Origin of the sequence: Dysgonomonas sp. 37-18 (assembly GCF_001899125.1) — a bacterium.
Taxonomy (GTDB): Bacteria; Bacteroidota; Bacteroidia; order Bacteroidales; family Dysgonomonadaceae; genus Dysgonomonas.
Map to the genome: position 1 here is coordinate 57,672 of NZ_MKVC01000024.1, position 49,376 is coordinate 107,047.

Genomic DNA, 49,376 nt, shown 5'->3' on the forward strand with positions numbered 1-49,376 from the left:
AATACAGATCTAATAGAAAACACATTCTCTCTAAAATCTGTATCCGAATCACTCTTGATGAGAAACAGGATACTACTAAGCTTCGAAGAATCTTTGATCACAACAGACGAAGAAAAACGGAAAGAACTGTTGACTTTTGTTATCGTCGGAGGAGGTGCAACAGGAGTTGAATTAGCCGGAGCATTGGCCGACATGAGAAGAACTGTTTTACCAAGAGACTACCCGGAAATAGACTTTACTAAAATGGAAATCCACTTGGTGAATGCAGGTTCCCGCCTATTGGCAGGCATGTCGGAACAAGCATCCGAAACAGCATTAAAAACATTACTAGACAGAGGTGTTATCGTTTATCAGGAGAAATCGGTAAAATCGGTAGAAAGCCCTTATGTGAATATTGCTGACGGCACTCAAATACGTTCACGTAATGTATTTTGGGTGGCAGGGGTTAAGCCAAATAGCTTAGCCGGCCTTGACGAAACGGCATACAACCGAGGACGTTTGGTTGTAAACGAATACAATCAGGTAAATGGCTATAAAGATATTTTCTCAATTGGCGATACCTCTTTACAAGCATCCGAAAGTTACCCGATCGGTCATCCTCAGGTAGCCCAAGTAGCCCTACAGATGGCAAAGCAACTAGCCAAAAATATCAATAAGGGAGAATCGGACAATTGGGATAAATTTGTATATGTTGACAAAGGCTCATTGGCTACCATTGGACGTAATGCGGCTGTTGCTGACCTAGGGAAACTCCGCTTTGGAGGCTGGGTTGCCTGGTGGTTGTGGTTGCTGGTACATATCCTTTCTATTGTGGGAATGAGAAATAAGGTTTCTGTATTCATCGACTGGGTATGGAGTTATCTGAATTATGATGTTTCGCTACGTCTACTAATTCGTCCTAAGTTCAATGAAATGTATAAGGATAAGAGAACTAAACAAAGCAACGAATAAATCCAAACTTACAGTAGTAAGATATATTCCAAGAAAATGAACTATCTTTGCATCAAATTGCAGTAGGTCGGTTTGCCGCTGGCTGCCGCAAGGCAGAAAGAGGAAAGTCCGGGCAACACAGAGCATCGTATTTCTTAATGGGAAGCTGTTCGCGAGGGCAGAGTTAAGGTAACAGAGAACAACCGCCCCTATCAGGGGTAAGGGTGAAAAGGTGAGGTAAGAGCTCACCGGTCTGTATAGCAATATACAGAGCCGTACCACTTGCGAGTTGTAAGACCATGTATACCGGCGCATGTAGGGCTGCTCGTCCGATGCCGGGGGGTAGGTCGCTAGAGTCTGTTGGTGACATCAGGCGTAGATAAATGGCAAGCACTCTTCTTGAAGAGTACAGAACCCGGCTTATAGACTTACTGTATTTTTATTTTATTCTAAATAAAGGGCGATTCTTGTCCGGCTTTTGCTTTGTTATATCTTGGGAAAAACAGCTTAAGGAAAGTATTAACAATAATAAAAAACAATCCTGCCAAAATAAATATGACAGGATTGCTTCACTAAACTTATCTTAAATTACTTATATCTCAACCATTTAAACATTTCGGCAAAGGTTACTTTCTTACCATACATAAGAATACCGACACGATAGACCTTTGCAGCCAACTTAACCATCAATATGGCGGTTACATACAACACAACAACCGACAAGACCAACTCCCATATAGATATTTCGAACGGAGCGCGTACCATCATCACGACAGGCGCGGTAAATGGTATGATCGAACACCAAAAGGCCATTGCGCCTTCAGGATTCTGAGATGCTGCAATACCTGTATAAAAGGCTAATAATAATATAATAGTCAATGGCATCATCAACTGCTGAGCCTCTTGCGAATCGTTAGCAGCAGACCCAAACATGGCATACAAAGAGGAGAAAAGAAGATACCCTCCCACAAAATATAATATAAGGCAGATTCCGACCTGTAGCCAGTTGACGCCCAATATACTATTAACAGCAGAAGTAATCTCCGAGTTATTCTGTGTCATTGCACTTATTGCCTGTTGAGCCTCCATTGTAGCAGTAGTATCTACACTTGTCCCGAGGAATATTTGCATAGCAACAAGTGCGCCGCCTCCTATAACAAGCCAGATAACCAATTGTAGCAAACCAACTAATCCAACTCCGACTATTTTACCCATCATCAGATCTAAAGGTCTAACGGATGAAATGATCACCTCAATGATACGGTTTGTTTTCTCTTCTACAACACTTTGCACCACCATTTGCCCATACATCATGATAAAAAAGAACATACACAGCGTAAGTCCCATCCCTACAAAAGATGCCGCCTGACCAAGTGTATCAGTCTTCTGTCCGGCTTCGTCGAGACGGATAGTGGAAACATTAATATGATCTTTCGACTTCAATATTTGTTGCAGATCTGTAACAAGTTGTGGTTCGATATTACTTCTTTGGGTAAAATCGTCTATCTTTTTATTTCTAACAGCATCCGTAAGTATGTTGTTGATATAAACAGTCAATTCACGAGGAGGCTGCTGCTTTTCGGAATAGAAAGTTGCTGCGTTTGGGTTTACACTCAGATCTTCGGATATCTCTAATATGGCTGTCTGCTTATCACTCGGCTTGCTATCGCTATCCGATAATTTCACAAACTCATAGTTCTTCGACGACTGAAACAAACTAAAATAAGAACCTGTATGATCGATTACATACACTTTGTTTATGTCATCATTGCTACTCAACATCATCAGCAACCCAGGAATAGTAGACACTCCCAAGAATAAGAATGGGGTTAGCAACGTTGTCAAGATAAACGCTTTGGTTTTTACCCTCGAGGTAAATTCCCTATGTATAATTAGCTTTAATCCTCTCATTGTTTTGTCTCTGATACGATTTGTATAAAAATATCATTCATCGAAGGCAATACTTCTTCAAAAGTCATCACTTCATAGCGTTTGGCTATCTCTTGTATCAACTCTGAGTTGGAAGCCTCATCATTACGCTGAATGAGTAATTCCGTAATATTACTGTCCGTTGATTGCGATAATATCGAAAAGTGAGAAGATTCCAGATCAAAAGTTTCTCCTACGACCTGAAGTTTGAAAATATGCTTTCTGTATCTTGCGCGTATTTCTTTGACATTCCCATTCAATACAACCCTAGATTTATTTATCAGAGATATTTCGTCACACAATTCCTCCACCGATTCCATATTATGAGTCGAAAGAATTATTGTTTTGCCTTTTGCTTTCAGATCTAACAGCTCTTTCTTTAACAATTCTGTATTCACAGGATCAAATCCGCTGAAAGGCTCATCAAGGATATACAAATCGGGCTCATGTATGACGGTAGCAATAAATTGTATCTTTTGCTGCATACCTTTTGACAGCTCCTCCACTTTCTTTCCTTGCCAGGATAGTATATCAAACTTCTTTAGCCAATATTGAGTTTTTTGTACTGCGTCTTCTTTCGAGAGGCCTCTCAATTGTGCCAGAAAAATAATATGCTCTCCAACTTTCATTTTCTTGTACAAGCCTCTTTCTTCGGGCAAATAACCAATATTAAAAACATCATCGGCTACCGACACCCTTCCATTTATAAAGACTTGTCCTTCATCGGGAGCAGTTATTCTATTTATTATGCGGATTAGCGAAGATTTGCCTGCACCATTAGGCCCCAGCAATCCATAGATGCAACCTTTTGGCACTTGTACGCTTACGCCATCGAGAGCTCTATGACTACCATATTGTTTCACCACATCGTGGGCTTCGAGATAATACATATTCTATAGTATGGTTTATATTCTTTTTATATTAGTCGCACCAAAAACATAAAAGTCACAGAGCTCCGAAAATATTATAGTCTTATTTCTTATCGCCCACTAACACTCCTGAGATACACCAATAGCTAAGAGCACTACCTTCAGGGTCTCCCACGGGTATAGCCACCTTCAGTTGGTGTTCACCTGCCTTTACATCCCCAATGTGTATAAACACAGGATAACTCACTGTACCCGGACACCAACCTGAACGACTCAGGTCGGATGAAGACAAACCATTTGCGAAATTACCCGAAGCCGGATTCAACTCTCTATAGCTACCGCAATCTTCGCGCCAAGGGGTATAAGCGATTAAGCGAGAGCCATCCATAAACATCTCGTTAAGCTTCGGATTAAATTCGTCTCCTCCACCCCAGCCACCATGGCCTGTAGATATATAGCGGATATAAGCATCTTTGAGGTCTACATCTGTTTTGAAGTTCACAGTCAGAGAATCGTTGCGGAACAATCCGTCAGGATAAGCCTGTCCTGCCATCTCCATAATATTTGTAGTTGTAAACAGAGGATATACTTCTTTCTCTGCCCGCTTATCATTCGGATAATACTTAATCTTTAAAGAAACATTGTGTCCGTTTTTCGCATAGTTTCCGATCCATGCACCTACCCACACTTCATTTTTCAGATACTTGGCATAGTCTGTAATTTCTTGCTTAAACACCACAGAGTCTGGCCAGTTATATTCAGCTACCTCAATATGGTTATATCCTTTTACTCCGAATGAAGTATAAAAACGCATCAACTCTAGAGGCGGCAAATAATCTTCTGTAGCAACCATTCCCTCATACGATTTTCCATGTTTATCAGTATACTGAGGTAATGCCTCTCTTCCTTTTAGCAATCCATCCATAAATGATTGCTTCTTATCGGTAGGCACGATAAAGACGCTTCCTGTACGGTCATAAGCATCCCCTTCAGAGTGTTGGGCTAGCTCAGCAAAAATAGAATAGCTACTATTATCGGCAGGAAGTTTTACTTTTTTCAGAACGATAGAACCATTGGCAAATTGCATTATTTCTGTATCGTTCAACTGCTCCGGCTTAGGAATATCCCTAAAGTATATACTCTGATTATTAAACACGTCGGCTACAATAACCTGGCTTTGCTGTATACGGTAATTATAGGCAGGAGCTGTTAATTTATCCCCTTTAAGTACAGGTTTTACATTCACTATCTCTTTTAGTAAATCAATCTTTGTTGCCTTTTCTTCGTATTGTCCGTTTCTTACCACCTTTAGCACAACTCCATCAGGCAAACCAACACCGGGTTGCATAGATCCTTTGACTCCTAATTGAGTTGTATACCATATTTCTATCGTATTAGAATTAATAACAGTTTTCGCCTTTTTACAGAGGTAACCCGCAATAGTTTCTGTTTCGGGCAAAAATTCCAGTTTATCATTTAATATAAATGATCGGGTTGTATAAAACTCATTTCCATTTGCCAACTTTGCGGTTTTCGTTTCTTCATTTGTTGCATAATCAAGATAGGTGTATTGTACCGGAGTACCCTCTTGCACTTCGGCATATTTACGACTTATTTGCACATCAGTTCCGCATATCTCTACGATGGTATTTGATCCTTCGTAGGCTTTACCATTCATACTTGTCTGGTAGGTGATACGTACTGTTTTAAAATCTTTCTTAGGTTGAGCATTCATTACAAATGCGAGAAGTAATAATTGGAATAAAAATAGGTTCCTTTTCATAAAATATATTTTAGATAAAAGAGTTTTTAGGTCAACGGACAAAGATAAAGATAATCATGGATTGATTAAAAAACATTCAAATATTTAACGACCATTCTTTAGACATTCCCTTAAAAAGCACAAAACAAATAAACAATTCCATTTTTCTTCGTATTTTTGCCAGCCAAAGATGCTTTGAAACTAAATCATCGAAGCTTAATTACATACTAAAATATATTTCTATGAACAACGAGAAAGGACTGGACTTTAAATCCACGATTTCAACCGAAGACAAGAAACTGTTCATCGAAACCTACGGCTGTCAAATGAATGTAGCAGACAGCGAGGTTGTTGCATCCGTAATGCAAATGGATGGTTATATCATGACAGATAAGCTGGAAGAAGCTGATGCTGTTTTTGTAAATACATGCTCGATACGTGACAACGCCGAGCAAAGAGTTATTCAACGTCTCGACTACTTCAACGCCCTCAAGAGAAAGAAGAAGCCAAATATGATTATTGGTGTTCTGGGTTGTATGGCCGAACGAGTGAAAGAAGAGCTACACGACAAGCATCATGTAGATGTTGTAGTAGGCCCCGATGCCTACCTCGACCTGCCTAACCTGGTAGGAGCTGCCGAAAATGGCAACAAAGCAATCAATGTTCAACTATCCAAAACCGAAACGTATAAAGATGTGATCCCTCTACGTATTGGAGGAAACCACATTTCGGGCTTTATATCCATCATGCGTGGATGCGACAAGGTATGTTCGTATTGTATAGTGCCTTATACAAGAGGTCGTGAACGAAGCCGTTCGCCACAGAGTATCCTTAACGAATTGGAAAATCTGCGAGACAAAGGATTTAAGGAAGCCACATTGTTGGGACAGAATGTCAACTCATACCGCTTTACAAACGAAGACGGCAGCATTGTAGATTTCCCCGCACTATTGGAAATGACAGCGAAGGCTGCACCCAAAATGCGTATCCGATTTACGACTTCTTATCCGACAGATATGACAGATGAAACTCTGGAGGTAATCGCAAAATATGATAACCTGTGTAAGTTTATCCATCTACCTGTACAATCGGGAAGTAGCAAGATGCTAAACGTGATGAAGAGAAAATATGATAGAGAGTGGTATCTGAACCGTATCGAAGCGATTAAACGCATCATACCGGGATGTGGCATATCTACTGATATCATGTGCGGGTTTCACTCCGAAACGGAAGAAGATCAGCAAGAGACTCTATCACTGATGCGTGAGGTATGTTTCGACTCGGCATTTATGTTCAAGTATTCGGAACGTCCGGGAACATACGCTTCAAAAAAATTAGAAGACGATATACCTGAAGATGTTAAAATAAAACGTTTACAGGAAATTATAGATTTGCAAAACGAATGCTCTCTTGAAAGCAACAAGCGAGATGTAGGCAAAGTATTTGAAGTACTTGTTGAAGGATTCTCTAAACGGTCGAGGGAACAGCTTTTTGGACGAACATCCCAAAACAAAGTTGTTATTTTTGACAAAGGAAACCATCGTATAGGAGACTTTGTTACCGTAAAAGTAACAGGGAATACTTCGGCTACACTATTCGGCGAAGCGATATAAGAATAGGGCTAATAGTTATTTTTACTGAAAAATATTTTCGATATTTCAAAAAATAGCTATATTAGCTGTCCTTTTAGGGAAAGCAAGAAGATTATTAGCGGTTTAGCCCGTATTATTTAGTGATCAATCCAATTTATAATAAAGTGTTGAGTTGATGAAATTTATTGATACTCTCACACGTTATTATATTAATGTAGAATTAATTTATAAAATAAATAATTATGAATAAAACAGGTTCGAACTTATTGTTCTTGGCTATAGGTGCTGCGCTAGGTGCAGCTGTTGGCTATGTTGCTGCTTCTGACAAAAAGGAAGAATGGCTGAAAGATATAAACAGCCTGGTAGACAAAGTAAAAGGAAATGTAAGAAACGCAGCTGGCAGAGGCAAACATAAACTGGAAGAATTAAGAGACGATGTTGAATAACTCCGAAGAAGAAAAAAGCTTAGGAATCTTAATTGAAGAAATTAAATTAGATTTATTAAGCTATATCAACAGACGTATCCGTTTGTTTAAACTGGATAGTTTTGAGAAGATAGGTTTATCTGCCTCCGGTCTGGGATATGGCTTAATAATAATAGCTATTGTAGCTGTTATTTTATTCTTCGGGCTTATTGGTATGGCTTTTTTTCTTGGAGAATTATTCAATAGCTTGGCTGTAGGCTTTGGAATCATGACTCTGTTTTCATTATTTGTTTTATTGCTTGTAGTTCTTTTTCGGAAAAAGATACAACAATCGATATTACAGAATACTATAAGATTTATGCGTAAAATAGATACAAATGATGAAGAGTAGATTGACACCATTAGAAGAACTGCGTCAAGAAAAAGAATTAGTAAGGCTTGAATGCAAGGAAGGTGAAGAACGTCTATCCGAACATTGGGCGTATCTTTCAGACAATGCAGGTTCATTGATTTTTCAAAGTACAATAAACTCTGTACTGAGCGTATTTGGTTTTGGAGGACCATCCAAAAGTAAAAAACGACAAGACGAAACTTCAACTTCAAGCGGTCTGCTTAGCGGATTAACCGCTTATTACCCCGTAATATGGGAAATTGTGCAGCCAATAATATGGCGGTTTGTAATAAAGAAACTAAAATCGATCTTCTCGGGAAAGAAAAAAAAGGAGAAGGATAAAGATAACGACTAAAATAAAACAGAAACAAGAAAGGAAATTCACCTTTCTTGTTTTTGTTTTTAGACTATTATTGGATATCAAATTATTTATTTACTTTTGATAATCAGTTAATTTAACCTTCGCACTATGGAAAGACGTAAATTCTTTAAGTCATTAGTTATTGGTGGTCTGGGTGCAACAGTTTCTCCTATCCTTAAAGCTGCTCCAACTCTCACCTCAACAGATATAAAGCCTGAGACAAATATAAAGGATGCGTTATCTATCTCTAGAACCGAATCTTCTATGCCGGGGAAATATCCGGGTAAAGTAGTCAGAGTCAATCATAGTTTGGCTGTTACTGATGGTAAACCTTCGGAAGAAACCGTTTTTGAGATGCTTAAAGAATCGATACTGAAACTTACAGGAGAAAGTGATCTCAACAAGGCTTGGCTACAATTTGTCGGCAAAGATGACGTAATAGGACTAAAGGTTAATCCTGTAGCCGGAAAACTATTGACGACTTCGCATGCCGTTACACAAGCCGTTATAAAACAACTGGAAGATGCAGGCATCCCCCGTAGCAATATGGTAATATGGGACAGGCGCGAAATGCAACTGCATGAAACAGGCTATACAGAAGAAAATTATCCGGGCATAACCATCACCGGTACTGAGTGTGAAGATGCTTCGGGCAGCTACTATAATAGCGAAGGAAAACTATACAGCGAAGAGCGTATCGATAAAGATCATTATTTCTATGCTGATGTAGAAGGTGAGTATGACGCTTATACAATGCCTTTCATGGTAAATGGAGGAAAATATTCTTATTTTACAAAGATCTGTACTCAAAAGGTAACAAAAATCATCAATCTGCCTGTATTGAAAAATGCAGGATCATCAGTTACACTTTGTATGAAGAACCTTGCGTTCGGTTCTATTTCAAATACCGCAAGGCTCCACAAGGATTTGTGGCACGAAACTTCTGCCTATGTATGTGCCTTCCCGCCACTACGGGACAAAGTTGTTTTGAATATTGTGGACGGGTTGATAGGTTGTTTCGAAGGAGGACCTGCAGCGAATCCTCAATTTATATGCAATTACAATACGATTCTGGTGGGAACGGATCCTGTCGCCGTTGACCGTATAGGACATGACATTGTGATAGCAAAAAGGATAGAAGAAGGCATCCAATCGGAAGATAAACCGGCTGCTCTCAAATTCATGCATCTGGCAGAAGAAATAAAGCTCGGGGTGGCAAACAGAAATAAAATAGACCTAACAGAAGTAAATCTAGCCTAGATGAAATACTTTTTCTTAACGCTTTTATCATTACTCCCACTTTTTGCAGTAGGGCAGTCGTTGTCGGATATCACGATTGAAAAGGAACGTACTTTTGTAGGGACAGGTCTCTATGGTTTTATGAATGGAGGTTCCGACTTATACCTCGAATATGGATTCGAAAAACTAACAACGAGAGATATAAAATACAAGGATGAGAAATATACAATAGATATTTATGAAATGTCGTCTCCCGAAAATGCTTTTGGTATATATTCCTTACATACATTTAAATGCATGAGAGCTGACACCCTCCGTTTTTTCAATTGCCTATCCGCATACCAATATCAAGCAGCAATTGGGAATAAATATGTTTCAATCGTTTTTCAGTCGGGCTCGAACAAAGCTAAAAGGAATGCCGATGAACTCTTGTATCTGTACGTGGATACGCTCAATATGAAAAGAATAGCGTTACCGTTAGAAATGACTAAAGAGATTCCTTATTCATCGTCTATAAAATACTTAAAAGGAAATCTGTCTATATCAAATGCTCAACCATCACTTCTGAAATGGATAGAAGGCATATCTTTCTCCGATATATGGCTCGCCTCGAAAAGTAATACTGTAATCATTTATCCGACTGATGATAAAAATATGGCAAAGCTAATAGAAAGAATCCCAAAAGAAAATATCCTCAAAATAGAAGATAAATACATTTATTTAAAATGTCCGAAGAAAGAGGATAGTAATGACACGGGGGTATTCGGTTTTTAAAATCACAAAAACTACAAAACTTTATCTATATAGAAAGGGTTTATAATCTGGATACAGAGAAAGTGACAGATAAAAACAGGGTAAAAATTGTTACTTTTGTTACTTTTTCATCAAAACCTGTTCTATGACAACGACAGTTATAAATGAGATAAGACATAAAATGAATATATATGGCAGGGGAGGGAAGCCGTTCTTCTTTGCTATTAACTTTGAACAAACAGAAGGTTTATTTATCGATAATCCTTTGCTACAAACTGATGTTTTATTTCAGTTCTGCGGAAAAGGGAATGCTCCTGAACAAGAGGTTATAAAAAAAGTATCTTCATTCAATTACATCCCTATCCCCTATTCCGAGTACAAAAAGAAATTTGATATTGTACATAAAGGCTTAAAAGAAGGATATTCTTATTTGACCAACCTGACAATAAAAACACCTGTTTCTTTTAATCTTACTCTTGAAGATATTTTCTTTCAAAGTAATGCTTCCTACAAAGTGCTATATCCAAATAAGTTTGTATGTTTTTCGCCCGAACGTTTCGTTAAAATAGTGGGGAAGACAATCTCAACCAATCCCATGAAAGGAACTATAGATGCAAACATCCCTGATGCCAAACAGATTATACTAAATGACTATAAAGAAACAGCTGAGCATAATACAATAGTAGACCTTCTGCGTAACGATCTTAGCATCATAGCTGATAATGTAAGAGTAAACAGATTCAGATATATCGATCGTATCAGAACAAATAAAAACGATATATTACAGGTCAGCTCAGAGATAACAGGGACGCTACGCGAAGAGAATTATCTTAATTATGGAGATATTATCTTTGGAATGCTTCCTGCTGGGTCTATTTCGGGTGCACCGAAAGAGGCGACAAGAAGAATTATACAAGATGCAGAAAAAGAACCCCGAGGCTATTATACAGGAGTATGCGGATATTATGATGGAAACGAATTAGATTCGGCTGTTATAATACGTTATATAGAAAATGACGACAGCCAATATTATTTTCGAAGTGGAGGTGGTATCACAGCCTATAGCGATTGTGAGGAGGAGTATAAAGAAGTTTTAGAAAAAATTTATCTACCAATTGTATGAAGCAATCATTCTCTGAAGTAATAAAAATTTGTAATGGTAGAATTTTCAATCTTCCTGCACATATAGCAAGAATGAACTCTACGTTACAATCTTTTTTCGGTTCTACTATTCCATTTAGTTTGAAGGATGAAAATATTCCTTTAGAATTCCGTGAAGGATTTGTAAAATGCCGTATTGTATACTCTCTTGAGAATCTGGAGATAGAATATTCTCATTATATATTCAGAGAAATAAACAGTTTGAAAATCATTCATGATAAGTCGATCGATTACTCTTTCAAGTATGCAGATAGAACAGCATTTGAGAAATTGATAGCACAGAAAGAAAATTGTGATGATATACTTATTGTCAAAAATGGATTTGTGACCGATACGTCATTCACGAATGTAGTATTCGAAAGTGATAAAGGTTTATTTACGCCTTCTACATACCTGCTACCGGGCACAAAAAGACAAGCCCTTTTAAAAGAAAGAGTTATTAAAGAAAAGGTAATTCGGATCGAGGATATTGAAGACTATAGAAAACTGTACTTAATAAACGCAATGATGGGTATTGAAGATAATATCAGCATACCCATATCAAGTTTAAAGATAGATAGCCTGTAAATTACTTTAAAGTCAAATCTGCATCAATAACAGTTTGAACCGTATTCTTTGTTGAGTCGGTATTTATAGCCGTAATATTACCTTTACAGTTTGTAAAATAGACACAATTTCCTCTGTCATAGAAACGATAGACTTTACATCCATCATGTTCGAACAGATATGACACCTCATACGTCTTATTATTCTGAGAAGGGGCTTCTACTAACGGACGACCAGAATAACAAGATTGAAAACTAAACGCAAGTATCAAACCAAATAGACCGAGTAATGCTTTCATAATATTTCTATATTAAGTTAATCTTCTTTCTTCGGATACTTCTTTCCTGCAAATATATCATATTTACGGAACTCACATTGTAAAGAGCCATTTACCAGTTGGATTTTCTTAGAAGGCTTCAATCCTATTTTGTCAAAACACTCTTTCTTATAGCTGAGTATCCATGCCGAATAGCCCATAAATACATGCTTCAACCGTTCACCTATATTTTCATACAAGCCGAACAAATCTTCGGGCTTTATTCTTTCTCCATAAGGAGGATTGGTAACCAAAATAGCATTCTCGGATGGAGCCTCTGTATAGCTTTCAAAAGGCATCACTTTCAGATCAATACTTTTATCTAATCCGGCATTCTTTACATTCTTCGCAGCAATAGCAATAGCCTCGGATGAGATATCCGAACCATATATTTTATACTTAAACTCCCGCTCTCCGGAATCATCGTTATATATCGTTTCAAACAAGTCTGCATTAAAGTTTTTCCACTTCTCAAAAGCAAAATTCTGACGATAGATTCCTGGCGGCACATTCATGGCTATCATCGCAGCCTCTATCAGCAAAGTACCCGAACCACACATCGGATCTATAAAGTCAGACCCTCCGCGCCAGCCTGTTTTAAGTATCATACCCGCAGCCAGCACCTCGTTCAAAGGAGCTTCTGTTTGAGCAACACGGTAACCTCTTTTGTGTAAAGACTCTCCCGAACTATCGAAAGAAAGGGTACACTTATCATGAGCTATATGAAAGTTAATTAACAAGTCGGGGTTTTCTACATTCACCGAAGGACGTTTCTCCGTCCTCTGCATAAAATAGTCGGCAATAGCATCCTTTACGCGATATGCAACAAACTTAGAGTGTGTAAAGTAGTCCGAAAAGGTTATGGCATCTATAGCAAAAGTACTATCCTCTGTAAGATGTTCAAACCAGTTCATGGCTTTTACCTTCTTGTATATATCATCAGTCGTCTTTGCTTTAAATTCATAGACAGGACGAAGTATACGGAGAGCAGTCCGGCACTGTATGTTAGCCTTATACATTAAAGCAAGGTCACCTTCGAAGGAAACCATACGCTTGCCTATCTCAAGATTGTTTGCACCTAAGCCTATTAATTCTTCGGCCAACACATCTTCTAGTCCCGCCATTGTTTTGGCGATCATTTTAAACTCTCTTTTTATCATCCTTTATAATTTCAACTTCTTAGATTTTCCTTTCGACTCGTTATGGAAAGCATCTACAGCCGTTACAACATATTTATATTCTTTAGCTCCTCCTTCATAAGGGAGCACTATACTTTTCTGCCTTGTGATAGAAACAATATTCTGAGCATTCTCCAGGTTTTCCTTTTCTCCTTTTGCAAAACGATAAACAACATAATATTGAGCTGTCTCCGGATCATATTTATCAGACTTTGCATCCCATTGCAATGTATGAGTAGTTGCAGTAAAAGACTCTTTCAAGTTACTCACCTTTTTGGGCTGCTTCTTGTACATATGCGTATATGCAGGAATAAGAGCGGGATATTTGTGATAATTAGATTGCAAACGACTAGCTATTCCCTTATAGTTGTCCAATAGTTCATAAGCAGGCCAGAAACAATTTCCATGCACTGTGGTAAAACTGCGAGACAGAAGCATTTTCTCCGCCAACTGATTGTCTCCCGAAGGCTGAGTTGTAGCATCCATTGTTCTCTTTATATCCTGACCAATATAGAGAGGTTGTCCGAAATTATTATTCGCCCACCATTCTATCAGTGTCTTATAGTCTGCAGCAGTATGTCCTATCTCCCAATATATTTGAGGCATATTATAATCTATCCACCCGTTTTTAACCCATAGCTTAACGTCAGCATACAAGTCGTCATAGTTTTGTAATCCACTCGTATTACTTCCCGAGCCATCAGGTGTACTTCTCTTATTCCTATATATTCCAAAAGGGCTGATACCAAATCTCACCCATGGCTTTGTAGTCTGTATGGTATGCTTCACATCTTGTATCAACAGATTGACATTGTTGCGACGCCAGTCTGCTCGCTGATTCTGAGAGAAGCCTTGCTGCCTACCGTATGTATTGAAGCTGTTATCATCAGGGAAAGATTGCCCTGCAACAGGATAAGGGTAGAAATAATCGTCCATGTGTATAGCATCTACCTCATAGCGCATGACTATATCTTTAACGACATCACAAATAAATTGTCGGTTGGCAGGAATACCCGGATCAAAATATATCTTATTGTCATATTTCACAAAACGTTCAGGATATTTATGATAAATATGATTTTTGGAAAACACATCGCTGGTTCCCGACGATACACGGTAAGGATTCAACCAGGCGTGCAATTCCATATTTCGCTTATGACACTCATCTACAAGAAAGGCCAAAGGATCGAAGCCTCCATCGGGAGCTTTCCCTTGTATCCCTGTAAGGAAAGCACTCCAAGGTTCAAGATCTGATTTGTAAAAAGCATCGGCATACGGACGAGCCTGAAATATAACAGCGTTGATGCCGTCCGCCTGCATTTGGTCTAATATACTTGTAAAGTATGCTTTCATCTGAGATGAATTCATAGTCTTATATCTCGATTGCCAAGCAGTGCTCAACCATGCGCCCCTAAACTCCCTTTTGGGATGGGATATATCGGAGAATTTCACACGTTGTTTCTGAGAACCGCAAGATGATAATAAAATTATAGTAATTGTTAGTATAGAAAAAAGAAGGGCTTTGTTCTTGTACATTGTAACATTATTTAATTATGCATCTACAAAAATAGGAATAATAACTAGAATAAATACTTTACTTTTGTCTATATCAAACGAAATTACAGTGAAATATCTATTATTTTATGTGCTTCTTTTTATTTCATCCTGTTCTATTGCCAAAGAGCCGTTAAGAATCGGAGTAATTACAGATACCCACTATCTGTCGGAACAATTGATGGAAGAAGGACAAGCCTTAAATGATTATATAGCTTCCAGTGGTAAAAATATCAAGTATGTACCACAGATTCTCGATAAGGTGCTAGATGAGTATCTTAACAGTGATATACAAGTACTGCTTATTTGCGGCGACATCACCAAAGATGGTGAAAGATTAAGCCATCTCGACTTCCTGAAAAAGCTAAAACCGCTACAAGATAAAGGAATCAAAATATATGTTATTCCCGGCAACCATGATATTAATATGCCAAATGCTTCGGAATATAAGGGAGACAAAAAGTTACCTGTAGCAAACATTTCTCCCGATGACTTTGCGTCGATCTACAAAGATTGTGGCTATAGCAATGCGCTGACAAGAGATGATAATTCATTAAGTTATGTCGCTTCTCTCGATGATCAAACATGGCTTCTCGCCATAGACGCAGCCAGATATAAAGAGTATACAACTAACAGCATAACAGCCGGAAAAACCTCTCCCGATACAGAAAGATGGATACTCGAGATTTTAAGAGAAGCCAAACAAAAGAATAAACAAGTAATAGGCATGATGCACTGGGGCTTTGCGGAGCATATCATGTATCAGTCTTCATTCTTTAAAGACTACCTTGTAGACGATTATCAAAGATTAGCAAACCTGTTTGCAGACAATGGTGTAAAAGCTATCTTTACCGGGCACTTTCATTCAAATGACATTACAGCCTTTACCTCCGACAAAGGCAATGTGATATATGATATAGAAACCGGTACTTTATCAGCCTATCCATTCTCTTATCGTTTTGTGGAACTGGATGCTAACGGTATGAAAATAAGAACTGAAAATGTGACATCAATCCCCGGCAACTCCAATCTGGCGGAAGAGGATAAACAGCGAATGCTTAAACTATCCACCACCCTTGCTAAAAGTAAGATCAACAAACTAGGATATAATCTTTCGGAAGAAACATCGAGTCTCTTTGCCGATATAATAGGACAGATATTTATCAAACATGCTTATGGAGACGAAAAGGTTGACAAATGCTTAAAAGAGTCTCTTGAAAAACTATCTGAAGCAACGGATATCCCAATCAATATGAATGAAATAGAGTTGGATTTCCCACCAGAAGATAATAACCTATATATTAAGTTTTAGAAATGTTGGAACTATCATTATATCCCGACCTAGTAGAAGCAGGATGTGACGAAGCCGGAAGAGGCTGTCTGGCGGGAGCTGTATTTGCTGCGGCTGTTATATTACCCAAAGGATTTATCTGTGAAAAGCTGAATGACTCAAAACAACTGACCGAAAAAGAAAGGTATGCATTACGTCCACTTATCGAAGAGCAGGCTCTGGCTTGGGCTATAGGCATTGTGGATCAAAAGGAAATAGATGAGATCAACATACTGAATGCTTCGTTTCTTGCTATGCAACGAGCTGTAGCAAACCTAAAGACACGTCCACAACATTTATTAATTGACGGTAATCGCTTCCGCAAATACGAAGATATTCCACACACGTGTGTTGTAAAAGGAGATGGCAAACTATTGCCTATTGCTGCGGCATCGGTATTAGCTAAAACATACAGGGACGACTACATGCTCAATTTACACAGAGAGTATCCGCTATATGATTGGGATCACAATAAAGGATATCCAACAAAAAAGCATCGTGAGGCAATAGACAAACATGGTGTCACACCTTATCACAGGCTAACATTCAATTTAACAGACAAGCAGTTGAAGTTAGACTTCTGATTATTAAGGCTTAGATATCTTAATGCCTACTTTCTCTATACCGCTCAAGGTCTGATCTCGCATACCGTGTTCTATCTTGATACGATAGTTTCGTTTTTCCTTAAAGGTAATTTCTCCGAAAGGGAGAGAAGATTGATACAATGTGCCAAACCCTGATCCCTGCCATTTACCAAGTTTATCAGCCAGAAGAAATTCTTTAGATGTATCAATAAATACAGAGTCAGCATCGATATTTGACTGAACAAAAAACCAGATATTCTGATAAGGATAACTCACGCTATTGGTAACCTCTATTGTAAGATCATAAGGCCTATTCAGTTCAAAAAGCGTAGAATCTATATCAAACACAAGCGTATCGTTTTGTGCCCATGCCTCATCCTTCAGTTCATGAAAATGATAATATATCTCCTGCTTGTCACAGGAGATATTTATAAGGGTTAGCAACATACCACATAACGCAAAAAAAACTTTATGCTTCAGGCTTCTTCTGTTCCGAATTTCCATTGCGGTTCGATCTGTTTCTGTTGTGTCTGTTTTTATTTTTATTCCGATTCGGGTTCGGATTCGAATTTTGATTCGGATTGGGATTACCCTGAGAATTGGCTTCAGCTTGTTGTTGCGACCTATTATTATTTCCTCCCTGAACTTTATTTATTTGAGGCTTACTATTCGGCTGATTATTGGCCGGCTGCACATTTCCCAGTTTAGGATTTTCCCCTTTATTGTTTTTTACAAACTTCTTTTTCTTATTATTACGGTTATTGCCATTTCCATTATCATCAAAGCGATTGATATTTTCTTGCAATATATCATGTGAGGTCGGTTTCTCGGTTTGCTCTTGAGATTCCATAGCCAGATGCAGAGGTCTGTCTCCTCTCTTATTCATCCTTATCACATCAAAAACCCTGTCTTTAGGTAAAGAGATGAGGTTCGCCGCAAAATTCTTATCTGTGGAATAGGTCATTGTCCCCGAAAGTATGTCCGTCTTGAAATGATAATAAGACGAATCTTTTGTCTCAAGGATTACTTCGCGTGATGGCAATTTTCGTTGGGCCTCCACGTAAGTGTCTACTTCAAAATTGAGACAACATTTGAGTTTACCACATTGCCCCGCCAATTTCTGAGGATTTAGCGGAATATCTTGCAATCGAGCGGCAGATGTAGAAACGGATATAAAGTTAGACATAGAGCTGGAACAACAAAGTTCTCGCCCACAAGGACCAATACCACCAACTCGACCGGCTTCCTGACGTGCTCCGATCTGCTTCATTTCTATTTTCACACGAAACTCGGAAGCATATACTTTTATCAACTGACGAAAGTCGACACGCTCGTCCGCTATATAATAAAAAATAGCCTTGTTCCCATCTCCTTGATATTCGACATCACTGATCTTCATAGCAAGATTAAGTTCTTCGGCTATCTCTCTCGAACGAAGCATCGTTTTATGCTCTTTCGATTTAGCGTCTTCCCATTTCTCAATATCATTTTGTTTAGCTATACGATAAATGCGCTTAGTCTCTCCACGATAGTTATTCTTTAGCATTTGAAGTTTGACCAATTTTCCTGTAAGCGTTACTTCTCCAATATCGTGTCCCGGTGTGGCTTCTACAGCAACGATATCTCCTCTGAATAGTTCTATATTATTACTGTTGAGATAATAGCCTTTACGTGTATTTTTAAATTGAACCTCAACCATCTGCGATTCGCCCGGTATCTCCGGAAGATCTTCAAGCCAATTGTAAACTTCCAATTTGTTAGTACCGCTGCAACATCCGCCTTTTTTAGACTGACAACCGCCTCCCGATTGGCAACCACAGCCGCCTCCCGACTGACAGCCGCAACCTCCACCGGATTGACAACCACACGTTTTAGTTACCGCCTGCTTCTGCGATTCGCTAATAGCGACTGTAACAAGTGCCTTTCGGTTTGCCCTGGCACAAGTACACCCTATCGGTGTTTTGCAAGTGCCCTGACAGTCCATGGCAGGATTAAATGTATTTTGATTTGAATCCATTGTTATTCATTTTAATTAATTAAGACAAAGCCCCTTTTCTAGCTTTGTGGGTTTATATTTATTGTTTAATCAGCATTGTTATTTTCAGACAAAGATCGAAAAACACCATCTTGGCGTTTACATTTTGTTCTATATGTCTTTCTGCCAGAGCCAGTTCATCCATAAAACCTACAATATTACGTTCATTGATAAACGGCGCAAAGCGTATTCCGAAATTAGCCTCATCCTGAGCTAAATAGGTAATTTCGGGCTGATGCAAGTTACTTACAAAATATTCGCGAACCATGCGCTGACTATATATCAGGAAGCTTTTTTGATTCTCCCGTCCTATTGCTGCCAATTCATTACCGATGGTTTTTATTTCCTTTATGTTACGAGCATAAGAAGCTCTCATCATCTGCACAAACAGATTGAAAAAAAACTTATGTTCTTCGTTCAGGCTGATCGTTTCCACAGCCTTCAGGTAACTACCTTTCGATAAATGTGCAACAGTAGTTGCATCATCAGGCAAGATATTATATTCAGATTCGAGAGCCTGCACAATATCACTTTCGGCTACGCCATGCACATTGATACGCTGACAACGAGACTGAATAGTTGTTATAATATTATCCGGCGTATCGGATACAAGCAGAAATATAGTATTATCTGTCGGTTCTTCTATAATCTTCAGCAACTTATTTGCACAAGACTCATGCATTTTTTCGGGAAGCCAGATAATCATTATCTTATATTTAGCTTCATATATACGAAGGCTCAGCTTACGCAGAATCTCCTCGCTTTCCTTCGCATAAATAAGCCCTTGAGAGTTTTCGGCATCTATATGATCCAACCACTGGGTAAGGTTAAAATAATAGTTGTGTTGCTTTACAAATTCTCTCCAATCGGCTATATAATCATCACAAACCTCTTTTTTCTTCGCTGCTTTCTTTACGATAGGGAAAACAAAGTGAAGATCGGGATGAGTCAAATGAGCATATTTGACACAAGCTGCACATTTTCCGCACGAATCGTTATCCGTCGGATTTTCACAGTTAAGATATTGGGCGTAAGCCAACGCTAAAGGGAATTTACCGACTCCCTCAGGTCCGCAAAAGAGCTGAGCATGGGGAATAAGCCCCTTCCTTGCCGATGTAACAAGCCTCTCTTTTACTTCACTCTGCCCTACAATATCTTTAAAAAACATTCTTTTTCAGTTATCTGTCACACATCAAAAGTAACAAACCTTTAGAAACATAAAAAATTAATATTCAAATATTTATTTTCAAAAGGTGACAAAAGTGACAGAATAAACGTCTATTTTGTTGTTACTTTATTGTTACCTTTTTTATAAGAACTCTCTTATATAGAGATAAATTCTAGTAAATCTCTTTAGCAATACGTCTTACACTCTCCGTTGCAAGCAAAGAATAAAAGTGTATACTAGGAACTCCATATTCAATAAGCTCCTTAGACTGCTTAATACCCCACTCTATTCCAACTTCTTTTGCGTCGTCATCGGTCTTACACTTTCTTAGTTCAACGGCTAACTCCTCGGGTATGCTCGAACGGAATATTCTTGGTAATACTTCCAGCTGGCTCATCAAAACAATAGGCTTTACACCCGGTATGATAGGCTGGGTAATTCCGGCTTCTCTACATTTCTCTACAAACGAGAAATACTTCTGATTGTCAAAAAACATTTGAGTTACAAAATATTCTGCACCATTGTCTGCTTTTTGCTTCATATAGAAAATATCAGATTCTGCGCTGACCGCATCTTCATGAACCTCCGGGTAGCATGCCATTCCATAAGAAAAAGGAGTCGCATTTTTTTCGAATAAGCTTCCATCTGCCGCAATACCTTCATTGAAGTTATTCACCTGTAGCTGAAGATCTGTCGCATATTCATTTCGGTTAGGATATATCTGCTCTGGCGCAAGTCGTTTTGTATCTCCTCTAAGCAACAGCAAATTTTGCACATGCAGGAAGTTGAGATCGATAAGCGCATATTCAGTTTCCTCCTGAGAGAACCCTTTGCATATCATGTGCGGAACAGCTGTCACATTGTATTTGTGCTGAATAGAAGCCGCAATAGCCACAGAACCCGGACGCTTGCGTATATTCACCCTTTTTACTGTACCATCGGGCATTTGCTGATCGAGGTACTCGCTATGGTGAGTTGTTATATTTATATACTGAGGATCAAACTCAATTAGCTTATCTATTATATTATATACTTTCTCTACATTGTTCCCCTTCAACGGAGGAAGAATTTCGAAAGAGAAAGCGGTTTTATCACTTTTATTGATTAATTCTGTAATAGTCATATTTTTTACTTGAAAAAGATTCTGATTATATCATTTCCATTTGCCACCACAAGCAAGAGCAATAAGAAAATCATACCTACCATCTGGGCTCTTTCCATAAACTTTTCGTTCGGTTGCCGTCTTGTAATGACTTCGTACAACAAGAACATGATATGGCCGCCATCCAGAGCAGGAATAGGCAATATATTCATAAATGCAAGAACGATAGATAGAAACGCAGTCATCGACCAGAAAGCATGCCAGTCCCAAGCAGGTGGGAAAAGGTTACCAATTCCGGCAAAGCCACTCAGATTTTGTACTCCTTTAGAAGAAAACACAAAACGCATCTGAGCTACGTAGCCTTTCAGCGTTTCCAGACCAAGAACCGCACCTGATGGTATCGCTTTCAAGAAACTAAACTTATCTGTTTTAACTTCGTATATAGGACTTACACCACCTATCCCTATTTTATTTTCATCGTTTACCAAGACTTTCACTGTTGCGGTTAGTGAGTCTCGCATATAAGTGATTGCTATATGTTTTCCTTTATTTTCTTTTTTAGAGATTTCTCCAGAAAGCTGCATCCAAGATGTCACATTATTTCCGTTTACAGAAAGAATACTATCTCCTTTTTGTAAACCGGCCGCTTTAGCGGCATCGGACACTGTATCCAGACGTGTTGATGTCCAATAATAATATGGCGGTTGCAAGTCTTCAGCACCAATAACATTTTCTGCAAATTTTTCGGGCATGGTCAAAGTCACCTGTTTGCCTTCGCGTTCTACAACAACCTGCTTCGCATCAAGGAATTGCATAAAGGTATTCATGTTCAAGACGCCACTGCGGTTGTTCATATCCTTGCCATCTATGCTAAGAATGATATCACGTTCTTGGTATCCACCCAATTCTTTTGCCGTCTGAGAAAATGTCATACCATTTTTCACCGATTTTACAGGGATGTAAGAGTCTCCCCACGAAAACAGAATTATTCCATATATGATTATTGCTAATATAAAGTTAAACAGCACTCCGCCAACCATCACCAATAGTCTCTGCCATGCGGGTTTGGAACGAAATTCCCAAGGCTGTGCAGGTTGCGCCATCTGTTCCTTATCCATAGACTCATCTATCATTCCCGATATCTTCACATAGCCACCTAGGGGCAACCAACCGATACCATACTCTGTATCGCTGTTTTTGGGTTTAAATTTAAACAGCGAGAACCATGGATTGAAGAAAAGATAGAACTTTTCGACTCTTATTTTGAAAAGGCGGGCAAAAAGAAAGTGCCCGAACTCGTGTATAACAACAAGTATAGATAAACTTAATATTAGTTGTAACGCCTTAATTAAAATAGTTTCCATTAAAAATTATTATAGTGTTATTTGATAAACTCTTTTGCTATATAGCGAGCCTCTGTGTCTGTCTGCACATAGTCGTCATACGTTGGTGTATCTACAAAGCATACCTTCTGCATTGTTTTTTCTATCACGTCGCTCATTTCCAAAAAGCCGACTTTGTCGTGTAAAAATGCCTCAACAGCGATCTCATTCGCAGCATTCATTATACATGCCATATTTCCTTTGAGCCTTGCCGCCTCAAAAGCAAAAGCCAGATTACGGAATCTGTCTGTGTCGGGTTTTTCGAAAGTCATTGTTTGCAGCTTAAAGAAATCAAGCCTTTCAAAATTCGATTTTAAACGTTTGGGATAAGCAAGTGCATATTGTATCGGAAGATGCATATCCGGCAAGCCCAGCTGAGCGATAATAGACGCATCTTCGAACTGCACCATAGAATGGATGATTGATTGGGGATGCACCACTACTTCAATCTGGTCGGGTTCGACACCGAATAGCCATTTGGCTTCTATCATCTCCAAGCCTTTGTTCATCAACGAGGCTGAATCGATAGTTACCTTTGCACCCATATCCCAGTTGGGATGCTTTAGGGCTTCTTTTTTAGTAACGCTTTGCAGCTGCTCTTTCGAATGTTTACGAAATGGCCCACCCGAAGCGGTTAATAATATTTTTTCTATTTGAGAATTCTCCCCATTCAAGCACTGAAATATCGCCGAATGCTCCGAATCGACAGGGAGAATAGGTACTTTATTTTCGATAGCCAGATTTGTTATTAATTCTCCGGCTACAACGAGAGTCTCTTTGTTGGCAAGCGCAATCGCCTTTTTTGCTTTGATTGCATTTATCGTAGGTTTCAAGCCCGAATAACCCACCATAGCTGTCAAAACCATATTGATAGGTTCGCTCTCCACCACTTGTGCGATAGCATCACATCCACACCAAACCTTTAGAGGAAGATCTGATAAAGCATCTTTTACATACGCATACTTTCCCTCATTGGCAATCACTACTACCTCGGGCATAAACTCCCGAGCCTGCGCGATTAGTAAATCTGCATTATTATTGGCTGTAAGTGCATATATCTCAAACTCGTCTTTGTGTTCCCTGATCACATCAAGAGCCTGTGTTCCTATAGAGCCGGTAGAGCCAAGTATTGCAATATTTCGTTTCATGTATATTCTATTTCTTTCTGGGCTTTTATTAAAAAGCTATATAATCTTCAGGGTTTACAGGATTTCCTTTATACCAAAGCTCAAAGCCGAGAACTAAATCAGCATTGTCTTTAGCCTTGCCATCACCGATAACGGCAATCGCTTCTCCGGTACGAACTTTATCCCCTACTTTTTTTAGAAGTAACGTATTGTTCTTATAAATTGAGACAAACCCATTTTTATGTTGAATTTGCATAGTATATCCTGTTGTAAAATCATAACCCGAGAAAACAACTGTACCTTCAAGTACTGCCAAAACAGTTTCCTGAGATGCTACTTTCAGATTAATACCATATCGGTCGTTTGACGGATTAAATTTACTAATTACCAATCCTTTCAATGGCTTAAAGAAAACGACTCCTTCCATCGGTCCCGAAGCAGTAGGAGAGATAACGGATAAATTATACCGCTCTTTATCTTCATAGCGATCTACAAAGACTTTCTCTTTCTCTGTCCTTTTCAACAACGGATCATTTTCCGAAACGGATATCGTATCGGTTATTTTCACAGAATCAACATCCAGAACGCCGGTAAAAACATTCTTCAGATTATTGATATATGCCTCCTGATAGTTGAGTTGTTGCTGTAGCGAATCAACCCTGATAGCAGCTCTCAGAGCCTTTTCTCTGACTTCAGCATCGAGATATCCGGGCAGATAATATCGTATAGGTGTAGCGATAATAAGAAACGAGGTAATAGTAACGAGAGATATAGCAAATAACAAAAACAACACACCCCCTGAAAACATGGATGCCTTTATGCTCCATACTTCCTCAAGTGTATTTTCGTTCATTACAGAAAGACGGTACTTGAAATGTAACCGCTTCCATATATCATGTTTGTTCTTTTTCTTCTTAACCATTCATTTTTTTGATCACGCTACTACTGATGGTGCGTCGATACACTTTGTACACAAGACACACTATAGACCAAGCTACAAATTTAAGAAAAAAAGCGATATACCTTTACCTGAAGCCACACAAGATTAGGTCAAATAGTCCTTTTTTTAAATATTTAATTCAAAATGATTACAATCTTATTTTTTTTAGCTATTTTTGCAGCCTGCATTTTAGTGAAATAACGTGATTTTATTACATGCAGCTATAATAATTACATTTGTTATAAGTTTAATATGAGTCTATTAACTGATAAGTTGTATCGGTATGACGCAGCACGAAATACACGAGCTGCAGGTATTTACCCTTATTTTAGAGAAATCCAAAGCGACCAGGATACAGAAGTTGTTATCAACGGAAAAAAAGTATTGATGTTCGGGTCAAATGCCTATCTGGGGCTTACTAATCATCCAAAAGTAAAAGAAGCAGCAATCAATGCTACTAAAAAATACGGAACGGGCATGGCCGGTTCCCGTTTTTTGAATGGGACATTAGATATCCACGTAGAACTAGAAAAAAAGCTGGCTAAATTTGTTGGAAAAGAAGATGCTATCGTTTACTCCACAGGATTTAACGTAAACCAAGGTGTTATTTCATGTATCACCGGACGTGAAGATTATATCTTATGGGATGAATTGGATCACGCTTCTATCATAGAAGGTGCTCGAGTATCTTATTCTACCAAACTTAAGTTCCGTCACAACGATATGGATTCTTTGGAAAAGCAACTTCAAAGATGTGAACCGGATAAGGTTAAACTAATCGTTATTGATGGTGTGTTCAGTATGGAAGGGGATGTGGCACATCTTCCTGAAATAATTGAATTAGCAAAAAAATATAATGCAAGTGTAATGGTTGACGAAGCACACAGTCTAGGTGTGTTAGGAAGCGATTATAGTGGAAAAGGACTTGTCGATCAATGTGGACTTGTCGATGATGTCGAGCTCATTATGGGAACTTTCAGTAAATCGCTAGCTTCGATTGGCGGCTTCATTGCAGGTAACGAAATAATACTTGATTATCTACGTCACAATTCCCGTCCATATATCTTTACCGCGAGTGCTACTCCTGCTGCAACAGCTGCAGCCAGCGCAGCATTGGATATCATAATATCTGAGCCGGAAAGAATAAAAGCATTGTGGGATATTACGCATTATGCATTAGATGGCTTCCGTGAGCGCGGATTTGAAATAGGGCACACATCTACACCTATTATACCTCTATTTATCAGAGATAATGAGAAAACATTCCTGATTACAAAACTTCTTTTCGAAGAAGGCATATTTGTAAATCCTGTAGTATCTCCGGCTGTTGCGCCAAGCGATACTTTGATTCGCTTCTCACTGATGGCTACGCACACAAAAGAGCAGGTAGACATTGCTTTTGAGAAAATAGAATCAATATTCAAAAAAATGGGAGTATTATTACATGCAAAAGCCTAAAAAAGGGTAGAGCAAAAGAATATACTTCAAATATAAAATAAGAAAACCCTCTGTCCGTTAAAAGATAGAGGGTTTTTCCTTTCTTCGAATATACTTATGAGAAAGTCTATCTTTTTAATAACCTTATTGGTTTTTACGACCTCAATATTTGCACAAACCTATACAGTTTCTGGAGGGTTGGGAACACCTTACGCTTATAAAAAAGAATCAGGTCAAAGCCTTACCGGTACAGGCATAGAAGAAGTATATCTATTCAACACTTTTGCAGGCGCTACAATAAAGTATAGTTCATCGGCTATTTCGGTCAGATTTTACAAATACAAACAATCTTTTGGAAATAAAACACAAATTCCGGACTCCGATATCTCAATAACATCTATCAACGGAAACTCTACATATACTGTATCAAATCTGGAAGATGGATACGGCTATTTTGCAGAAGACAATAATATTGCCAAAAGCGCTGTTTGGATTATTGATTATAACCAACATAAATCAATATTAAGATCCATCGAAGCCCGAGAAAATGATGACAAATGCCAATTTCTTAAATTACTAGTTGGAAAAACAGAAGATAAACTATTCTTCTATACAACAAACGGAAGCAGAAGAGAAATCCCCCGAAAGTATACTGTGAGCTACGACATTCAAGAATGGGACGAAAACAACAAGGCTTTTATAAAAAGCATAAGAACCTTAAATATAGATACTGAAGAAACAATAGATGCACCTTTAATGAACACCGTTTTCAAACTTAAGGGGGATCAATTTGCAGAATACTTCAAGATACCACATGAGAAGAGTTCGGAAGAGTACAATGCTATTGCTGTAGAAGGACATATTGTAGCAGAGCAAGAAGGGAAAAATAATGGGGAAATAGGAAGTTCTGCACCTGTCACAGTCAACTTATATGGACGGGGAAGTGATGCAGCTTATTTCTATACATGGAGTATATATAACAAGGAAGATACCGCAAACTATATTGTACGCTATACAGGTAGTGATGTAAAAAAATACACCTTCGAAAAAGATGGTAATTACATCGTTAAACTCGAAGTGGCTAATAATGCCGATCAGTCCGCAACCTGCGTTAATATAAGCACTTTAGAACTTAACATAGAAGAATCTGACATTAAAGCCCCTAACTTTTTTTCTCCCGGAGGAACTACAAATGCCGAGTTTAAGGTTTACTACAAATCCATCGTGAAGTTTAAGTGTACCATTTTCAACCGTTGGGGTGTAAAAATATATCAATGGAACGACCCATCGAAAGGTTGGGACGGAAGACACAACGGCAAATATGTTTCTACCGGCGTCTATTATTACGTGATAGAGTATACCAACTCGAAAGGAAGACGTAAAAGTATGGGTGGAGACATAAATGTTCTACGGAGAAATTAGAATAGATCGTTCTCCATCCAAAGCCCATAGATACCAAGACTTTTTTAGAATATACATACTACTTACTATCAGCTTTCACAAGAAATATCTCATCCTTTTGTCGAGAGTTCGGCCCTTTCTATCGATTATTATTTTCTACGAAATAATTTGTATATAATTTTGTTTCGAAAGATAAATCAAAAGACTCTCTATATATAAAAGTCAGAAAACCTGAAAATAAGAATAATACTAACAAAAGATAGGAATAAGTTAATAAGTTAAGTTCAGTAAGATTGAGGAATCAATCTAAAGATAAAAGTGGTCAGGGATGCCCGCTTTTATTTTTTATACTCTTATTAACTCTGTGTTTATTCCCATTTATTTTATCAAAAAACTAAAAATCTATACCTTTATCACAAATTCTTCTACTTAATATAATTCATGTCATGAAAAAAGGTATTTTTTTGATCTTTTGGTTATGTGCAATATCAATCTTTGCACAAAATTCTGTTAGTAACGAATATAAAACGGATAAAGATATATCTTATATCAGCCCGAACGAAAAAGATAATTATCGAAAGGAGCGTTGCAAGCTCGACGTATATTATCCCGTAAATAAGAAAGATTTCCCTGTTGTTGTATGGTTTCACGGCGGAGGACTCGAAGGTGGAGAAAAAGGAATACCTAACGAACTAAAGAATAAAGGTATTGCTGTAGTAGCTGTTAACTACCGTCTGAGCCCAAAAGCAACAAATCCGGCTTATATCGAAGATGCTGCGGCATCCATTGCCTGGGTATTCAATAATATAGCATCTTACGGAGGCAGCACCAATGATATTTATGTATCGGGGCATTCGGCAGGAGGATATCTGACCCTGATGGTCGGTTTAGATAAAAGTTATCTTGAAAAATATGGAGTAGATGCCGATAAGATAAAAGGACTTATACCTATTAGTGGACAAACAAATACACATTTCACCATCCGAAAAGAAAGAGGCATACCATATAATATCCCAATTATTGACGAATACGCTCCTCTGAATAAGGCAAGAACCGGTATCCCTCCCACTTTACTAATTACAGGTGATCGTAAACTCGAGTTAACAGCCAGATACGAAGAAAATGCGCATTTAGAAGCTATTCTAAAATCGCTGAATAACAAAGATGTTGTATTATATGAGCTACAAGGATTCGATCATGGCAACGTATATGCTCCGGGATGTTATTTGATGCTGGACTGGATAAAGAAACACAGTAAATTATAATATAGTAAGTAAGTGATTAAAAGTGTTTTTCGTTATTTCCTTGTCAGTTTTTAATATCCTCAAGAAAATGAGATTCTTCATTACATTTAGGAATGACAAAGAGAATAATATTGATAGCGAAAAACACTTTTAATCTACTACAGGAAAACTTACTTTCCTCTCTTAAAGGTATAAGAATGACCTTGTTGAGTCATTATATCATATTCGTAAACTTTATACAACAGAGGATATTGAGGATTTATTTCCTTCGATACCAACGGCTCTTTTATATCAGCCGTTTTATATAGCGGATTAGTATTCATACCTCTTGCCTCCTGCAATCCATCACCGCTTAATGGCACATAAGAGCGAAGGCGCATATTTCCGCCTAGTTTAGATGTAATTGTTACAGAAGAGATCTCACCATCACTCCAATCCATCGATGAAATTTCGAAACCGCCGCGAGCCACTAACCCTTTAACACTTCCGTTCTTCCACTTATCAGGCAAAGCCGGTAGTAAATGTATTGCTCCATCATGACTTTGCAGAAGCATCTCTGCTACCCCCGCAGTGAATCCAAAATTTCCATCTATCTGAAATGGCGGATGGGCATCAAACAGGTTCGGATAAGTACGCCCATCGTTATTACCCGGCTCTACCAAAGATAGCATATTCGAAATAATTTTATAGGCATGATTACCATCGAGCAGACGTGCCCAGAAATTAATTTTCCAACCTATCGACCAGCCTGTAGCCATATCTCCACGATAGAGAAGTGAGTTTTTTGCCGCCTGAAAAAGCGTTGGATGTGAATATGGCGAAATCTGATTGCTTGGGTATAACCCATACAAGTGAGAGACATGACGATGATCATTCTTCGGATCGTCCCAATCTCCCAACCATTCCTGCAATTGATTGTATTTCCCTATCTGCATAGGTGCAAGGCGAGAAATCATATTCTCGAGTTTTTGATTATACGCTTCATCACTTACGCCTAAGGTTTTGGATGCCTCCAGAGCATTGTTAAGCACATCAAATACAATTTGATTATCCATCGTAGATCCTGCCGTTATACTCGTATTTTTTCCAGGAGGGCCTTGTTCGGGAGAGGTAGACGGTGATGTTACCATCCATTTATATGTAGGATGTTCCACCAAAAAATCGAGAAAGAAATCTGCTGCACCTTTTAGCACAGGGTATGCTTCTTTTAAGAAATTTTTGTCTCCTGTATATAAATAATGTTGCCACATGTGCTGACTCAGCCATGCCCCTCCATTAGGCCACATACCATGAAATGCTCCATCTACAGGACCTGTAGTACGCCAAAGATCCGTATTATGATGCGCAACCCAGCCATTCGCATTGTACATTACCTTTGCAGTCTCCTGCCCTGTCACCGCCAACTCTTTTAACATCTGGAAAAGAGGTTGATGTGTTTCACTTAGATTGGTAACCTCTGCAGGCCAATAGTTCATCTCCGTATTGATGTTAATAGTGTATTTACTATCCCAAGGCGGCACTAATTGGTCATTCCATATTCCTTGCAGATTAGCTGGTTGCCCTCCCGGTTGGGATGAACTAATAAGCAGATAACGCCCAAACTGGAAAAGTAGGGTAACCAGACTTTGATCTTTTCCTTCTTTGAAGTTTCTAACTCTTACATCTGTTTCTTCAAGAATACTGTCCGATTTTCCCAAATCTAATGAGACCCGATCGAATTGTTTTTTATAGTATTTTATATGATCTGCTAACGCTTTGTCATAGGGCTTCGATATTGCGGTTTTCAAAAAATGAGTAGCCCTAGTTGATTCATTAGCACTCACATCTTGGTAGTTTACAAAATTAGTGGCTATAGAAATGTAGATAATAACCGAATTGGCAGCTTTTACTGAGAGTTTGTTACCCTCAACTTTTACACTCCCTCCTTCAGCTTTTATTTGAGTTTGGTTTTCGAACCGAATCACGCCTTTTATTCCTTCGTGTTCTGCCCCCATACCTTTGAGAATAAGCTTATCCCCCTTAGCTTGAACTTTATAATCTTTTACAGGAGAGTCATATCCTGCTGTGAAACTAATACTATTCGCCTTATCAGCTGTGATTTTCATAACAATTACATTATCAGTAAAAGAAGAGAATATCTCACGAGTATAATTAATGTCATCTACGGTATATTTTGTCGTAGCTACAGCTGTAGCCAAATCAAGCTGTCTTGAATAATTAGAATATTTATTATGTCCTGCAAAATCTAAATATAGACTTCCTATTGTTTGATAGGGCATACCATTATGCGGAGTTCTCATATTTTTTTCCAACAAAGCCTCTGCTTCTTTTTCTTTTCCGGCAAAGATAAGAGAGCGCACCTCATCCAACACTTTTAACATATTGGGGCTATCATTTCTGTGAGGCCCTCCTCCCCACATCGTTTCCTCATTGAGCTGGAGCTGTTCTCTTGCAGGATTTCCAAAAACCATTGCACCCAACCGAGAATTTCCCAAAGGCAATGCTTCTACCCACTCCTTAGCCGGACACTTATAGAAAAGCTTAGTGTCTTCAGCTTTACAAAAAATAGTACTTAAAGTAAAAATTGATAAAAACAAAAGGTATTTCTTCATGATATTTACAAGTATTCATTCGAGAACAAAGAAAAAGCTTATATATTAAAAATCAAATTAATGCAGACTTAATATCTTATTAAAAAAAGGAGATTACCCAAATTTTACTGCTTTTGCATCAAAAAAGACCCATTTTTCATGTAATCATCGGTTAATATCGCATTTTAATTACATTTTAATACTCCTATTAACACCTAGCGACGTATTTTTTTAATTGCCCTCACATTACTTTGTGATATAAAAATATCATAATCATTAATACCAATGAAAAATATCATAAATCCGGAGATAAAATTATTTCGACATATATGTTAATAAACATTCTTTGAATAGAAAATATAAATCTTAATTCTTTATACGAATGGTATATGTTTACTTTGTACTCGAAATTAAATAAATGCCAACTTAAATTAAAACTTATCATGAAGCTTAGAAATGCATTCACCATTGTTTTTATTTCTATTTTATCAGCTTGTACAGCTAGTAACAACAGCGGTGTCAACAAGCAGCCGGTAGATTATGTAAACCCTTATATGGGAAACATCAGTCACCTATTGGTACCCACCTATCCGACCATCCATCTGCCCAACAGTATGCTTCGGGTTTACCCCGAACGTGCCGATTTTACAAGTGATATGATTAAAGGCTTGCCTCTGATTATTACTAGTCACAGAGGTAGTTCGGCCTTCAACCTGAGTCCTTATCAGGGTGATAAAGCCAAAATAAAACCTGTTATATCCTACAGCTACGATCGTGAAAAGATCACGCCGTACAGTTATGAGGTTGACTTGGACGATCAACAAACGCATATCCAATACGCACTTTCTCACCAATCCGCTATTTATCAGATAGACTATACTTTGCCCAACACTCCTGCTTACCTGATACTCAATTCGCGTAACGGAGCGATAAGGACAGACGGAAATACAGTAAGCGGATACCAAAAACTGGCGAATAATACGAATGTCTATATATATCTGGAAACAGAACAAAGCCCTGTACTTACAGGAGTATTGAAAGACAATGTAATCAACGACAAAGAAAAAAGTGCCGAAGGCAGCAATGCCTGTGTCGTATTATATTATGGAGATAATGCACAAACTTTGCGCTTACGCTACGGGGTATCTTTCATCAGTGAAGAACAGGCAAAAGATAACCTACGCAGAGAACAAAAAGATTATGAGGTGAAACTGCTGGCCGATAAAGGCCGCAAAATATGGAATGACGCTTTAGGCAAAATCAAGGTTAATGGAGACAATGATACAGACAAAACGGTATTCTATACTTCTCTCTACCGTTGCTATGAACGTCCGGTATGCATCAGCGAAGGCGGTCGTTACTTTAGTGCTTTCGACGGGAAAGTACATGAAGACGCGGGTAAACCGTTCTTTACTGACGACTGGATCTGGGATACATATCGTGCGACTCATCCTTTGCGTGTAATGATCGATGCTGAGGAAGAAGTGAATATCATTAATTCATACTTATTGATGGCTGAACAAATGGGTAACAACTGGATGCCTACCTTCCCTGAGATTACAGGCGATTCTCGCCGGATGAACTCGAACCATGCTGTAGCTACAGTTATAGATGGCTATGCAAAAGGGTTAAAAGGTTTTGACTTGGAAAAGGCATATATCGCATGCAAAAAAGGAATCGAAGAAAAAACGCTTATTCCATGGTCGGGAGCTCCTGCCGGATGGCTAGATGAGTTTTATAAAGAAAAAGGATATATTCCGGCGTTATATCCGGGCGAAAAAGAAACGGTAGCAAATGTTAGCCCTTTCGAAAAAAGACAACCGATAGCCGTAACCCTTGGCACTGCATACGATCAATGGTGCTTGTCGCAAATAGCCAAAGCCTTGGGAAAAGAAGATGAAGCAAAGTATTATCTGAAGAGTTCTTACAACTATAGAAATGTCTACAATGCAGAAACAGGCTTTTTCCACCCGAAAGATAAAGAAGGGAAATTTATAGAACCGTTCGATTACCGCTTCTCGGGAGGCATGGGTGCACGAGATTATTACGGAGAAAATAACGGCTGGGTTTATCGTTGGGATGTACCTCATAATGTGGGGGACCTTGTAAGTCTGATGGGAGGAAACGAACAATTCATAAAAAATCTGGATCAAACTTTTAACGAACCTCTTGGACGTGGCAAATACGAATTTTATGCACAATTGCCCGATCATACAGGAAATGTAGGACAATTCTCTATGGCCAACGAACCAAGCCTTCATATTCCTTATCTGTACAACTATGCCGGACAACCGTGGAAAACACAGAAACGTATTCATACTTTATTGAAGCAGTGGTTTAGAAACGACCTGATGGGCGTTCCCGGCGATGAAGACGGAGGAGGAACATCTGCTTTTGTGGTATTCTCTATGATGGGATTCTATCCAGTTACTCCGGGTATGCCTGTTTATAATATTGGAAGCCCCATGTTTTCTCAAGCTAGTATGACATTGAGCAATGGTAAAGTATTTGAAGTAGTAGCTCAAAACTATTCCGAAGACAACAAGTATATCCAATCGGCCACGCTCAACGGAAAAGAGTGGAACAAACCTTGGTTCAATCATTCGGATATAGAAAATGGCGGCAAGCTTGTATTAATAATGGGCAACAAGGCGAATAAAGCATGGGGAGCAAACCAAGCTCCACCTTCAGCCGAGAAACTATAAAAAGTCATTTCTCTCTGTGATGCTAAATAATATAAAACATCACAGGGAGAATATAAAAATCAATACAATCATGAAAAAAGCACTCATTACACTTTTCATTCTCACCTTTTGCAGTCAGCTTGCTGCACAAAATTATCAGCGTACATCTCAAGGTATCAAGGCTGATGTAAATTCAACAAACATTGAAATTGAATTTTTTAATTCTAAAATCATAAGGATTTTAAAATATCCACAGGGAGAAATCCCAAACAAAAAAAGCCTCTCGGTGATTAAAGAACCTGAAAGCACAAATTTTCAAATACAAGAATATAACAATGTGATAACATTAACTTCATCAGAGGTTATTGTTACCCTAAACCTCAAGACCGGAGATGTATTATTTAATGGTACTGACACGAGACCTTTTATCGCAGAGAAGAATAGCTCTTCCATCTTTACGCAAAAAAACTACGAGAGCGGTAAGTCTTACGAAGTACAACAAACATTTCTATTAGATAAACAAGAGGCCATTTACGGGCTGGGACAGCATCAACAAGGACATATGAATCAACGCGGACAAGAGATAGAGCTTCGCCAGAGAAATACGGAAATAGCAATACCAATTATTCATTCGGTAAAAGGATATGCTATTTTCTGGGATAATTACTCCCCTACAATGTATAAAGATTCGGCAGAAGGATTGTCTTTTACTTCAGCTTCGGGTAAATGTATTGATTATTATTTTATGTATGGACAAAATGCTGATGGTGTCATTGCACAGATAAGAGAATTGACAGGGCAGGCTCCAATGTTTCCGTTATGGACATATGGATTTTGGCAAAGCCGCGAACGATACACATCGCAAGATGAACTACTGGATGTAGTAAAAAAATACCGCAGTCTAAACATCCCTCTTGACGGCATTGTGCAGGACTGGCAATACTGGAGCACTGACAACAAGCAGTGGAACGCTGTAGAATTTGGAAATCCGACTTTCCCTAATCCTCAGAAAATGATAGACGATGTGCACAAAATGAATGCACATATAGCCATCTCCGTTTGGCCATCCTTTGGTCCGAATACAAATATCCATAAAGAACTGAAAAGCAAGAAACTCTTATTCAACTTCGATACATTTCCTCAAGACAATGGAGTAAAAGTATATGATGCATTCAATCCCGAAGGTCGCCAAGTGTATTGGGATTTCATGAATAAAAATATATTCTCTATCGGTATGGACGGTTGGTGGCTAGATGCCACAGAGCCAGAATATAATGTGAGTGAAAAATCTTTTAATGAGACTACACATCTTGGATCATACAGAGACGTAGCAAATGCTTATCCACTGGCATCTGTTGGTGGTGTGTACGACAACCAACGCAAGACGATGTCAGAAAAGCGCGTATATATACTTACCCGCTCAGCCTTTGCAGGACAGCAACGCTATGGAGCAAACTCCTGGTCGGGAGATATCGATTCTCGTTGGCAGGTGCTTCGCAATCAAATTTCGGCAAGCCTAAACTTCTCTCTTTGCGGAATTCCTTACTGGAACACAGACATAGGAGGTTTCTGGGCAGGGCGTGTCTATCCGAAAGGGGTTGAAGATAGAGCATTCCATGAATTATATGTGCGTTGGATGCAGTTCGCTACATTTACGCCGATGATGCGTTCGCATGGAACAAATACTCCCCGAGAGATATATCTGTTCGGCAAAAAAGGAGATTGGGCTTATGATGCTCAGGAGAAATATATCAATCTTCGTTATAGCCTCTTGCCATATATGTATTCTATTGGTCATGACATTACAGCAAATGCAGGCTCTATGATGAGAGCTTCAAGCATGGATTTTGCTAAAGACAAAAAAGTACATAATATAGATAATCAGTTTATGTTTGGTAAGTCAATACTAGTTGCACCTGTAACAGACTCGATGTATGTAAACCGTATAAACGGCAGCATTGTAGAAGATTTCAATGCAGTAAAATCTCGAAAAGTATATTTGCCGGAAGGAGCCGACTGGTATGATTTCTGGACAGGAGAAAAGCTTAACGGAGGACAGGAAGTCAGCAAAGCAGCACCAATAGATATTATTCCACTATATATAAAAGCGGGCACTATACTCCCATGGGGCCCGAAAGTACAATATGCAGAGGAAAGAAAATGGGATAATCTTAAGCTATTTGTTTATCCCGGAAAAAATGCTGAATTTGTACTATATGAGGATGAGAACAACAACTATAATTACGAAAAAGGGATCTATTCAACAATTACAATCAAATGGAATGACAGAACGGGGGTATTGACTATAGGAAAGAGAGCAGGAGAATTTCCAGGCATGTTGAAATCCAGATCTTTTAATATTACAGTAATAGAGGAAGGAAAAAGCATAAATATTACTTCACAAACCGATAAAGAAATTCTATATCAAGGTGAAGAAATGAACATTAAGCTTTAGTATCAAGAAAGATTTAAGAAGGTCTGACTTACTCTTTTGATTTTCATTCCTCCATGCTAATATAAAAGGAAATAAATGCACAGCATGAAATATATACTTATTCTCTGTCTTTTTATCTCTCAGATAATAGTTAATGCTCAAACAAAAGTAGTCTGCGTGGGAGCGAGTATTACGGAGGGGGCGTTAACAACTGATCCGAAAAGAGATTCGTATCCAGCACAGCTCGCACACCTTTTAGGTAATAATTACGAAGTGATCAATTGTGGAATAAGTAGTTGTACCATGCTTCGCAATGGAGATCATCCCTATTGGAATACCCAAGCCTATAAGAAAGCTTTAGATAGCAATCCTGATATCGTGTTTATTGATCTAGGAGGAAATGACGCCAAAGCTATTAATCGAGTTTACATGAATGAGTTTGCAAAGGATTGTAGCGATATGGTAAAATCCTTTAAAAGTCTGCCATCAAAACCACGAATTATCCTGATGCTTCCCTTTGTTTCCTTCGAAACAGACTCGAACCAAATATGGGATCCCATTATTGTGAACGATATTATTCCAATTATTCAGCAGGTAGCATACAATGAAGATATAGAAGTATTGGATATGCATTCGTTATTAATAAACAGACCTGATTTATTTCCGGACAAGATACATCCGAATGACGAAGGCTCAAGAATTATTGCTAGCAGGTTATATGAGCAAATTACATTAAAAACAGAAAAATCTTTTGATGTTCTGGCGAAACTAAAAACAGCACATACTATAAATAATTTCAAAGGATACGTATCGATAGATTTTAAGTTAAGAGGTCGTGATTGTAAAGTTGTTAAACCTAAAACTACAGCTCAGGGAAAACCGTGGATATGGCGCGCCCGCTTCTGGGCACACGAGCCACAAACGGATATAGCTCTACTCGAAAGGGGCTATCATCTGGCATACTGCGATGTTGCCGAACTGATGGGAAATGAGGAAGCACTTTCTATATGGAGTGAATTCTACAAACTGTCAAGCAATGCAGGTTTATCAAAAAAAAGTGTAATGGAAGGTATGAGCCGTGGTGCAATGTATTCATTTTGCTGGGCAGCGGCCAATCCGGATAAAGTTAGTTGCATATACGTAGATAATCCTTTGCTCGACTTCCGCTATTTAGCAGATAGAAATGGAGATTTAGATGAAATGACGGAAAACTTCATACAAGCATACAATCTGAAAAGGAAAGCGGATATACGTACATTTAAAGGAAGCCCAATAGATAAGATAAAAGAAATAGTAAATGGAAGATACCCTATTCTTATACTTTGTGCCAATCAGGATGAAGCTGTACCTCCAAGTCAAACGATCGAGTTTGAAAGAAAAATAAAAGAAGCGGGTGGAGATATCACCGTAATGATGAAGGATGGCTTCAAACATCACCCACATAGTCTTTCTAATCCTGCACCCATTGTTGACTTCATACTAAAAGCAAATAGAAAATAAATAAGTCGTAAATAATTCATAACACTAACCTAAATGAAAAAAGGTCTCTTCACCCTATACATCGCTGTATTTTCTCTGTTATCCTGCAATAGCTATAGTCAGAAAAATCCGTTTATAAAACAAATGTATACTGCTGATCCTTCGGCTCGGGTATGGAATGATGGACGTCTGTATGTATATGCATCGCATGATATCGCCCCGCCTCAAGGGTGCGACCTGATGGATCAATATCATGTATTCTCTACAGATGATATGATAAACTGGGTAGATCATGGCGAAATACTTCGCTCGACTCAAGTATCCTGGGGTAGACCTGAAGGGGGTTTTATGTGGGCTCTCGATTGTGTTTATAAAAACGGCACGTATTATTTTTATTTTCCGCATCCAAGCGAATCGGATTGGGACAAAAGTTGGAAAATTGGAGTGGCAACAAGTAAATTTCCTGCAAAAGACTTTGTGGTACAAGGATACGTAAAAGGAATGGAGGCTCATATCGACCCGAATGTATTTATTGATGATGATGGGCAAGCATACATATATCAAGGTGGTGGTGGTATATGCCTCGGAGGTAAGCTCAAAGACAATATGATGGAAGTAGATGGTAGCCTTCAGAAGATGGAAGGTCTTTATGATTTCCATGAAGCGGCATGGGTACACAAGCGTAATGGTATTTATTATCTATCTTATTCAGACAATCATGATAACAATTGGAATGATGGAGTAAAAGGAGACAATCGCATGCGATATGCAACGAGCAATAGTCCACTAGGACCTTGGAAGTCTCAGGGCATTTATATGGAACCAACAAATAGCTATACGAACCATGGATCGATAGTAGAATACAAAGGTCAGTGGTACTCTTTCTACCATGATAGTTCCTTATCTGAAAAAAATGGAGAATTTAATGATTGGCTACGATCAGTATGTGTAGATAAGCTTTATTATAATGCTGATGGTACAATACAAATGGTAAATCAAACAAAGTAATTGATACGAAGTACAACAAACTTTTCTATTGGATATATAAAACAAGAATATATTCTCTATCAATATTAGCCGTGGGCGACCGAATGCTATAGCGTTTGATTACAAGGCAATTAAAATTTCACATTAAACAGTTTTTGTCTTTCAATTGTTTTATTATTGAAACACTAAAATTGTTAACTATGAACTCAAAACAATCATTAATTTTACTGGCTATACTTGTTTTACAATTACAAGCGTCAATAAATGCTTGTACAGGTATCACATTAAAAAGTAGCGATGGAAGTGTCGTTGCCGCACGTACTATTGAATGGGCTGAAAGTGTTATGAATACGATGTATGTGGTTGTTCCTCGCCATCAGCAGCTTCAGTCGCTCACACCTTCCGGAATGGATGGAATGAAATTTACTAGCAAATACGGATTTATAGGTTTGTCGGTAGAGCAAAAGGAATTTATGGTGGAAGGTGTCAATGAAAAAGGTCTGTCTGCCGGACTCTTTTATTTCCCTAATTATGGAAAATACCCCTCTTATGATCCATCCCAAAAAGAAAGAAACTTAGCGGATTTCCAATTAGTATCTTATGTACTAGGTGAGTGTGAAACTGTAGATGAAGTTAAAGAAAAACTAAAAAATATACGTGTTACGAATATTGATCCTCGGTCTTCCACTGTACATTGGCGATTCACTGAACCATCGGGGCGTCAGATCGTATTTGAGATAGTAGATGAAATCATGCATTTTTATGATAATCCTTTGGGAGTATTGACCAATTCACCGGGCTTAGAATGGCACTGGACAAACTTGAATAATTATATAAATTTACAACCCGGCACACCTCCAGGACATAATTTTGGCCCTTTGCAAACGAAGTCGCTCGGACATGGAACCGGTTTGTTAGGACTTCCGGGAGATTTTACTCCTCCATCTCGATTTGTTCGTGCTACGTTTTTCCAATTGACTGCTCCACAACAACAGTCTGCACAGGAAAGTGTTTTCCAGGCATTTCATATTTTGAATAATTTCGATATTCCAACAGGTACAGAACAACTATGGGGAAAAGCATCAGCTGATGTACCAAGTGCTACTCAGTTTACAGTGGCCACAGATACACAAAATTGTATCATCTATTATCGAACTATGTATAATAGTAATATCCGTTGCATCAACCTAAAGACCATTGATTTTGAAAATGTAAAATATCACAGTATGCCTTTGGATAGCATAAAGAAGCAACCTGTGGAATCGGTCAATATAAAATCATAAAGTATTCATTAAGTATAAGGATAGTTGCACTTATTCAAATAAGCAAAAATGCTTGTAAAATTGAAATCTTAACTTCTATATTCTGATAAAGAGAAAGTTTAGAATTATTTATTTTCCTCTCTACAAAATTGTTTTGTGGTTTTACTGTTGGTTTACAAAACCCATTGAAACACTACTAAAACAAGGGCATTAAAACAAAAAAAGAGTTACAGTTTCTACTGTAACTCTTTCATTTTAAGTGGTCCCACCTGGGCTTGAACCAGGGACCCCCTGATTATGAGTCAGATTTAAAATATATAATAAATAACTGATTGTTAGCAAATTATATATCTTTATGTAACTCATGGTTTACTGTAGGTTTACAATATTGTTGTAATACCAAACTTTGATTAATACTATTTGATTTATTTTGTACATCCAACCACAATATTAAATAAAAGCCAGATGTACATTTTCTTTAATTCATTTATTTAAACCAACCAATCCATATATATCCTTCAATATTACCGCTTCTTACCAGATAAAAATTGTTATTATGTGGGGCTATGATTTCAACTATATTATTAACTGATTTTCCTACCTGATTTGAGGACATTTCAGGCTTTTCTAGTATTGGTGAATAATCATATACTTTTTGATAACCTCTAAGGTTTGATGTGTCTTTTTTCTTTGGAGTATTACTCTGTGATTTTATTTTCCTATTGTATTTATCAACCTCTTCTAAAATAGCAAAATGAACTTCTCGTATTTGATTATCCATAGCTGCCAAGTTCATATTATAAAACCCTTTAAGCTTTTGATATTGTTTATCCAATGCCTTCAAAAACACTTCATCATCAGTTTGCTTTCTCAATTCAAAGATGCTTTCAATCAAAGCATCAACTTTTGAGGCATTGTTATCATATCGTTCTTTCATCATCATTGCAGGGGCAAGTATCTCATTGGGACTTAACGGTTGATAAGTCGCATAAGATTGTTTATCATACTTATTGATTTGTGAAAAACCAAGAATTGAATTTAGTGTAAAGATGGTAATTAATAATGTTTTCTCCTTCATAGGATAATTATTTTATGTTTGGCTTACTCTCAGAGTTTTCAGCATCTCTCTGTACCACAAAATAAGGCGTGGTACTTGCCTTATTGAATCAGAGGTATAGCCAAACACCCACAACTACAAATAAGTAAGTCCACGCCTAAACGTGAACATCTACTTACATTGCTTTTGTAGTTGTTTGAAATTGGCTATTTTCTGATTACTAAGCAACGAAGCAAACGCTTCATATTTAATTATGTCTTGATTTGTTATTTATCCATAAGCAACGATTATAGTTTTTACAAAAATATAAATTCTTGGCGACTATCAAATCATTTAAAGAATAATAAAAATCTTAACATCTGGCGTGGACTAATTTTTTCCTATCATAATGAAAGATAAAATTCTTTCAATTCAGTAATTACTTTCGATTCCTAGACTTGATATAAGCTAAAAGAAACTTTATAAGAATCACTACGATGCCAATTAGCATCCAAATAAACCCGTTTACAGCATTATTTGCCATAATTGCACAGCTTTAGTTAAACATCATGGGGGCTAACCCCTCTTGTCATAACATGGCGGGGGTGTGTTTATGTCTACATGGCTCACAAGCGCACAGTATATTTAGTTTAATATATAAGATTACAAGTGCATGAAGGTATTCTCCTATTACTAAACAAAGATGAGGATATGAATAATCTTGTATTCAAATACAAAAAATCCAATAGAACATATAATTTAATCTATTGGATAGTATTACGATTTTTGTACGATTAGTTGAGGTTTGGAGTAATTCTTGCCATAATCTCTTGGTCTAAATCTTTGCTTTGATAATTCCATGGCTCAGGCTTGAGTTTTGGCTCTATACCAATACACTTAGCCAATTCGTCCATCATAATATTGAATATATATCCATCATTGCCTACTGTAGTTGCAATTGAATCATGTATTGTAAAAACAGGGACTTGTCGGTCTGTTTCAGCCCATATTCTTTTGCAGCATCTGTGGAGTATAATCTCACTCTCAATTGCCTGTAATAGGCATGCTAAACGTGCGTATGGTTTTTCTTCGTTTAGTTCTGGAATAGTCTTTTTTATTATTTTGAATACGTTCATTACTGATGGAAATTTCTCTTTATAATATTTAGTTAGCCAGTAATTTTCATCTTTGGGATTATTCCAGTTACTTGAAAATAAAATTTGGAACATTGCGACTTTGGCTATACCTCTATTAATTTCAATATTTTTTTCATCTTTAACCCATTTTACTATCATTTCATACATTTGCCCTGATGCAACAATATCTTTATATTCATCAAAAATATTAACCTGTAATCCTTGAAGTAAATTTCCCACCATAATGGAGAGGGACTCTCCAGTTGGATTTATATATAGAAAAGGTTGTTTTATATTATTAGGTATAGTGTGGATGTTTATTGGTAATTTTGAGTTTTCGCTCCAAAATTCAGGGTTGAATAATAAACAGGCAAGATAAGGCTGGCTGTTACTAATATCAATGGCAACTAACTGTTGATTATCGTATGTTAAGAAGCTTCTGTAATCCTTTTGCATATTGGTTAATGCAGAATGTAGGCGATGCACATTATTGTCAATCTGAGCTTTAAAATTGTGGATTTTGAGGGCTTCAAGGTTATATAAAATAGCTCTATATTGGTCTTTAGGGTCTTTCTTTTTACCTGTATCTTTATTTAAATCCCAACTTTCTTTGCCTAACTCATTTTTTTTGTTCAAAAGTAAATCTGCATACAGTTCTGCTTTAGCATAGTCAAGATTTATTTTCTTTTGCTCGTACCAATATGTCAAGTAGGGATAGTTTTGTATAGTATTTTCGTCATTTCCTGCTTTATCTTTTTTTACATATATTGGGTTAACCGTTTTTAAATTACCTTTTTTATCAAATGCTTTTCTGTAATAATGTATTCTTGGTTTTGAGTTGTTGTATTTTTCAGCCCATTTATAGCCCCTTGAATGAACTTTTGGCAAGTAATAAGGGTCACATTCTATCACGCCTGTACTTTCCAGATAGTCAAGATAAAACCTGTAATCTGTTACCTTTTCATTAAGCCTTCTAGCATTGATAGGCACAAATCCATCCTCTCTTATCAAATCTTTATTTCTGGCAGGAATAGAGCTTAATAAACCCAATATGTAAATTATTTTATCAGGATCAAAACGTAAATTATATTTTGTTTCATCAAAGCCATATTCTAAAGGTGGGTATTGCTGTAAATGTATATCAAGGTCAAAATTACTTGCTAACATGGCATAGTGTCCTGATGTGGCAAAAGTAACAACTATCTTGCTTGTCTTTAAACCCTTTAGAGAAATCTCATTATAACTATTATTACCTAAACCTAACAACTTCTTAATCCAACGAATCTTATCCATTATGCTGGGAAAAACAATTTGACATTTTAACAAAAGTAATAAAATATGAGAAGTGAATATTCGTATTTTGCTGCAAATATCACTCCTCATATAATAATATTTAAATCAACTAAGTAAGACCATTCCGATAAGAAACAGCAATCTCTGATTATAATAAATTCTTCATTGCTTCATCAATCTGACTATTTTCAAAACTATCTAGATAAATTTGAGTTATCTTCTCAGAGCTATGCCCTAGAGATTCACTTATAATAGAAGTATTTACTCCAGACCGTTTTAAAACAGTGGCATATGTGTGTCTTGCAACATACGTTGTTAAGTTGATCGGTAATTTTAATTCTTCTCCTATTATTTTTAGACTTTTATTGATTTTAGCCATTACCTTATGTAGTCTATTAGCCTGTTGTATATCTGTTTCATGTATTTTTGATAAGATAGGGAATAAATATATATTAGCTTCTCCCTCATATTTTTGTATGATATTCAAAACCTTTGCTTGCAATGGAACTTTGATAAGTTTTTTAGTCTTCTTTCGGGTGTAAATAAGTCTATTGTCAACTATATCATTCCTCGTTAGATAAGCAATATCTTTAAAATTTATTCCTGCACATAGATAAGAAAAATAGAATAGATCTATTGCAAGCCTTGTGTATTTATTATCACTTTGGTAGCTTATTATCTTTTCTATCTCACCTTTTGTTATGGCTCTCTTTATGGTTTCTGTATGTAATTTCGCCACCTTAAAGCTCCTGAAAGGATAATGTTCTTGTTTGACTATATTATCTTCAATAGCCCTATTATAAATGGCTCTAAGGGTTCTAAATCTAACTCCAATTGAATTTTCTGCTAGACCTCTACGTCTTAACCAAACTTCATAATTCTTTAGCCAAGTAGTGTCAATATCTGAGAAAAGTATATCTAAATGATGGTTAAAATCTATTAGAGAGCTGTTTAGCTCTTTGAAAGTCGATGCATATTTTAATCTTCCCTGCTGTCTTAATTGTGCAATGTGTATATCGAATAATTGTTGAACTGTACATTTGTTTGATACACCATTAACTTTGTCTATCAGATTGGCTATTGTAAACTCTCTATTAGTCGCTTTAAGGTCTAATATATGTTCAGTATAGAGGCTTGTCTTCTCATTAATAAGCTTCTGAATAAGGTCTTTGTTAGGGCAATTTCTTTTAGGTCTATTCTTTTCAGCATCCCAATGTTGAGGTAGTATAGACACTCCTAAACTAAGATATTTTCTTTTACTCTCTTTGGATATACAAATCATAAGAGGATGCTCTCCATTTAAAAGTGTCTTTGATTTGTAACACAACACATTAACTGTACAACTCATGTCAATTTCTGGTTTACAGTTGGTTTACAAACCTTATCAAAAACCCTCTAAACCATAGGTCTAAAAACAAGAAAAGAGCTACAGTAGAAACTGTAACTCTTTCATTTTTAAGTGGTCCCACCTGGGCTTGAACCAGGGACCCCCTGATTATGAGTCAGATGCTCTAACCAACTGAGCTATAGGACCTGATTTTCGGAGGTTATCCCGAAATCGGATGCAATATTACTGCTTTTTAGCGAGACTAGCAAGTTTTTGAGTAAAAAAACTACCAGAAGATTTATCACTCAAACCATGATAGAAACTAAGAAACTTTGTATCAACGTGATAAAATTGAACTACAAAAACATTTGTTGGTAATTTTTTTACTATCGGAGAAAAGATAAGCCGCTAAACAACAAACAAGCCACTATAAATATATAAAATAGTACTACTGTCCCCTTTGTTTCTCCTAGTGCAAAGAAATGAGATAATAGGAATGATCCCACTCCCATAAAAATATACAGACTCACTTGAGGTGTTATATTTATAAAGATAGAGAACAACAAAGATAAGACTGTGAAAAATATCAATAACGATAAATATGCCCTTATTTTTATTTTATCCTTATGCCTGTTAAGAAAATTATCTCCAATGATAATACTCAAAAAAAGAATTATAAAAATAAGAGAAGCCCATATAGCAATATCAAAACGGAGAAAAGGAAACATAACTAACTGTTGAGAACTGCTATAATGTAGAAAAGGAGAAAGAAATTCGTTTAGATTGTCCGTAAGAAGATAAAAAGAGAATGTAGGGAAATATACTATAAAGACTCCCAAAAAGGATGCTAATAAGGATCTAAAACTAAAACACCTCATTATTACAAGGGCAATCCATGTTAATGGAACAAAGAGTAATAAAAAAGGCGTAAACAGACTTCCTAAAGAAAGCATAAACGCTATTTTAAATGCAGCGACAGATCTTTCGGAGTGATTATAAGAGGCGAATAATATAGATACTGTAAAAAGCATGAATAATACCCCAATATACGCCGGAGATATCCACACCAACGAAGGGTGACAGCTAAACAATAAAATTATAATGGCGGGAGGCAACAGAGTCCTCCGCCTTATCAGTACAAAATCAGTATTGATATGAGCAGTCAATACAGCCATTGCAGATACAATAATACTACTACCTGCCAATGAATATAATGGATTACCCGAAAAGAAATCGAGCAGTTGCCAAAGATACCCTCCTTCCATATTTGAAGGCATAGCATTTGATGATACTACAAATGCTATCCTCATACATACTGCGAAAATAATAGAGATTATAAGAAATCCCTTTCCTTCCGCAATATGACTTTTATAAAATCTAGGAATAGCTGCCATTTTATTTGAGATCGAAACCTATATCTTTCCTATAGTATTTTTTATCATAAGATATTACATCTGCATTCTTGAAGGATAGAGACAAGGCTTCATCCTTGGTTTCTCCATATGAGCTTATTGCAATAACACGTCCTCCGTTTGTCAACACCTTATTATTTTCAAGCTTTGTTCCGGCATGAAATAAGATACTATCTTTTACCTTATCCAAACCCGACATTTCTTTATTTTTCTCATAGTCTCCCGGATAACCACCCGATACAAGCATCACGGTAACAGCATAGCGACTATCTATTTCCAACAATTTACTTTCCAATGTACCTGTTGCAACACCTTCTAACAAAGAAACAAAATCAGACTTTATCCGCAACATGACAACTTCAGTTTCAGGATCACCCATACGTACATTATATTCAATTACCATAGGTTCCCCTTTGACCTCTATTAAGCCTAAGAATATAAATCCTTTATATACAATTTTATCCTTTTTCAGCCCCTCTATTGTTGGAATAACAATACGGTCTTCTACTTTTTTCATGAATACATCGTCAGCAAACGATACCGGCGACACAGCACCCATTCCTCCGGTATTCAGCCCCGTATCTCCTTCGCCAATTCGTTTATAATCTTTGGCTACAGGTAGTATTTTATATGAATCTCCATCCGTTAACACAAATACAGAACATTCTATTCCCGACAAAAACTCTTCTATAACAACAGTTTTACTAGCATCGCCAAACATCCCCGAAAGCATTTCTTTTAGCTCTTGTTTCGCTTCCTCTATATCTCTTATTATAAGTACACCTTTTCCGGCGGCTAATCCATCTGCCTTCAACACATACGGAGCCTCTAGCTCTTCTAAAAATAAATAAGCTTCGTCCAATTCATCTAATGTAAAGCTTTTATATCTGGCTGTGGGAATATTATGACGCATCATAAATTGCTTAGCAAAATCCTTGCTACCTTCAAGTTGTGCTCCTATCTTAGAGGGGCCTATAACCGGAATATCTTTAATATCATCATCATTGACGAAGAAATCGTATATTCCTCTTACAAGTGGCTCTTCAGGACCTACAACAACCATATCTATCTTATTCTCTAATACGAATTGTTTTATCTCAGGAAAATCAGTGGGCAATAAGTTTACGTTTACAGCTATTTCATGAGTTCCTGCATTGCCGGGAGCCACATAAAGCTTCTGAACCTTATCGCTTTGCTTAATCTTCCATGCCAATGCATTTTCACGACCTCCGTTTCCTAATAATAATATATTCATAATTAAAAAGATAATATTTTGTTGTATTCTTAGCTAGATTCACTTAATAATAGGTGTCTCAACACAAGAAGAGTACCATGACACGTTAATTATTTGAGCAGCAAAGATACATGATTATTTTCTTAACATGAAATCAGAAATATTTATTGTAAGTTTGTACCCCTAAAAAAATGAAAATAGAAAGAATGCAAGAGGAAAAAGGAATCTTTAAGAGAGCAGAGCTATTACTGGGTGACAAATTGATGAACAAGATATCTTCGGTAAGAGTTATTTTATTCGGTGTAGGAGGAGTTGGTAGTTGGTGTGCCGAAAGCCTGATTCGATCAGGAATAAGACATCTTACTATCGTTGACTCCGATAAAGTTTGCGAGACAAATATAAACAGACAACTTATGGCTACAACAAAAACTATTGGACAGCGTAAAGTAGAAGTATTAAAGTCTCGATTGCTCGACATCAACCCCGATGCAGAAATAGAAATTATTGCTCAGGTATATAGCGAAGAAACTTCTGATTCTTTCAACCTTCAATCTTACGACTATATAATTGATGCGATAGATAGTCTGAAACATAAGGTACATTTAATTCGCACAGCAACACGGACTAAAGCTAAATTATTTTCTTCGATGGGTGCTGCCTTAAAAATGGATCCAACCCGAATTAAAGTTGCTGAGTTTTGGAATGTAAAAGGCTGTCCGCTCGCTGCAGCCCTTCGTCGAAAAATGAAACAAGGAGAAAAACCGTGGAAAAAATTCAAATGTGTATATAGTGACGAAGTTTTAGAGAACAAAGGCCTGAAGTATGAACATGATGAGTCAAAGAGCTCAGAATTACTAAAACAAGACAATCCGAGCGTGAAAGCTCAGACCAATGGTACGCTGGTTCATATCACAGCTACATTTGGCTTCACCCTAGCAGGGCTTGTTATTCAAGATATCTGCAAAGAATAATTTCAGAGAACACTATAAAATCAGTATTATTTCTCATATTTGTAGTAATAAATTTAAATAAAACTACAATGAATGAATTAATTATTGATTACAATACGCTTTCTTCCACTAAGAAAACTATAAATATCATAACAGGTATTTATTTAACAGGATTTGCTCTTTATTTCTGTATTACAGAAGGGATTTCCGGTGGTTATGGTATATTATTTTTCAGTTCGCTTATAACTTTTATTCTTGCTGCAATACTATTATTAAGCAACACCCTATGGGTTTCGGGAGCTATACTTTCAATCGATAACAATACAGTTAAACCGAATATCTCGGGACAGAGTAAATCTGCAATAGATTGGACAAATGTAAGTAGTTTAAATATTGGTATCAGCTACATTACTTTCTCTCTGAATGGAGGACAAAAACAAAGAAAAATAGATCTCGTTACTTTAAAATACGATGATGTAAAAACAGTAAAAAGCAAACTAGTAGAAATTTGCGAATACAAAAATATCCCTTATCAGAATGATTAAAATCTCCTTCTTATAATAAGATAAGACATACTAATATAAATGAAATACCCTTTAGATACTCAAAATCTAAAGGGTATTTTTATGTATATTCTAATATTAAGAGCGGTGATTAAATATGCCTATTTATCTTTTGTAAACAAAAAAGGAGAGTCTATTATAGCTCTCCTTTCTTATGCTGTTTATCCTTTGTATGCTTGTATCAATAGCAAAAGTCCGCATACAATTAGATGTATACGGACTTTGCGTTTAA

39 protein-coding genes, 1 tRNA gene, 1 other RNA gene and 1 pseudogene (1 of these 42 only partly in view) are annotated in these 49,376 nt (G+C 37.4%); 22 read left to right on the plus strand and 20 right to left on the minus strand.

The annotated features are described in order from the left end of the window. Both BGO84_RS09590 and rnpB read left to right on the plus strand, forming a co-directional pair. A protein-coding gene (locus BGO84_RS09590; protein ID WP_291028947.1) for an NAD(P)/FAD-dependent oxidoreductase crosses the window boundary here: on the plus strand, positions 1–951 show its 3' portion. It extends 366 nt beyond the left edge of the window; 951 of the gene's 1,317 nt are visible here — the last part of the coding sequence; its start codon lies off the left edge, out of view; the stop codon is at positions 949–951. 59 nt (positions 952–1,010) lie between these two features. Next, an RNA gene (gene rnpB / locus BGO84_RS09595) (RNase P RNA component class A) lies at positions 1,011–1,369 on the plus strand. Positions 1,370–1,518: 149 nt separating this feature from the next. Here the strand turns inward: rnpB and BGO84_RS09600 are convergent. The 3 genes from BGO84_RS09600 to BGO84_RS09610 form a co-directional block, all read right to left on the minus strand. Next, a complete protein-coding gene (locus BGO84_RS09600) occupies positions 1,519–2,841 on the minus strand; it encodes an ABC transporter permease (protein WP_291028948.1) in 1,323 nt (440 codons plus the stop codon). Next, entirely contained in the window at positions 2,838–3,749 is a 912-nt protein-coding gene (locus tag BGO84_RS09605) for an ATP-binding cassette domain-containing protein (RefSeq protein WP_291028949.1), read from the minus strand. The genes BGO84_RS09600 and BGO84_RS09605 overlap by 4 nt, the downstream gene beginning before the upstream one ends. A gap of 82 nt (positions 3,750–3,831) precedes the next feature. Continuing rightward, the gene (locus BGO84_RS09610) at positions 3,832–5,511 is read right to left on the minus strand and encodes a PNGase F N-terminal domain-containing protein (protein ID WP_291028950.1); all 1,680 of its coding nucleotides are present in this window, start codon (positions 5,509–5,511) and stop codon (positions 3,832–3,834) included. A 221-nt stretch (positions 5,512–5,732) separates the two neighbouring features. On the opposite strand from BGO84_RS09610, the gene miaB reads away from it, so the two are divergent. From miaB to BGO84_RS09650, 8 genes are all read left to right on the plus strand, one after another. Next, the gene (miaB, locus tag BGO84_RS09615; protein ID WP_135103435.1) at positions 5,733–7,103 is read left to right on the plus strand and encodes a tRNA (N6-isopentenyl adenosine(37)-C2)-methylthiotransferase MiaB; all 1,371 of its coding nucleotides are present in this window, start codon (positions 5,733–5,735) and stop codon (positions 7,101–7,103) included. Positions 7,104–7,324: 221 nt separating this feature from the next. Beyond that, entirely contained in the window at positions 7,325–7,528 is a 204-nt protein-coding gene (locus tag BGO84_RS09620) for a hypothetical protein (protein ID WP_006844524.1), read from the plus strand. Then, complete coding sequence (locus BGO84_RS09625; RefSeq protein ID WP_135103434.1) at positions 7,518–7,898, plus strand: phage holin family protein; 381 nt, start codon at positions 7,518–7,520, stop codon at positions 7,896–7,898. The genes BGO84_RS09620 and BGO84_RS09625 overlap by 11 nt, the downstream gene beginning before the upstream one ends. Further along, entirely contained in the window at positions 7,885–8,253 is a 369-nt protein-coding gene (locus BGO84_RS09630; RefSeq protein WP_291028951.1) for a hypothetical protein, read from the plus strand. The genes BGO84_RS09625 and BGO84_RS09630 overlap by 14 nt, the downstream gene beginning before the upstream one ends. Positions 8,254–8,367: 114 nt before the next feature. Further along, entirely contained in the window at positions 8,368–9,519 is a 1,152-nt protein-coding gene (locus BGO84_RS09635; RefSeq protein WP_283686914.1) for a DUF362 domain-containing protein, read from the plus strand. Then, positions 9,520–10,272 (plus strand): DUF6599 family protein, encoded by a 753-nt coding sequence (locus BGO84_RS09640; protein ID WP_291028952.1) that lies wholly within the window; start codon positions 9,520–9,522, stop codon positions 10,270–10,272. A 124-nt stretch (positions 10,273–10,396) separates the two neighbouring features. Next, a complete protein-coding gene (locus BGO84_RS09645; RefSeq protein WP_291028953.1) occupies positions 10,397–11,374 on the plus strand; it encodes an aminodeoxychorismate synthase component I in 978 nt (325 codons plus the stop codon). Then, a complete protein-coding gene (locus tag BGO84_RS09650) occupies positions 11,371–11,979 on the plus strand; it encodes an aminotransferase class IV (RefSeq protein WP_291028954.1) in 609 nt (202 codons plus the stop codon). Before BGO84_RS09645 ends, BGO84_RS09650 begins: the two co-directional genes overlap by 4 nt. A 1-nt stretch (position 11,980) precedes the next feature. Here the strand turns inward: BGO84_RS09650 and BGO84_RS09655 are convergent, their stop codons facing one another. The 3 genes and pseudogenes from BGO84_RS09655 to BGO84_RS09665 form a co-directional block, all read right to left on the minus strand. Then, complete coding sequence (locus tag BGO84_RS09655; RefSeq protein ID WP_283686918.1) at positions 11,981–12,256, minus strand: DUF4884 domain-containing protein; 276 nt, start codon at positions 12,254–12,256, stop codon at positions 11,981–11,983. A gap of 50 nt (positions 12,257–12,306) precedes the next feature. Continuing rightward, positions 12,307–13,413: pseudogene (locus tag BGO84_RS09660) on the minus strand (THUMP domain-containing protein); the annotation flags it as partial. A 24-nt stretch (positions 13,414–13,437) separates the two neighbouring features. Beyond that, entirely contained in the window at positions 13,438–14,988 is a 1,551-nt protein-coding gene (locus BGO84_RS09665; RefSeq protein WP_291028956.1) for a family 10 glycosylhydrolase, read from the minus strand. Positions 14,989–15,076: 88 nt separating this feature from the next. Here BGO84_RS09665 and BGO84_RS09670 point away from each other — a divergent pair, with 88 nt between their 5' ends. Beyond that, positions 15,077–16,318: a metallophosphoesterase gene (locus tag BGO84_RS09670; RefSeq protein WP_291028957.1), complete on the plus strand. Its 1,242-nt coding sequence runs from the start codon at positions 15,077–15,079 to the stop codon at positions 16,316–16,318. Between the two features lie 2 nt (positions 16,319–16,320). Next, positions 16,321–16,920 carry a ribonuclease HII gene (locus BGO84_RS09675; RefSeq protein ID WP_283686922.1) on the plus strand — a complete coding sequence of 200 codons (600 nt, stop codon included), beginning with the start codon at positions 16,321–16,323 and terminating at the stop codon, positions 16,918–16,920. A 3-nt stretch (positions 16,921–16,923) separates the two neighbouring features. On the opposite strand, the gene BGO84_RS09680 is transcribed toward BGO84_RS09675, so the two are convergent. The 7 genes from BGO84_RS09680 to BGO84_RS09710 all read right to left on the minus strand — a co-directional run bounded on the left by BGO84_RS09680 (position 16,924) and on the right by BGO84_RS09710 (position 24,656). Beyond that, positions 16,924–17,424 carry a gliding motility lipoprotein GldH gene (locus BGO84_RS09680; protein ID WP_291028958.1) on the minus strand — a complete coding sequence of 167 codons (501 nt, stop codon included), beginning with the start codon at positions 17,422–17,424 and terminating at the stop codon, positions 16,924–16,926. Continuing rightward, entirely contained in the window at positions 17,390–18,937 is a 1,548-nt protein-coding gene (gene ricT, locus BGO84_RS09685) for a regulatory iron-sulfur-containing complex subunit RicT (protein ID WP_291028959.1), read from the minus strand. The genes BGO84_RS09680 and ricT overlap by 35 nt, the downstream gene beginning before the upstream one ends. A gap of 58 nt (positions 18,938–18,995) precedes the next feature. Then, positions 18,996–20,123, minus strand: a complete 1,128-nt coding sequence (gene holB / locus BGO84_RS09690) for a DNA polymerase III subunit delta' (protein WP_291028960.1) — start codon at positions 20,121–20,123, stop codon at positions 18,996–18,998. A gap of 172 nt (positions 20,124–20,295) precedes the next feature. Beyond that, the gene (locus tag BGO84_RS09695; protein WP_135103415.1) at positions 20,296–21,246 is read right to left on the minus strand and encodes a methylenetetrahydrofolate reductase; all 951 of its coding nucleotides are present in this window, start codon (positions 21,244–21,246) and stop codon (positions 20,296–20,298) included. A gap of 5 nt (positions 21,247–21,251) precedes the next feature. After that, the gene (gene rseP / locus BGO84_RS09700; RefSeq protein WP_291028961.1) at positions 21,252–22,589 is read right to left on the minus strand and encodes an RIP metalloprotease RseP; all 1,338 of its coding nucleotides are present in this window, start codon (positions 22,587–22,589) and stop codon (positions 21,252–21,254) included. Positions 22,590–22,606: 17 nt separating this feature from the next. Beyond that, a complete protein-coding gene (locus BGO84_RS09705; protein ID WP_291028962.1) occupies positions 22,607–23,755 on the minus strand; it encodes a 1-deoxy-D-xylulose-5-phosphate reductoisomerase in 1,149 nt (382 codons plus the stop codon). Between the two features lie 28 nt (positions 23,756–23,783). After that, a complete protein-coding gene (locus BGO84_RS09710) occupies positions 23,784–24,656 on the minus strand; it encodes a M23 family metallopeptidase (protein ID WP_135103411.1) in 873 nt (290 codons plus the stop codon). A 270-nt stretch (positions 24,657–24,926) separates the two neighbouring features. Here BGO84_RS09710 and BGO84_RS09715 point away from each other — a divergent pair, with 270 nt between their 5' ends. The 3 genes from BGO84_RS09715 (at position 24,927) to BGO84_RS09725 (ending at position 28,777) form a co-directional block, all read left to right on the plus strand. Continuing rightward, positions 24,927–26,132: an aminotransferase class I/II-fold pyridoxal phosphate-dependent enzyme gene (locus BGO84_RS09715; protein ID WP_135103410.1), complete on the plus strand. Its 1,206-nt coding sequence runs from the start codon at positions 24,927–24,929 to the stop codon at positions 26,130–26,132. A 96-nt stretch (positions 26,133–26,228) separates the two neighbouring features. Continuing rightward, the gene (locus BGO84_RS09720) at positions 26,229–27,533 is read left to right on the plus strand and encodes a gliding motility-associated C-terminal domain-containing protein (RefSeq protein WP_291028963.1); all 1,305 of its coding nucleotides are present in this window, start codon (positions 26,229–26,231) and stop codon (positions 27,531–27,533) included. Positions 27,534–27,958: 425 nt separating this feature from the next. Then, positions 27,959–28,777 (plus strand): alpha/beta hydrolase, encoded by an 819-nt coding sequence (locus tag BGO84_RS09725; RefSeq protein WP_291028964.1) that lies wholly within the window; start codon positions 27,959–27,961, stop codon positions 28,775–28,777. 149 nt (positions 28,778–28,926) lie between these two features. Here the strand turns inward: BGO84_RS09725 and BGO84_RS09730 are convergent, their stop codons facing one another. After that, a complete protein-coding gene (locus BGO84_RS09730; protein ID WP_291028965.1) occupies positions 28,927–31,368 on the minus strand; it encodes a glycoside hydrolase family 95 protein in 2,442 nt (813 codons plus the stop codon). Positions 31,369–31,790: 422 nt separating this feature from the next. Between BGO84_RS09730 and BGO84_RS09735 the strand changes: the two genes are divergently transcribed. The 5 genes from BGO84_RS09735 (at position 31,791) to BGO84_RS09755 (ending at position 40,214) form a co-directional block, all read left to right on the plus strand. Continuing rightward, positions 31,791–34,052, plus strand: a complete 2,262-nt coding sequence (locus BGO84_RS09735; protein ID WP_291028966.1) for a GH92 family glycosyl hydrolase — start codon at positions 31,791–31,793, stop codon at positions 34,050–34,052. Positions 34,053–34,122: 70 nt separating this feature from the next. After that, complete coding sequence (locus BGO84_RS09740) at positions 34,123–36,486, plus strand: TIM-barrel domain-containing protein (RefSeq protein ID WP_291028967.1); 2,364 nt, start codon at positions 34,123–34,125, stop codon at positions 36,484–36,486. An 84-nt stretch (positions 36,487–36,570) separates the two neighbouring features. Further along, entirely contained in the window at positions 36,571–37,965 is a 1,395-nt protein-coding gene (locus BGO84_RS09745; protein ID WP_291028968.1) for a GDSL-type esterase/lipase family protein, read from the plus strand. A 33-nt stretch (positions 37,966–37,998) separates the two neighbouring features. Next, the gene (locus BGO84_RS09750; RefSeq protein ID WP_291028969.1) at positions 37,999–38,952 is read left to right on the plus strand and encodes a family 43 glycosylhydrolase; all 954 of its coding nucleotides are present in this window, start codon (positions 37,999–38,001) and stop codon (positions 38,950–38,952) included. Positions 38,953–39,131: 179 nt separating this feature from the next. After that, complete coding sequence (locus BGO84_RS09755) at positions 39,132–40,214, plus strand: choloylglycine hydrolase family protein (protein WP_291028970.1); 1,083 nt, start codon at positions 39,132–39,134, stop codon at positions 40,212–40,214. Positions 40,215–40,680: 466 nt separating this feature from the next. On the opposite strand, the gene BGO84_RS09760 is transcribed toward BGO84_RS09755, so the two are convergent. The 6 genes from BGO84_RS09760 to purD form a co-directional block, all read right to left on the minus strand. Next, the gene (locus BGO84_RS09760) at positions 40,681–41,271 is read right to left on the minus strand and encodes a hypothetical protein (protein ID WP_291028971.1); all 591 of its coding nucleotides are present in this window, start codon (positions 41,269–41,271) and stop codon (positions 40,681–40,683) included. Between the two features lie 752 nt (positions 41,272–42,023). Beyond that, positions 42,024–43,658, minus strand: a complete 1,635-nt coding sequence (locus BGO84_RS09765; RefSeq protein ID WP_291028972.1) for a hypothetical protein — start codon at positions 43,656–43,658, stop codon at positions 42,024–42,026. Positions 43,659–43,806: 148 nt separating this feature from the next. After that, a complete protein-coding gene (locus BGO84_RS09770) occupies positions 43,807–45,006 on the minus strand; it encodes a site-specific integrase (protein WP_291028973.1) in 1,200 nt (399 codons plus the stop codon). Positions 45,007–45,118: 112 nt separating this feature from the next. After that, a tRNA-Ile gene (locus BGO84_RS09775) sits at positions 45,119–45,192 on the minus strand. A 179-nt stretch (positions 45,193–45,371) separates the two neighbouring features. Beyond that, complete coding sequence (locus BGO84_RS09780; RefSeq protein ID WP_291028974.1) at positions 45,372–46,295, minus strand: hypothetical protein; 924 nt, start codon at positions 46,293–46,295, stop codon at positions 45,372–45,374. A gap of 85 nt (positions 46,296–46,380) precedes the next feature. After that, positions 46,381–47,652: a phosphoribosylamine--glycine ligase gene (gene purD / locus BGO84_RS09785; protein WP_291028975.1), complete on the minus strand. Its 1,272-nt coding sequence runs from the start codon at positions 47,650–47,652 to the stop codon at positions 46,381–46,383. A 170-nt stretch (positions 47,653–47,822) separates the two neighbouring features. Between purD and BGO84_RS09790 the strand changes: the two genes are divergently transcribed. After that, a complete protein-coding gene (locus BGO84_RS09790) occupies positions 47,823–48,602 on the plus strand; it encodes a tRNA threonylcarbamoyladenosine dehydratase (RefSeq protein ID WP_006844488.1) in 780 nt (259 codons plus the stop codon). A gap of 68 nt (positions 48,603–48,670) precedes the next feature. Further along, positions 48,671–49,126 (plus strand): hypothetical protein, encoded by a 456-nt coding sequence (locus BGO84_RS09795; protein ID WP_291028976.1) that lies wholly within the window; start codon positions 48,671–48,673, stop codon positions 49,124–49,126. The last annotated feature ends 250 nt before the right edge of the window (positions 49,127–49,376 follow it).

Coding starts and splice junctions, on each gene's coding strand:
- BGO84_RS09600 (WP_291028948.1), bottom strand. CDS start 2,841: ATGAGAGGATTAAAGCTAATTATACATAGGGAATTTACCTCGAGGGTA.
- BGO84_RS09605 (WP_291028949.1), bottom strand. CDS start 3,749: ATGTATTATCTCGAAGCCCACGATGTGGTGAAACAATATGGTAGTCAT.
- BGO84_RS09610 (WP_291028950.1), bottom strand. CDS start 5,511: ATGAAAAGGAACCTATTTTTATTCCAATTATTACTTCTCGCATTTGTA.
- miaB (WP_135103435.1), top strand. CDS start 5,733: ATGAACAACGAGAAAGGACTGGACTTTAAATCCACGATTTCAACCGAA.
- BGO84_RS09620 (WP_006844524.1), top strand. CDS start 7,325: ATGAATAAAACAGGTTCGAACTTATTGTTCTTGGCTATAGGTGCTGCG.
- BGO84_RS09625 (WP_135103434.1), top strand. CDS start 7,518: ATGTTGAATAACTCCGAAGAAGAAAAAAGCTTAGGAATCTTAATTGAA.
- BGO84_RS09630 (WP_291028951.1), top strand. CDS start 7,885: ATGATGAAGAGTAGATTGACACCATTAGAAGAACTGCGTCAAGAAAAA.
- BGO84_RS09635 (WP_283686914.1), top strand. CDS start 8,368: ATGGAAAGACGTAAATTCTTTAAGTCATTAGTTATTGGTGGTCTGGGT.
- BGO84_RS09640 (WP_291028952.1), top strand. CDS start 9,520: ATGAAATACTTTTTCTTAACGCTTTTATCATTACTCCCACTTTTTGCA.
- BGO84_RS09645 (WP_291028953.1), top strand. CDS start 10,397: ATGACAACGACAGTTATAAATGAGATAAGACATAAAATGAATATATAT.
- BGO84_RS09650 (WP_291028954.1), top strand. CDS start 11,371: ATGAAGCAATCATTCTCTGAAGTAATAAAAATTTGTAATGGTAGAATT.
- BGO84_RS09655 (WP_283686918.1), bottom strand. CDS start 12,256: ATGAAAGCATTACTCGGTCTATTTGGTTTGATACTTGCGTTTAGTTTT.
- BGO84_RS09665 (WP_291028956.1), bottom strand. CDS start 14,988: ATGTACAAGAACAAAGCCCTTCTTTTTTCTATACTAACAATTACTATA.
- BGO84_RS09675 (WP_283686922.1), top strand. CDS start 16,321: ATGTTGGAACTATCATTATATCCCGACCTAGTAGAAGCAGGATGTGAC.
- BGO84_RS09680 (WP_291028958.1), bottom strand. CDS start 17,424: ATGGAAATTCGGAACAGAAGAAGCCTGAAGCATAAAGTTTTTTTTGCG.
- ricT (WP_291028959.1), bottom strand. CDS start 18,937: ATGGATTCAAATCAAAATACATTTAATCCTGCCATGGACTGTCAGGGC.
- holB (WP_291028960.1), bottom strand. CDS start 20,123: ATGTTTTTTAAAGATATTGTAGGGCAGAGTGAAGTAAAAGAGAGGCTT.
- BGO84_RS09695 (WP_135103415.1), bottom strand. CDS start 21,246: ATGACTATTACAGAATTAATCAATAAAAGTGATAAAACCGCTTTCTCT.
- rseP (WP_291028961.1), bottom strand. CDS start 22,589: ATGGAAACTATTTTAATTAAGGCGTTACAACTAATATTAAGTTTATCT.
- BGO84_RS09705 (WP_291028962.1), bottom strand. CDS start 23,755: ATGAAACGAAATATTGCAATACTTGGCTCTACCGGCTCTATAGGAACA.
- BGO84_RS09710 (WP_135103411.1), bottom strand. CDS start 24,656: ATGGTTAAGAAGAAAAAGAACAAACATGATATATGGAAGCGGTTACAT.
- BGO84_RS09715 (WP_135103410.1), top strand. CDS start 24,927: ATGAGTCTATTAACTGATAAGTTGTATCGGTATGACGCAGCACGAAAT.
- BGO84_RS09720 (WP_291028963.1), top strand. CDS start 26,229: ATGAGAAAGTCTATCTTTTTAATAACCTTATTGGTTTTTACGACCTCA.
- BGO84_RS09725 (WP_291028964.1), top strand. CDS start 27,959: ATGAAAAAAGGTATTTTTTTGATCTTTTGGTTATGTGCAATATCAATC.
- BGO84_RS09730 (WP_291028965.1), bottom strand. CDS start 31,368: ATGAAGAAATACCTTTTGTTTTTATCAATTTTTACTTTAAGTACTATT.
- BGO84_RS09735 (WP_291028966.1), top strand. CDS start 31,791: ATGAAGCTTAGAAATGCATTCACCATTGTTTTTATTTCTATTTTATCA.
- BGO84_RS09740 (WP_291028967.1), top strand. CDS start 34,123: ATGAAAAAAGCACTCATTACACTTTTCATTCTCACCTTTTGCAGTCAG.
- BGO84_RS09745 (WP_291028968.1), top strand. CDS start 36,571: ATGAAATATATACTTATTCTCTGTCTTTTTATCTCTCAGATAATAGTT.
- BGO84_RS09750 (WP_291028969.1), top strand. CDS start 37,999: ATGAAAAAAGGTCTCTTCACCCTATACATCGCTGTATTTTCTCTGTTA.
- BGO84_RS09755 (WP_291028970.1), top strand. CDS start 39,132: ATGAACTCAAAACAATCATTAATTTTACTGGCTATACTTGTTTTACAA.
- BGO84_RS09760 (WP_291028971.1), bottom strand. CDS start 41,271: ATGAAGGAGAAAACATTATTAATTACCATCTTTACACTAAATTCAATT.
- BGO84_RS09765 (WP_291028972.1), bottom strand. CDS start 43,658: ATGGATAAGATTCGTTGGATTAAGAAGTTGTTAGGTTTAGGTAATAAT.
- BGO84_RS09770 (WP_291028973.1), bottom strand. CDS start 45,006: ATGAGTTGTACAGTTAATGTGTTGTGTTACAAATCAAAGACACTTTTA.
- BGO84_RS09780 (WP_291028974.1), bottom strand. CDS start 46,295: ATGAGGATAGCATTTGTAGTATCATCAAATGCTATGCCTTCAAATATG.
- purD (WP_291028975.1), bottom strand. CDS start 47,652: ATGAATATATTATTATTAGGAAACGGAGGTCGTGAAAATGCATTGGCA.
- BGO84_RS09790 (WP_006844488.1), top strand. CDS start 47,823: ATGAAAATAGAAAGAATGCAAGAGGAAAAAGGAATCTTTAAGAGAGCA.
- BGO84_RS09795 (WP_291028976.1), top strand. CDS start 48,671: ATGAATGAATTAATTATTGATTACAATACGCTTTCTTCCACTAAGAAA.